This window comes from uncultured Devosia sp., assembly GCF_964244875.1.
Taxonomy (GTDB): domain Bacteria; phylum Pseudomonadota; class Alphaproteobacteria; order Rhizobiales; family Devosiaceae; genus Devosia.
The window spans coordinates 172,468-229,958 of the sequence record NZ_CAXTKA010000005.1; the positions used below are offsets into that span (position 1 = coordinate 172,468).

A 57,491-nucleotide genomic window follows, 5' to 3' on the forward strand; every position below is an offset into this window, starting at 1 on the left:
TGGGCGATGGCTGATGAAATGCGCCGGCATGCAGCCTCGGCGCTATCCGCACTTGGCTCAACTGCCCGAAAAGCTGACGGTTACGCCGCGCTTGCGAAAATAGGCCTGCATCAGCTTGCGGCCCTGGCGGTTGTTCTGGGCGAGGCGCGCCGGCTCGAACACGGCTTCCTTTATTCCATCGCGGCTCAGAACGCTCTTGAGCGCGACAATATGGCCGTCAAGATCTTCATTGCCGGACGCCAGCGACGCGTAGATATTGTCGACGGCCGCGGTCAGGGTCAGATCGCTCACTCGGGGAACTCCGCTGTGCGTGAAAGCATCGCTGCCGATAGTGCTCCGCAGCGGCCCGGTCAATCCCCAGCACTTGTTCGACGAACTCAGCGGGCCAGCGTTCCCGACGGCATTTTTGTCATGGATGCCCCGGAGGCTGGCTTGGCACCATCCGCACCGAGTTCCTGGGCCAATTCGCGTTCCGCCTTGCGCCAGAAGTCCTGGCTGTGGCTGCCGGGCGATCCGGCGCGCTCCCACAAGGCATAGGCACGCTCGCGGATCAGGTCTTCACGTGATTTTTCCATGATGGTCTCCGCCCCATAGGATACCGCCAGCAAGGGCTGGCGATCTCCATATAACGCTCGTTTGGCAGCCCGGTTGCAAGAGGGTGCGTATTTCGAGCACTTTCGCACAGCGGCGCAGCAATGTAGCGTCATAGGATCGGTTCAAACGCGAGCTTGCAATGCTGGATACGCCGTTTCGTCCCTCTGCTGTCGACATTGCCAACCGGCGGGCGCATGCCGATCCGCGCGATCCGGCGTTTTTCCAGGACCCCTATGCGTTCTATTCCGCAGTTCACGCCGGTAGCCCCGCGTTTTTCTGGGAAGACTATGGTCATTGGTGTTTTGCCGGCTTTCGGCAGGTCAGTGCCCTGTTGCGCGACAAGCGGTTTGGCCGCCAAATTTTGCATGTCGCTACGCGCGAGGAGCTTGGCCTGCCCGAGCCCAAGGCCCATACCGCCCATTTCGACCTTACTGAAAAATATTCTCTGCTGACCTTGGAGCCGCCGGCGCATACGCGACTGCGCACCTTGGTCAACCGCGCTTTCGTATCGCGTCATGTCGAGCATCTGCGTCCGCGCATCGTCGCGCTGGCTAACGAGATGATCGACAGCTTCGAAGGTCAGGACAGCGTCGATCTGATCACCGCCTTCGCCGCGCCGATCCCGGCCATCGTCATCGCCGAGATGCTGGGACTGCCCGCTGCAATGGCGCCGCAACTGCTCAATTGGAGCAACCGCATGGTGGCCATGTACATGTTCGGCGTCACCGAGGACATTGAGCACGACGCAAACCGCGCGTCATTCGACTTCATGGCCTATCTGCGCGGGGTGATCGACGAACGCCGCAAGGCGCCGCGCGAGGACCTGCTGACCCACATGCTTACCGCGGAGCATAACGGCACCAGGCTAACGGACGAGGAGGTGATCTCCACCGCCATCCTGCTGCTCAATGCCGGGCATGAAGCGACGGTGCACACGACCGGCAATGGCGTCAAATCCATCCTGCAAAGCGGCTTCGATCCCGCCAGCCTGTTCGCGAGCGACGCGCAGGCGGCGGCCACGGTGGAGGAATGCCTGCGCTTTGATGCCCCGCTGCATATGTTCACGCGTTATGCCCTGAGCGATCTGGAATACGAAGGTATCGCCTTCAAGAAAGGCGACACGATCGGGCTGATGCTGGGCGCGGCCAATCGCGACCCGTTGCGTTTTGATGATGCCAACAGCTTCGATCCGTTTCGCGGCGATGGCGCCAATGTCAGCTTTGGCGCTGGCATTCACTTCTGCATCGGTGCGCCGCTGGCGCGAATCGAATTGCAGGTGGCGTTCGGCGAACTGTTCCGGCGCTTGCCCAATCTGCGGATTGCCGAGGAACCGCGCTACAACAACGTTTACCATTTCCACGGCCTGGAGCGGCTGATGGTGCGATGGTAGGCTTCGCCTGCGCTATAGCTCCGCCAATACCTGCGGCACCAGGTCCGGCAGGTCCTCGCTGATCATGCCCGGTCCGCCAAAGGCGGTAGCGGCTTCGGCATGAATCCAGACAGCGGCGGCGGCGGCTTCAAAGCCCGCCATGCCCTGTCCGAGCAGCCCCGCAACGATGCCGGCCAGCACGTCGCCGGAGCCTGCGGTGCCCAGATAAGCGGGAGCATTGGCGTTGATTGCGGCGCGTCCATCGGGCGCTGCTATGACGGTGTCGCTGCCCTTGAGGATAACGACCGCGCCTGAATGGCTGGATGCGCTGCGCGCCCGTTCCAGCTTGGAGCCGGGCACAGCGCCGAACAGGCGTTGGAACTCGCCTTCATGGGGCGTCAATACGACCGTCCGGGCGGGATCGGTTTTGATCGCGGTGAACAAGTGTTCTGCCTCGTCCTTGAAGCTGGTGATGGCGTCGGCGTCCAGCACCGCGGCTGCTCCTGATGCCAGAATGGCCAGTACATTGTCCCGCGTCTCCGGGCCGATCCCAGCGCCCGGCCCGATCACGACGGAATTGATGCGCTTATCGCCCAGTAACTGCGCCAATTGCTGCGTTGTGTCGGCCGGCTTCAGCATCACTGCCGTCACATGCGCAGCATGAACCAGCAGCGCCTCGGTCTTGCCCGTTAGCGACACGAGCCCCGCGCCGGCACGGAACGCACCATAGGCCGCAAGCCGCGCTGCGCCGGTATGCAGCGGTTCGCCGGATACGATTACGCAATGTCCGCGGTCGAACTTGTTGCCGTGGTTGCCGGCGGCCGGAACACGCCAGAGATTGGGCGAGTTGCGCCAGGTTGTTGCGCCGATCGGCTCGAGCACCGCATCGGGAATCCCGATGGGCGCCAGCACGATTTCCCCGCACAGGTGGCGGCCCGGCTGCAGCAGATGGCCAGGCTTGTGACGAAAAAACGTGACCGTGGCATCCGCCTTGATCGCGACGCCGCGGATGGTGCCGGTCGCGCCATCGATGCCGCTGGGCACATCGATGCTGACCACCGGCTTGCCGCTCGCATTGATCGCCACGATCAGGTCGGCCAGCTCACCATCGATATCGCGGTCGAGCCCGGCTCCGAGCAGCGCATCCACCACCAGATCGGTATCCTTCAAGTCGGCGGCACGTGGCCGTTCTGAGCGGCCGGCCCATTGCGCGGCCATGGTTGCGGCATCGCCCTTGAGCGCCGCCAGCTCGCCGAGCAGGCGCAATTGCACCGGCCAGCCCTTGTCCTTGAGCAGGCGCGCCACGACAAAGCCATCGCCGCCATTGTTGCCGCCGCCGCACAGCACCAGCACCGAGCGCTGGTAATAGCGCTCGACGATAGCCTCGCTCACCGCCCGGCCCGCCGCCTCCATCAGCTTGATCGAGCGCGTCCCGGCCTGCACCGCCAACCGATCGGCTTCCCCCATCTGGGCGGGGGTCAACAGGATATCGATGCGAGCGTCGGTCATGGTGGCGAACTCCGGAACATTGCGCATACAAGCAAAAAAGCCGCCCGTTGCGGGGCGGCTTTGCATTCATACAACAGGCAGATCAGTGATGATGCTCTTCGGGAACATCGTCCTCGTCGGCCTGGATCAGCTTGGCCAGTTCGGCCCGGCTCATGGACTTGTCGGTCTGCTCGGACAGTTCGGCGACATAGTCGACGACCTTGTTCTCGAACACCGGCGCGCGCAGGCCGGCAAGCGCCTGCGGGTTCTTGCGATAGTAGTCGTAAACCTGCTGTTCCTGACCCGGGAAACGCCGCACTTCGGCAATCAAGGCCTGCTGATGCTCGTCCTCAGTGACGTTGACTTCGTTCTGGTTGCCGATCTCGGCGACCACCAGACCGAGGCGCACGCGGCGCTCGGCGATCGTGCGGTACTGCGCGATCGCTGCCTCCTCAGTGGTGCCTTCGTCCTCGAACGAGCGACCATGGGCATCAATCTCGTGCTTGACGCGGCCCCAGATCTGCTCGAACTCGGCGTCGACCAGTTGCTGGGGCACGTCGAATTTGTGGCCCTCGTCCAGCGCATCGAGAATCTGGCGCTTGACGTGCTGGCGGCTCATGGAGCTCAGCGCGGACTGCATCTGGGCCTTCACCGCCTCGCGCAGCGCAGCGACATCCTCGACGCCCAGCTTCTTGGCAAACTCGTCGTTCAGCTCGCCGACATTGGGGCCGTCCACGTGCAGAACCGTCACATCGAACACGGCATCCTTGCCGGCCAGTTCGTCGCTTTGGTAATCCTGGGGGAAGGTCACCTTGACCTCGCGGTTTTCGCCTTTTTTCATGCCCACGAGTTGCTCTTCGAAGCCGGGGATGAATTCGCCGGAGCCGACGGTCAAGTGCGCATGATCGGAGGTGCCGCCGTCGAACGGCTTGCCGTCGATCTTGCCGACAAACGTCAGACCGAGCCGATCGCCGGTGGCGACGACGCCCTCGTCGCCCTTGTCTTCATAACCACGGTTCTGCGCGAAGACGCGGTTTACCTCGGCGTCGATTTCTGGCTCGGTGACATCCACCACAGGGCGGGTCAACTTGACCCCCTTGATGTCCATCAGCTTGACCGGCGGCAGCACTTCGTACTCAACTTCGAACGCCAGATCGGCCTTGCCGTCCAGGACGTCGTTGATCACGGCCTGGTCGCTGGGCAGGTCGACCTTGGGCTGCGCCGCGGCGCGCTCGGAGCGGCCATCCAGCGTCTCGGACACGGTCGCATTGATCGCGTCCTGCATCACTTCGCTCATGGCGGAGCGGCCATAGACCTTCTTGAGATAGGTGGTCGGCACCTTGCCGGGACGGAAGCCCTTGATATTGGCCTGGCCTTTGAGCTCGCCGAGCTTGACGTCCAGTCGGCTGACCAGGTCCTGGGCGGGAATGGTGACGCTCAATTTACGCTTCAGGCCCTCGTTGAGGGTTTCGGTAACCTGCATTCGGTTTAATCCCGTATTGTTCATGTCCTGGGGCCGGCAGGATATTGGTGCGGGTGAGAGGACTCGAACCTCCACGCCTTGCGGCGCTGGAACCTAAATCCAGTGCGTCTACCAGTTCCGCCACACCCGCAAACTGCCCGCTGGCCGGGTTGCGCGTGGGTCTAGCCTAACTTGGTTGGGCAGTCAAAGGCTCATTGCGAGCCTTGCCGCACAGGCTTTTTTGATTTCTGCGCAACTATTATGCAGTGTGCCTATATTTAACTCATTAGGTGTCGCCGTCCTGTCATGTAGCGAGTCCGGTCATGCCGTTAGCGCTTTGCCTGAACAGCTGTTTTTCGGGTTGGCACAGGCTGGCACACCCCGTGCATACGGGGCGGTATCCGCGCTAACCCGCGAAGTGGAGGCTCAATTGAAAAAAATCGAGGCTATCGTAAAGCCGTTCAAGCTGGACGAAGTCAAAGAGGCACTGCAGGAAGTTGGTTTGCAGGGCATCACCGTCACCGAGGCCAAGGGCTTCGGGCGGCAAAAGGGCCATACCGAGCTGTACCGCGGTGCCGAATACGTTGTGGACTTCCTGCCCAAGGTCAAAGTCGAGGTCGTGTGCCCGGACGAGTTGGCCGAAAAGGCCATCGAGGCAATCCGCAACGCGGCGCAAACCGGTCGCATTGGCGACGGCAAGATCTTCGTTTATTCGATCGAGCAGGCCATTCGCATCCGTACCGGCGAATTCGGCGACGACGCGCTCTAGGGCCCTCCCCCAGACGCGTCGCGCCGCAATACCAACAAGCATCCGAACTTACAGGGGTAATTCATGACCACCGCAGCCGACATACTCAAGCGCATCAAGGATGAGAACATCCTTTACGTCGATCTGCGCTTCACCGACATGCGCGGCAAGCTGCAGCATGTGACGTTCGACCAGACGATGATCGACGAAGATATCTTTGACGAAGGCACCATGTTCGACGGCTCGTCGATCGCCGGCTGGAAGGCCATCAACGAGAGCGACATGGTGCTGATGCCCGATCCGGAGTCGGCCTATATGGACCCGTTCTTTGGCGCCTCGACCCTGGCCATCAACTGCGACGTGCTCGAGCCTTTGACCTATCAGCCCTATTCGCGCGACCCGCGCACCACGGCCAAGAAGGCCGAGGCCTATGTCAAGGAACTCGGGTTCGGCGACAGCGTCTACTTCGGGCCGGAGCCGGAATTTTTCATCTTCGACGACGTGCGCTATTCCAACACCACCTACAAGGTCGGTTTCTCGGTCGACAGCTCGGAGCTGCCCACCAACAACGATACCGAATACGAAGCGGGCAATAACGGCCATCACATCGCGCTTAAGAAGGGCTATTTCCCGGTTCCCCCGCTCGACACGGCCCAGGACATGCGCGGCGAAATGCTGGCGGCAATGGGCGCCATGGGCGTTCCGATCGAAAAGCACCACCACGAAGTGGCTTCGGCCCAGCACGAACTGGGCATCAAGTTTTGCCCGATCATCAAGGCTGCCGACTCGGTGCAGATCTATAAGTATGTGATCCAGCAGGTCGCCAATGCCTATGGCAAGACTGCGACCTTCATGCCAAAGCCCGTTTATGGGGACAATGGCTCGGGCATGCATTGCCACCAGTCGATCTGGAAGGATGGCAAGAACACCTTTGCCGGCGATCAGTATGCCGGCCTGTCGATGGAAGCGCTGTACTATATCGGCGGCATCATCAAGCATGCCAAGTCAATTAACGCCTTCACCAATCCCACCACCAACAGCTACAAGCGCCTGGTCCCAGGGTTCGAGGCGCCCGTGCTGCTGGCCTATTCAGCTCGCAACCGTTCTGCTTCCTGCCGCATCCCCTTCGGCCAGTCGCCCAAGGCCAAGCGCGTCGAAGTGCGGTTCCCCGATCCGCTGGCAAACCCTTATCTCGGCTTCGCCGCCATGCTGATGGCTGGCCTCGATGGTATCAAGAACAAGATCCATCCCGGCGATCCGATGGATAAGGACTTGTACGACCTGCCCAAGGAAGAGCTCAGCCAGATCCCCACGGTCTGCGGCTCCTTGCGCGAAGCGCTGGAAAGCCTCGATTCGGATCGCGAATACCTGCTGGCTGGCGGCGTGTTCGATAACGATCAGATCGACAGCTATATCGAGCTCAAGATGACCGAAGTGATCAAGTTCGAGCACGCCCCCCATCCGGTCGAATACGAAATGTACTATTCGGCCTAAGGCTGGTTCAAAGCGAAACGAAGGGGCCCCGGCGGGCCCCTTTTTGTTATGAGATTAGCCGGGGGTTTTTCTCGCCTCGGCAGGTCGCGCCAGCAGACGGTCCAGGCGCGACAATTCGTGCACCTGGGTGAACTGTACCGCGAAGCCGACGTCGAGCCGGCGGACCACCCGCCCCACCATGGCGCCTACTGCCACCGGCGTGCCCCGGCCCGGCAGCACGGATGCGGAAACGGCAGCCCCCGATTGGGAAATATCGATCACGAAACACGGCACATTGGTGCCGTCAGCCAGCGTGAGAACCGTATAGGGATCGCGTGGCTGCAGGCGCTGGTGCTCGCGCTTGTCGGGCTCCTGGCTTTTAGCCCGGCGCTTCTTCCACTTGATTTGTGCCGCCAGCCGGACGCGCCCGGCGTCGTCCAGCTCCAGATCCATGGCGAAGCCGGTCGGCAATTGCCGCGTGGCCTTGGCGCGGATGATGCCAAAATGATCGAAATGGGCCGCGACCGTCTCGCCGGGCTCGGGCCGCACCGGAGCAACCACCACGGCCGACTGCGTTGATATCGAGCACAGCCGGCAGGCATAGACATCGACTCCACCCTGGTCACCGGTTTTCGGCCGATCCGACAGCGCATAGCGACCCGGCACCGCCCCGATGAAGCGCACATCCAGGCGCCGGGCGAGCTTCGACATCAGGAAAGGCTTATAGGCTTCCAAGCGACGTCCCTCGCCAGGTTGTGATCATCCAAGCATAAGCAGAACTCCTTAACGATGCTTGCTAGTGTGATCGGGCGTTTGGCAGTCCTCCAGATGCGCAGAAGGCGTTTTCGGAGATCACTCAAGTATAGCCAAGGCTGGTTCTTGGTCATGGGTGATCCTGGCTGGCCATCTGCGCAAAGAACGGTTCCGGCGACTCTGCTTCCTTCAATTTGCGACCTTCGATGGTGAAGAACCTGCTGCCCAGTGCCCGTACGAAACTTCGGTCGTGCGACACCAGGATGCAGGTTGCATCATGGGCCAGGATTTCCTCTTCCAGCCGCTCCTGCCCGTTGATATCGACATGGTTGGTAGGCTCGTCGAGCAGGTAGAAATTGGGCTCGCTCAATCGCAGCGCCAATAGCCCCAGCCGCGCGCGTTGCCCGAACGACAGCTGGGCGATGGGTTTGCCCTGTTTTTCGGGTGGAAAGCCGGCGGCAGCGAGCAAGCTCAGGCTGCGTTGGTCGCCCAGGTCGAAGCGGCTGGTGATGAAACCAATGGGCGAGCCCGTGGTGGGGAGCTGAGACATGGCCTGGTCGACATAGCCAGGCACCACCGAGGGGCTGATGCGAATTCCCGGTGCGGCCTGCCCCAGCATGGCGCGGTGAATCAGCCTCATGAATTGCGACTTCCCGGTGCCATTGCGTCCCAGGATCACCAGCCGGTCGCCCTGGAAAATGTGCAGCTTGTCGATGCGGAACAGCTTGCTGCCGTCCGGCGTCGTCACGTCCTGGTTCTCGATGGCGACGAGCACGCGGGCATGGGTGCCGCTATTGCTCAGCCGGATTTCGCCCGAGCGCTCCCTATGCAGTGACAGGGCGCTGGTCTCGATCTTTTCCGCGCGGTCGCGCAATTGCTTGGACTTGACCACAAGGAGGTCGCTGCCGGAATTGATGCCGATATTGGTTAGCTTTGCCGCCTGCTTGCGCAGCCGCCCGACTTCCTTGAAGTCCTTCTCGCGCTTGGCCTGGGCTGCTATATCCAGCTCATCCAGCGCCAGCCGCGCCGCGCCATAAGGCAGCGCAAAATAGTGCGACATGTCGGGCCGCAGGAACAGCGTTCGGTTGGTCGTTGCCTCCAGGAACTGCCTGTCATGGCTGGCGATAACGATCGGCATGGTGCGGGTCGCCTGATTGATCCAGTGTTCCAGCTGGATCAGCTTGGCCAGATCGAGATGATTGGTCGGCTCGTCCAGCAGCAGCGCATCGGGCTGCAAGACCCAGCTACGCGCAATCAACCCGATACGTTGCCAACCCCCGCTCAGCTCGCGAACGAGGCGATGGCGCATCGGCTCCGGCGCCTCGAATTCGTCCAGCACCACATCGACCCGCCAGCTATCGGTGTCGCGATCGGCCGGCGGCAGCGCTGCCAGGATGGCTTGGTACAGGGTCAGGCCCAGCGTTTCCGGCGGCATGTCCTGCTCGACATAGCCGATCTGCAGGCCGCGCGAGCGCACGATCTCGCCCGCGGTCAATTCGCCCAGACCGGCCATGGCGCGCAGCAAGCTGGTCTTGCCCATGCCGTTGCCGGCGATCAGGCCGACGCGATCGCCATCGGCGATAACGATATCGAGGTTGGAAAACAGGGTGTCGGTGGCCACAAGGCCGGCATTGCGAAGGCTGATCGAGCCCATGATCTGATCTTTCCGGTGCGGCGCTCTCCAGCGCCAAATTCGCCAAGCGTCGCCGCACATGCGGTGCGACGCCATGAAAGGCAAACCAAGAGATCAAGACCAGGCTTAAGTCTGAACCACGCTCCGGTCAGCCCTGCAGCTGTTGCCACAGGGCGGGAACGGGCCCACGCTGACGATGCTCGAACAGAAATGTCATGCGGCCCTCCTCTGCGCTGGTGTCTGGACGGCTTCATGCATACCGGTGACGGCGCGCCAAATCAACTCAGCAGAAGTAGAAGATGCTGCAGGCAAGCATCACCGCAAGGCTGCGATGGATCGACAAATGGGCAAGCCGGTACGCAAAACTACTCAATCCGGCTTGCAGCCACATGTCGGACGACTTCGAACCAGTCAGGGGCGATTGATACGCAAAAGCTTGGTCCCGATCAGCTCGCACACGGCAACTCCAAACAAAAACCGTATGGGTTTTTTATAGCGCCGCGCACTTAAGAAAGTGCTGTCAAGAAGCGAACGACTGGTAAAGATCGCGCCCCATCTTGGGACCATTGCAGCGTCAAATGCGATCTACTGCGCGGCCCGCAAGGCGTCGCGATCCTCGATGCGGTCGGAACAATAATTGAACTTGATCAGGTACACGGTGCCATTCATGGTGCCGCGCGCCTGTACCCGTTTGTTATGCGGCACGTTGAGCGTCACGTTGCTGTAGCCACGGTCAGCTATGGCCTGGCGCATCTGGCGCTCGGTCATGCACAAGATGCGTTCGGGAAACAGGTAATCGTCGTCATAGTCGTCGAAATCTCCGCCAAAGCCGAAGCCAGGCGATTGCGCCAGCACCGGCGACGTCACGGCGCCAAGCCCGACCAATGCGGTCAGAGCGCAGGCGCGCAGGGCATTGTGAATGGTTTTGCTTGAGATGGTCATTGCTGTCTTCCTCACACCGAACGGCAAGATACAAGATCAATTGCCTAAATTGAACTGAAGCCCGAACCCGCCTCCGTGGACACGGCGGCTCCGCTGGACACGATCGACCTCGCCCGTGCATCTATCAACGCGCATCGAATAGAGCCAGTTGCCGTTCTGTCCGGCCACGTCAACGTGACCGTTGCCAAGCTCGCCCCCGATCTCCACCCCGCTATAACCTTGGGCCTCGACACCGCGTTGCAGCTCGCGATCGGTCAGGCAGCCCGATCTCTGCATCCTCTCGTGGTCGTCGCCAAAGCCACCGCTGTTCCGCTCGACGCTGCGGCCCCTTTCGTTACCATCGAAACTGGGCAGATCGAGGCTGAAGCCGAACGACTGGGCCTGCACCGGCAGCGCCCCAAGGCTGGCGGCACCAAACGCGATACCGATGATCACGGCGCGGGCACCTGTCTTGAAACTTGGGAGCGGCATGGTCATTTCGACACTTCCTGCGGCACGCAACCCCACGCCCGCCCACTCTCGCCTCCGGCGCTTGAATGGCGACGAAATCGCCTGTTCATCGCGCATTCATCCACTGCTCATCGTGGTGACTGTGGCGCGGCGAGGGCGGCGTTTACCGCGGATATGCTAAAAGCGATTTGGGCTGATTCGCCCGTCAGCATGGATGATCTATGTCGCAAGCCAACGACCTTTTCGCAGCCGAACCCGAGCCCAGACGCCGGCGTCCCACGCCCGAGGCGTCCGGTGCCGCCCAGCAGGCGCCGGGAAGCTATTCGGCCGCCGATATCGAAGTCCTCGAAGGTCTTGAGCCGGTCCGTCGCCGCCCCGGCATGTATATCGGGGGCACCGACGTCAATGCGTTGCACCATCTGTTTGCCGAAGTCATCGACAATTCCATGGACGAAGCGATCGCCGGCCATGCCAGCCGCATCGAAGTTCATCTTGGGGCCGACGGCTATATAACGGTCACCGATAACGGCCGCGGCATCCCGGTCGAGAACCATCCGAAATATCCCGGCCGCTCGACGCTCGAGATCGTCCATACCGTGCTGCATGCCGGCGGGAAGTTCGACTCCAAGGCTTACGAGACTTCGGGCGGCCTGCACGGCGTGGGCATTTCCGTGGTCAACGCCCTGTCCGACGACATGGTGGTCGAGGTCGCGCGCGAACAGCAGCTTTACAAATTGCAGTTTTCGCGCGGCAAGCCGGTCGGCGACATCCAGGCTTTGGGCCGGGTGAACAACCGTCGCGGCACCACGACGCGCTTCCATCCCGATCCGCAAATCTTTGGCGATATAGCAAAATTCTCGGCGTTGCGGCTGTTCAGGATGACCCGCGCGAAAGCCTATTTGTTTGGCGGGGTAGAGCTGCGCTGGTCCTGCGACGAGGCTTTGGCGAGCGACGAGTGCCCTGCCCGCGCCGTGTTCCACTATCCGGGCGGTCTGCGCGATTTCATGACCGCGCGCATCGAGGGCGAGACGCGCATTGCCGACGACATCTTTTCGGGCCAGCACGGCAAGGCCGGCACGCACGGCGCCACCGAATGGGCGATTGCCTGGACGCTGGGCGATGGAGGCCTGTCGTCCTATTGCAATACGGTGCCTACGCCCGATGGCGGTACACACGAAACGGGGTTGCGCGCGGCGATTCTGCGCGGTCTCAAGAATTATGGCGAGCTGACCAAAAACAAGGCGGCGGCGATTCTGACTGCCGAGGACGTCTTTGCCCATTGCAGCGCCATGCTGTCGGTATTCGTGCGCGAGCCTGAATTTGTCGGCCAGACCAAGGACAAGCTGGCCTCGGGCGAAGCCACGCGCATCGTTGACACTGCGCTGCGCGATGCGTTCGATCATTGGCTGGCCGCTTCGCCCAACCAGGCCGGCAAACTGCTCGACTGGTCGATCGAGCGCGCCGAAGAGCGGCTGCGGCGCCGCAAGGACAAGGAAATCGACCGTGCCAGCGCCACGCGCAAGCTGCGCCTGCCGGGCAAGCTGGCCGATTGTACCCAGGGCGCGGCGCAGGGCGCGGAGCTGTTCATCGTCGAGGGCGACAGCGCCGGGGGCAGCGCCAAGCAGGCCCGCAGCCGCGCCAGCCAGGCCGTGCTGCCGTTGCGGGGCAAAATCCTCAACGTGGCCGGCGCGAGCCGCGAGAAGATGGCGGCCAGCCAGCTGATTTCCGATTTGATCCAAGCGCTGGGCTGTGGCACGCGCGATCGTTATCGTGATGACGACCTGCGCTACGACAAGATCATCATCATGACCGATGCGGACGTCGACGGCGCCCATATCGCCTCGTTGTTGATGACCTTCTTTTTCCAGGAGATGCCCAAGCTGATCGACGGGGGCCATCTGTTCCTGGCGCTCCCGCCGCTTTATCGCCTGTCGCAGGGCCCGAAGACACTTTATGCGCGAGATGACGCGCACAAGGACGAATTGATGGCCAAGGAATTCACCGGCAAGGGCAAGGTCGATATTACCCGCTTCAAGGGCCTGGGCGAAATGCCGTTCGCGCACCTGCGCGAAACCACTATGTCGCCCAAGACCCGCACCCTGCTGCAGGTCAAGATCGAGAGCGACGCCGAGGGCACCGCCTACAGCGTCGATCGGCTCATGGGCACCAAGCCGGAGGCCCGATTCGACTTCATCCAGGAAAACGCCGCATTCGTCACCGATCTCGATATCTAGCAAGTGATCGGCCGATTAAGCTAAGTCCTTCAAGACCGTTGACAGATAAGGCCTTTGCGTTATGGTCCGCGCCGCTGGAGCATTTTCCGGCTTGACGGCATGTCTGTTGTCCATGCGAACTTGGGCAGTGTCCGCCTTGGCTGAAGATGCTTCAGGGCTGCCGTCGATTTGCAGGTTCTGCACTCCCGTCAGGTTGGCCAAGTAGAGAGCGGACACATCGCGTTTCTTTTCCGTCTGCCGTCCCGCCGCCGCTGCGCCCGCAGTTGTCGTGCGCGCCTTGCCTCCCGGCCCCGTTTCGAATGTCTCGAGCGGATCAGGCACCGGGTAACACCATTGAGTGGATCGACTGAATTTGACCGACGATTTTTCCGGACTTGGCCTTTCGAGCAAAGTAACCGAAGCGGTGACCGCCGCCGGATATACCAAGCCGACCGAAATTCAGGCCCAAGCCATCCCTCATATCCTTGAAAAAAAGGACATTATCGGCATTGCCCAGACCGGCACCGGCAAGACAGCTTCGTTCGTTCTGCCCATGCTGACGCTGCTGGAAAATGGCCGCGCCCGCGCCCGCATGCCGCGCACGTTGATTTTGGAGCCAACGCGCGAACTGGCGGCACAGGTCAGCGAGAACTTCGAGAAATATGGGCAGAACCATCGCATTTCGATGGCGCTGATCATCGGCGGCGTCTCGTTCGAGGACCAGAACAAGAAGCTGGATCGCGGCGTCGATGTGCTGATCGCCACGCCCGGGCGCCTGCTGGACCAGTTCGAGCGCGGCCGCATCCTGCTCAATGGTGTTGAAATCCTCGTCATCGACGAGGCGGACCGCATGTTGGACATGGGCTTCGTGCCCGAGATCGAAAAGATCATCGCCAAATTGCCGCCGCGCCGGCAGACGCTGTTCTTCTCGGCCACCATGCCGCCCGAAATCGAAAAACTGACCAAGCGGTTCCTGACCGACCCGGTGCGGATCCAGGTCGCCCGGCAGAATTCGACCGCCGAGACAATCGAACAATGGGCGGTCAAGGTCGGCTCCAAGCCCGAGGACAAGCGCGCCAGCCTGCGCGACCTGATCAAGGCGGCGGACAATCTGACCAATGCCATCATCTTCTGCAATCGCAAGCGCGACGTGGCCACCCTCGCCCGTTCGCTCGAGCGCCATGGCTTTTCCGCCGGCGGACTGCATGGCGACATGGATCAGAAAAGCCGTACCGAAACGCTGGATGCCTTCAAGAACGATCGGCTGACGCTGCTGGTCGCCAGCGATGTTGCAGCGCGCGGGCTCGATATTCCAGCCGTGAGCCATGTGTTCAATTTCGACGTGCCAGTGCATGCCGAGGATTATGTGCACCGGATCGGCCGCACCGGGCGCGCCGGCCGGTCGGGCGTCGCCTATACCTTGGTGGGCCCTGCCGACGGCAAGCACCTGGACGCCATCATCAAGCTGATCCAGCGGGACATCGCCTGGCTCAATGCCGTTCCATCGCAAGCCAAGCCCGCCTCGGCATCTGAAGACGCTGATGAGGCGGTGGCCAAGCCACGTCCCGCGCGCTCGCGTCGCGGCGGCGCCAGGACAAGACCGCCGGCGATTGAGGCGGAGCCAGAGGCAGAGACGCCGATAGCGCCGCGCGCGCGGCCGGCACGGACGCCACGAACCCGACCGGCTGCCGAAGTGCCAAGCGAGACGGCATCCGAGGTTGTGCCGGTCGAATCAGCACCGCCTTTGACCGCTCGCCAGCGGGCGGAAGCCAAGCAGAACAGCCGCCCGTCGCGCACGCGGCCGTCGCCTGGGCCAGACGATTCGGGGGTCGACGCCAGCTCGCCTTTTGGCAATGATGGCCCGGTCCCGGCATTTTTGTTACGCTCGACATTGCGAGAAAGCGAATAAAACCATAGCGTTTTCGGCAAGTCGGTTGAAAGCCGGCTACGCGCAGTTGTCAATTCAAGTTCCAGTGCGGTATTTATTGGCCTGGCATCTACGTTGAATTGTAGGGTCATGAGCGCTGATGAGCGCGGGGGAAGTTGTGTCGGAACAGGAATTCAAACGCGCCCTTGGCTATGCCAATTCCGCCTTCGACCTGCTCAAACGCAGTGGCATTCCGCCCTATCCGCAATTTTACGAGTTGCTCTACACCTATGCGACGGGCGTCAATCCGACGCTGAACAACCGCATCAACGCGATTTTCCGGGCCGGCGGTTCACCATCCATGGATCTGGCCGAAACGCTCTATAACGAATTTCTGAAATCGGACGTCGACGATCGCATCAGCAATGTGTCGCAGCGCATGCATGCGCGCATCGACGCGGTGCATGACGCGATCGACAGCGCCATGACCACGGCCAATGCTTATTCGGGTTCGCTGCAGGCCGCCAGCGGCGATCTGGCGCGCGACATTTCCAGCGTGGCGATGAAAACGCTGGCCGATCGCCTGCTGGCCGAAACGCGCCGCATGCAGGACACCAATCGGGCTCTGGAGCTGCAGCTGGAGGCGTCGCGCGAGGATATCTCATCGTTGCAGCGCGATCTCGACGACGTGCGCCGTGAGTCGATGCTCGACTCGCTGACCAAGATCGCCAATCGCAAGAGCTTCGATGAAGGGCTGGCGGTTGCGATCGCGGAAGCAGGCGTGAGCGGGGATCCGCTCTGCCTGATGTTTGTCGATATCGACCATTTCAAGACCTTCAATGACACCTATGGCCACCAGACCGGCGACCAGGTGCTTCGCCTCGTCGCCATGACCCTGCGGTCCAATATCAAGGGTCGCGATCTGGCGGCGCGTTATGGCGGTGAAGAGTTCGTCGCCATCCTGCCATCGACCGACATCGAAGGTGCTGTGATCGTGGCAGAAAATGTGCGCAAGGCCATCCAGGCCAAGGAATTGCTGAAGCGCTCCACCAATGAAAAGCTGGGCCGCATCACCGCCTCGTTCGGGGTGGCAATGTTCCATCCCAGCGACACCGCCATTACCCTGATCGAACGCACCGACCGCTGCCTTTATGCCGCCAAGCATGCCGGCCGCAACCGCGTCATCAGCGAAATCGAGCTTGCCAACATTCGCGCGGCATAGCGGTCATGCTTCGGGAGCCATAATGACGCCGAGGCCAGCCAGCATATCCCAGTAATCGGGATAGGTCTTGCCGACGCAAGCGGGGTCCAGAATGGTTATGCCGCCGATCTTGAGCCCTGCCAGCGCAAAGCTCATGGCGATGCGGTGATCGGCGTAGGTTTCGATCCGGGTGCGCGCATTGCGCTGCGCCAACTCGCCCAGGCGTGGATCGCTGGCGACCACCAGATCATCGCCCTCCTCCCGCGCGAGGCCCGGCCTGATACGATTGAGCTCCGTCGATAGAGCAGAAATCCGATCGCATTCCTTGACGCGCAGATTGGCGATGCCGACAAAGCGCACGGGGATATTGTTGAACGCGGCCAGCACCGCGATGGTGGGCACGGCGTCCTGCATCTGCGAGCCATCGATGACCGCAGGCAAGTTGGGAAACTGCGCGATGACGGCCTGCGCCAGGGCATCGGGCTGGGTGAACGCATCGGGGGCAAGGCCCAGATCGATCCGACCACCGGTCAAGGCCGCGGCCGCCCACAGATACGTAGCCGCCGAGGCGTCCGGCTCGATCGCAAAATCGGTTGCGCCATAGCCAGTGGGCTGGACCCGCCAGGTGCCGGCGTCAATCTGTTCGACGGTTGCGCCAAAGCTGCGCATCGCGGCAAGGGTCAAGTCGACATAGCCGCGCGCCCCGATGTCGCTGCCGGTCAGCGCCACCTCCACCGGACCGTCGCCCAGGGGCGCCGCCATCAGCAGGGCCGAGACATATTGGCTAGAGAGGCCCGCATCGATCTCGACCCGGCCTTGGCCGAAGCTGCCATGGCCATGGATCGTCACCGGCGGACAGCCGGTTTCGGCTACCGCATCGATGCCCAGCGAGCGCAACGCGGCGACGAGTGGTGCAATTGGGCGCAGGCGCATATGCGCGTCGCCATCCACGATGACCGTGCCGTCGATCGTGGCCGCCGCAGCGGTCAGAAAGCGGGTCGCCGTGCCGGCATTGCCGAGCGCAAGCGGCGCGTCCGGGACCTGCAGGCGGCCCGAACTGGTGACGACGAACGTTGTCGCATCGGGTTCCTCCACGCTCATACCCATCTGGCGCAGGGCCGCTGCCATCAGCGTCGTGTCCTGGCTCTTGAGCGCACCCGTCAACCTGCTGGTGCCGCTCGCCAGCGCTGCGAGCAGCAGCGCCCGATTGGTGATGGATTTGGACCCCGGTGGAGAGACGCGGCCGACCAATGGATGGCCGGGCGGAACAAGGGTGAGGGCAGGCGGAAGTGGGCTGAGCATGATGGCGCGGATATGCACTAGCGGATAGCTATGCGCAACTGACTAGATGCCTTCACCCGCCTCGGGGATGAGGGGGTCTCAAGCCTCCGCACGTGCCTCGGCGATCGCTTTCAGGTCTGCAGGCTTGAGCTGAACGCTTTCGCCGCAGCCGCAGGCGCCGGTCTGGTTGGGGTTCTTGAAGGTAAAACCCGCGCTCATCTTGGATTGCTCGAAATCCATGATCGTGCCGAGCAGGAACATGGTTGCCTTTGGCTCGACATAGACGTCGAGGCCCTTGTCCTGCACGTGGTCGTCGCCCATCACCGGCTCGCTGACATAGTCCATGGTATAGGCCATGCCCGCGCAACCGGCATTCTTGACGCCGACACGGACGCCGATGACGGGCTTGTCGGAATCCTCGATGATTTCGCGGATCCGTTCGGCGGCGGCATCGCTCAGCGACATGATCTTGAAAGCCATCAGACAACCTCGTCTATCGTCAACCTACGATATATAGCGCGTCGCGGCGTGCATTACCACCAGTTCAGCGCAACCTGGGCTTCTTCGCTCATGCGGCTGGCGTCCCAGGGCGGATCGAACACCATATTGACCGTCACGTCCTGGATGCCCTCGACGGCGCGGGCCGCGTTTTCTACCCAGCCGGGCATTTCGCCAGCCACCGGGCAGCCCGGGGCGGTCAGGGTCATGTCGATGACCAGGTTGCGGTCATCGTCCAGATCGACCTTGTAGATCAGGCCCAATTCGTAGATATCGACCGGAATTTCGGGGTCATATACGGTTTTGAGGGCGCCGATCAGGTCTGTGGTGATGCGCTCGACATCCGCTTCAGGCAGCGTGCCGGTGTGGTTGGGCACGATCCGGGGCGGTTCTGGCAGGGCTGGCGCGGGCGCGATCTCGGATTCGTCGGTCATCATGGTCCTCGCTTACGCGAAAAATTTCCGGGCACGTTCGATGCCGTCCACCAGCGCGTCGACATCGTCCCTGCCGTTATATAGGGCGAATGAGGCGCGGCAGGTAGAGGTAACGCCAAACCGCTTGAGCAATGGCTGGGCGCAATGCGTTCCGGCCCGCACGGCGATACCATAGCGGTCCAGGATGGTGGATACGTCGTGGGCATGGGCGCCCTCGATCTCGAAGGCAAAGATGCCGCCCTTACCCGGCGCGGTGCCGATCAAGCGCAGCGAATTGATCCGGCTGAGGCGGTCTTGGGCATAAGCAGCGACGTCCGCCTCGTGCGCAGCGATGGCATCGCGGCCCAGATTGTCCATATATTTCAATGCAGCGCCCAGCCCGATCGCCTGGACGATCGGCGGTGTGCCGGCCTCGAAGCGATGCGGCGGCTCGTTATAGGTCACATCCTCAAGCGTTACCGTGTCGATCATCTCGCCACCGCCCTGATAGGGCTGCATTTCCGCCAGGAGGTCATATTTGCCGTAGAGCACACCGATTCCGGTCGGCCCATAAAGCTTGTGGCCGGTCATGACGTAGAAGTCGGCGTCCAGATCCTGCACATCGACGGTGGTGTGCACTGCGGCCTGGCTGCCATCGACGAGCACCGGAATACCGCGTGCATGGGCGCTAGCAATGATACGCTTAATGGGGTTTACGGTGCCCAGAACGTTAGACATATGTGTCACCGCGACGACCTTGGTGCGCTCAGTCAACGCCGCCTCGAACGCGTCCATGTCCAGGCTGCCATCGGCAGTCACATCGACCCAGCGGATGACCGCGCCTTTGCGCTCGCGATGGAAGTGCCACGGTACGATATTGGAGTGATGCTCCATAATGGTGGTGACGATCTCGTCGCCTTCCCCGATGCGTGGGCCGACAAAGGAGGACGCAACCAGGTTGATCGCTTCGGTGGCCGAACGGGTAAAGATGATCTCCTCGGGCCGCTCCGCATTGAGGAATTTGCGCACCGCCTCGCGGCCGCCCTCATAAGCCTCGGTCGCGCGATTAGCCAGCGTATGGAGCCCCCGATGCACATTGGCATATTCGTGCCGGAAAGCATGATCCATCCGGTCGAGCACCTGTACCGGCTTCTGCGCCGACGCGCCGCTGTCGAGGTAAACCAATCGGTGGCCGTGGATCTGCTCCGACAGGATCGGAAAATCGGCTCGGACTTTTTCAAGATCGAAGGTCATATTGCTTACTCACCGCCCTCGTGGTTCGAGGGTCGCTGGCGCTCCCACCTCACCATGAGGCTGGCGCCGGGCATTGTTGAGAAATCCTCATGGTGAGGTGCGAGCTCTTGCGAGCCTCGAACCACGAGGATTTCGGGCATCACTTCCTCAACAGCCATCCATCCACGACGCCACTCAGCGCCTCGTTCAACGCCGCATCCGCGATCGGATCGAGCAGTTCCTCGAGGAACCCCCGCACCAGCATGGTCTCGGCCTCGGCTTTGGGAATGCCGCGGCTGGTAAGATAGAACATCGAATCCGCATCCAGCTCGCCAGAGGTAGAGCCGTGACCGCAGACCACGTCATCGGCGTAGATTTCCAACTCGGGCTTGCTCAGGATTTCGGCCTCGTCCGACAGCATCAGGCCCTGCATCATCATCTTGGCATCGGTCTTTTGCGCATCGCGCGCCACGATGATGCGACCCTGGAACACCGCCTTGGAGCGGCCACGCGCGATCTGCTTGTAGAGTTCCTGCGAGGTGGTATTGGGCACGGCATGGTTGATATCGATGGTGATATCGCGGTGCTGGCCATCGTCCACCAGGTTGAGCCCGGTGAAATCGGCATGAGCCCCCTCCCCGCTAAAGCGCGCAAACACCTGCGACCGGGCCAGACCGGCACCGGCATGAATGGTCAGCGTGCGCAGCCTGGCGCCATCGGAAAGCTGGTACTCGCTGGTGGCGAAGTGGGTGGCCGCCTTGCCGCTGAGATCAAGCGTAATGTGGGTCAGCACCGCATTGCGGCCCAAGGCGATGTAGCTTGCATGGTTGGCGACGTGAGCGGCATCGGACCCCGAATAGGTCTCGATCACGGTTGCCGACGCGTTGTCCGCCACATAGATCCGCGCCGAGCTCGCCGAATGGCTCGCTGTCCCTTCCGTGCGCCGGTCGATCTGGATGACCGGATCGATCGTGCCTTCCAGCGTCAAGCTGAGGCTCTCGGCGATCATCGCGCCATTGAGATGGACGAGCACATCGTCGCGCGTCGTCAGCACCGCGCCATTGGACTTGCCGACGATAACGCCGGCCGGCGCCGTGCCAGCTTCCTGCACGCGGCCATTGGCGATTATGAGCTGATAGGCGCCGGCAACGCGCAGCGCCGGAGCGCTCGCCTCGTTGGCGGCCTGCGCCAATGGCGGCACGGTGCGCAGCAGCATCTTGAGGTCGGTATAGTGGTAGCTTTCCACGCGCCGCGTCGGCAGGCCGGCCACGCTCATGCGCTCGGCTTCCGCCGTCGCGCCAAGCCCGGTCAGCTGTTCGATCAAGGTATGTTCGGCCGCGCTCAGGCGGATTGGCATGGTGTGCTTCATGATGTCCTACGCCGCCGCACCGTCGAATTCGGCATAGCCCTTGGCTTCGAGTTGCAGTGCCAGGTCCTTGTCGCCGCTTTCCACGATCCGGCCGTCCGAAAACACATGCACCACGTCCGGCACGATATGGTTGAGCAGGCGCTGGTAATGGGTGATCACCAGCATCGAGCGCCCGGCGGATCGCAAGGCATTGACGCCCTTGGACACCACCTGCAGCGCATCGATATCGAGCCCGCTGTCGGTCTCGTCCAGAATGCACATCTTGGGCTGCAGCAACGCCATCTGCAGCACTTCGGCGCGCTTCTTCTCGCCGCCCGAAAAACCAACATTGAGCGGCCGCTTGAGCATGTCGCTGTCGATATTCAGGTCCGTACCTGCCTGCTTGACCGCGCGCATGAAATCGGGCGTCAGCATTTCGCTCTCGCCACGCTTCTTGCGCTGGGCATTCATCGCTGCCTTGAGGAAGGTCATGGTGGCGACACCGGGGATTTCGATCGGATATTGAAACGCCAGGAACAATCCGGCAGCGGCGCGCTCGTCCGGCTCCATTGCCAGCAGGTCCTGCCCGTCGAGCAGCACTTCGCCCTCGGTAACCGCATAGTCTTCCTTGCCGGCCAGCACATAGCTCAGCGTCGACTTGCCCGAGCCATTGCGGCCCATGACGGCATGCACCTGCCCGGCAGGGATCGTCAGGTTCACGCCCTTGAGAATGTCGCGATCATCGATCCGCGCATGCAGGTTGCGGATTTCAAGGATTGGGTTGGTCATAGGAGGCTCCAATATTGGTTTGGCTGCCATTCCGGCGCCAGTTTCGTGGAAGCCCCCTCACCCGCCCCTCGGGCGACCTCTCCCCCAGGGGAGAGGTGAAGAAGGCTTCGATTTTCGTGATGGGGCCTTTGCCGAGCGCCCTACCCTGCGCGACTATCCCACGCTTCCCTCGAGGCTGATCGAGATCAGCTTTTGCGTCTCGACCATGAACTCCATGGGCAGGTGTTGCAGCACGTCGCGCACAAAGCCGTTGACGATCAGCGCCACCGCTTCCTCGTCGGAAAGGCCGCGCTGCTGGCAGTAGAACATCTGGTCGTCAGAGATTTTGGACGTGGTTGCCTCGTGTTCGAACACGGCCGTGCCGTTGCGCGATTCGATATAGGGCACGGTATGGGCGCCGCAGGTGTCTCCGATCAGCAGCGAGTCGCACTGGGTGAAGTTGCGCGCGCCCTTGGCCTTGGCATGGGCCGAAACCTGGCCACGATAGGTATTGTCCGAGAAGCCCGCGGCAATGCCCTTGGCGATGATGCGGGACGAGGTGTTCCTGCCCAGGTGAATCATCTTGGTGCCGCTATCGACCTGCTGATAGCCGTTGGAGATGGCGATGGAATAGAACTCGCCACGGCTGTTGTCGCCGCGCAGGATGCAGGAGGGATATTTCCAGGTGATGGCTGAGCCGGTCTCCACCTGCGTCCACGACACTTTGGAATTGTCGCCGCGGCAATCGGCCCGCTTGGTGACGAAATTGTAGATGCCGCCCTTGCCGTCCTTGTCGCCCGGATACCAGTTCTGCACGGTCGAGTACTTGATCTCGGCATTGTCCAGCGCCACCAGCTCCACCACGGCGGCATGGAGCTGGCTTTCATCGCGCATCGGTGCGGTGCAGCCTTCGAGATAGCTCACATAGCTGTCGTCTTCGGCGATGATCAGCGTGCGCTCGAACTGGCCGGTCTTTTTTTCATTGATGCGGAAATAGGTCGACAGCTCCATCGGGCAGCGCACGCCCTTGGGGATGTAGACGAAGGAGCCATCGGTGAAGACCGCGCAATTCAGCGTGGCGTAATAGTTGTCGCTGACCGGCACGACCGAGCCCAGGTACTTCTGCACCAGTTCGCCATGCTCGCGAATGGCTTCCGAGATCGAGCAGAAGATGATCCCGACCTTGGCCAGTTCCTCGCGGAACGTGGTCACGACCGAGACCGAATCCATCACCGCATCGACCGCCACGTTGGGGCGCTCCACACCAGCCAGGATTTCACGCTCGCGCAGCGGCACGCCCAGCTTGTCATACATGGCGATCAGCGCCGGATCGACCTCGTCCAGGCTCTTGGGTGCCGGCGTCGACTTGGGCGCAGCGTAAAAATACATGTCCTGGAAATCGAGCTGGGGGTAATGCACCTTGGCCCAGGTCGGCTCGTCCATGGTCAGCCAGCGATTATAGGCGTCCAGGCGCCAATCGAGCATCCACTGTGGCTCGTTCTTCTTGGCCGAGATGAAGCGCACGATGTCTTCGTTCAACCCCTTGGGGGCCATGTCGGAGGCGATATCGGACGAAAAACCGTACTTGTACTTGTCGACGTTGAGCGCCAGCACCGAATTAACGGTTTCCCGGTCGATGTTTTCCTTGAGCGTCGGAATGTCGTAGTCAGCCATCTGGCGTCTCCTAATTGCCCCTCAGCGCTTCAAGGGCGCTGCGAGCCGTCAATAGTGCGGCCTAGGCCGCCTGTTCGTGCCGCGCCTTCTGGCGCAACAGGATCGATCGATAACCGGCAACGAACGCGTCGATGTCGCCAATGCCGGACGTCCAACCAAGGCTGACGCGCAGGGCGCATTCGGCCAGTTGGGGCGCTACGCCCATGGCGGCCAGCACATGGCTGGGGCCAATCTTGCCGGACGAGCACGCCGACCCCGCCGAAACCGACAGGCCCAGCAAATCCAGCCCCATCATCGCCGTAGTGTTCCTGACCCCCGGCACAGCGAAGTTGCTGACATTGCCCACCCGGTCAGCGCCGAAAACCACCAGATCGGGCGCTATGACCCGCAAATCAGCCTCGAGACGCGCGAGCAATCCGGGCACCTTCGCCTGGGTATAACGTTCTTCGAATGCCGCAGCGGCCGCACCAAAACCCGCGATCAATGCCGCCGCTTCCGTGCCGCCGCGCCGGCCTTGTTCCTGGCCGCCACCGGGGATCAACCGGACGGTATCGGCATGAGACTTGACCAGCAGCGCACCGATGCCGGCCGGCGCCCCGATCTTGTGGCCACCAATTGCCATCATATCGGGTGCCGAGGCCGCAAATTCGAGGGGCAGCTTGCCGAATGCCTGCGCCGCATCGATAAAAAGCCTGTGTCTTGTGGGGCCGACCAGCCCATTGATGCGCTCGATCGGCTGGACAACGCCGGTTTCGTTGTTCACCCAATGCAGCGCAACCAACAGTGTTTGGCCTGCCGCGTCGGCCTGCGCCAGACATAAGGCAAGCTGGTCGAGATCGATGCTGCCATCGGCCAAAAGGCCAATTGTCAACACCGGCAACCCCGTTGCCTCTGCTGCCCTAAGGGCGGCCGTATGCTCGCCGGCGCTGACGACGACGGCATTGCTGGCAAAGGTCTTCGCGCCGCCCACGATCGCCTGCGTGATCGCCTCGGTCGCCGAGCCGGTAAACACCACCTGCTTGCGCTCGGCTCCAACCAGGGCAGCCACCTGCCCCCTGGCCGTTTCGACCAAGTTGCGCAGGGCCCGTCCGTGACCATGCACCGAGGCCGGATTGCCAACGAGGTCGAGCGCGGCAATCAGTGCCGCCCGCGCTTCGGGCAGAAGCGGGGACGCGGCATTATGATCGAGATAGATTGCCGATCTGGTCATTGCGGGTCCAAGCGCATGCGCACTGTTCATAGCTTCCATGCCCGGCTCGGGGCGGTGTTGTGCCCCATGGTCCAAACACTTCTTGAAATTGAGCGCCCATTTTCATTACAAGGGGCGCACTTCCCCGCCGGATGGCGGCCAAAACCCAAGTTTCGAATAATTCTAAACTGGTTTTTCGACCCCTGTATTAGGCAGCAAGGCGCGCTTAGTCAAGCCGCAGCGCTGCCAAAGGATGCTCGATCAGCCCCACCAACAGAGCCGTAAGGGCCGGAAAAGCAGACCCATGCCAGAAGTAATTTTCAATGGCCCCGAGGGGCGTCTGGAAGGCCGTTACCAGCCCGGCAAGGAGCCCAACGCTCCCATCGCGATCGTGCTTCATCCCCATCCGCAATTCGGCGGCACGATGAACAACCAGATCGTCTATAACCTGTTTTACATGTTCGCCGAGCGCGGCTTTGCGGTATTGCGGTTCAATTCGCGCGGCGTCGGCCGCTCGCAAGGCCTGTTCGACCATGGCATCGGGGAGCTGTCAGACGCGGCGTCGGCGCTGGACTGGCTGCAGACCATCAATCGTGAAGGCCGCGGCTGCTGGATTGCCGGCTTCTCGTTCGGCGCCTGGATTGGCATGCAGTTGCTGATGCGACGCCCGGAAGTGGAAGGGTTCATTTCCGTCGCGCCGCCCGAAAACCTCTACGATTTCTCCTTCCTGGCCCCCTGCCCGTCCTCCGGCCTGATCATCCATGGCGACAAGGACCGCGTGGCGCCGCCATCGGCCGTGCAAAAGCTGGTCGACAAGCTCAAGCTGCAAAAGGGCATTACCATCGAGCAGCAGATCGTAGAAGGCGCCAACCATTTCTTCGAAGGACGGATCGATGATCTGACGACCCGATCGGCCGATTATCTCGACCGTCGCCGGCAGGAGATCGCCGCCGGCGGCGGGCGCTAGGCAGGGCGCGAATACCGCGATCGACAGTTCATCTTACCACTCTCCCACGACGTCATTCCCGCGAAAGCGGGAACCCATTCTCGGCGGCAACCGCAGCAGAATGGATCCCGCCTTCGCGGGAATGACGCCAGTACAAGGAGGCGGTGCAAACACTTGCTTTGACGGATCGCACCCCATGACCCAATTCAAATCCGACTTCCTGCGCGTCCTCGACGAACGCGGCTTTATCCACCAGATTTCCAACCCGGAGGGCCTCGACGCGCTGGCGCTCAAGGGGCCGATTACCGGCTATATCGGCTATGACGCCACGGCGACGAGCATTCATATTGGCAATCTGATCACCGTCACCATGCTCTACTGGCTGCAGGAAACCGGCCACAGGGCGATTAGCCTGATGGGCGGCGGCACCTCCATGGTGGGCGACCCCTCGTTCCGCGACGATCAGCGCCAGTTGCTGACCGTGGAAAAGATCGCCGCCAATATCGAAAGCATCAAGAAGGTCTATGGCAATATCCTGAACTATGGCGGCTCCAATCCGGCCATCATGGTCAACAATGCCGATTGGCTGCTCAAGCTCAACTATGTCGAATTCCTGCGCGATGTCGGCCGGCATTTTTCGGTCAATCGCATGTTGGGCTTCGACTCGGTCAAGCTGCGGCTGGATCGCGACCAGTCGCTGAGCTTTCTCGAATTCAACTACATGATCATGCAGGGCTACGACTTCGTCGAGCTCAACCGCCGCTATGGCACGGTGCTGCAAATGGGTGGCTCGGACCAATGGGGCAACATCATCAATGGCGTCGATTTAGGCCATCGCATGGAAAACAGGCAGTTCTATGCGCTGACCACGCCGCTGCTCACCAAATCCTCCGGCGAGAAGATGGGCAAGTCGGCCTCGGGTGCCGTCTGGCTCAATGGCGATCTCTTCAGCCCCTATGATTTCTGGCAATATTTCCGCAATAGCGAAGATGCAGACGTCGAGCGGTTTCTCAAGATTTTCACGCGACTGCCGCTGTCGGAGGTCGCGAAGCTGGCGGCATTGGGGGGCTCGGAACTGAACGAGGCCAAGAAGGTGCTGGCGACCGAAGTGACGGCGATCGTGCATGGTCGCGATGCGGCTATCCAGGCGGCAGCAACGGCCGCCGCGACTTTCGAAGCTGGTTCGCTGGACCTGTCCCTGCCAACCGCAACGGTGTCCCATGCCGAGCTGAGCAGTGGCCTCGGAATTCTCACTGCACTGGTGACGGCTGGCCTTGCCGCGTCAAACGGCGAGGCCCGCCGGCACATTCAAACCGGCGCGGTCCGTGTCAATGATGCCGTGATCGAGGACGACAAGCTGAGCATCGGCGATAACGCGCTGCTGCCTGAAGGCGTCATCAAACTCTCAGTGGGCAAGAAGCGGCATGCGCTGATCAGGCCGGTTTAAGGATCAACTTGATCATCTCCATCGTCAAACTCGAACAGTTGACCGCCATGCAGCACACGAAGAATGTACACGTGACTGTCGTCGACGGAAAAGACGAGCGAGGTGCGGGGTAGGATGCCGATAACGCGAAGTGCTCTGCCAGCGTCGCGAATCGTGCCGCGTTCTGCTCCGAGATGGAGCGTGGCAATGCGGCTTTGGACATTGTCGACATAGCGGCGCGCAACCGCAGGCGAAACTTCCTTGGCCAGCCATATCGTGAGGTCGCGCAGATCCCGTTTTGCGCTTTCAAGCAGGATGACAGAGCGTTGCTTCATTCTGCCGCTTTGGAAGCCGCAGCGTTGCGTTCGTCGGCTATGTCGTCGATGGTCTTGCGTAACTCAGCGAACACCTCGTCTTCTGTAAAAGTTTCTTCAAGGCCTGCTTTCCATCGATCGTAGGTGGGGATTACCTCACGCTGCAGCCATTGTTCGATTTCTCGGTCGTGCTGCTTCAGCAGGCGCAGCCCTTCGCGAACAACTTCACTGCCCGAGGCGTGGCCACCGCGGGCCACAAGCATGTCGATAAAGGCGGACTGCTCGGCGGTAACGCTGAATGTGCGCTTTTTAACGGTGCTCATGTTCATCGCTCCTTAGGGCCGCACTCTAACACAAGGTATGACTTTACCATACCGCTATTCAACCCGCGGCTGTTCTTTCGCCCGGAATTCGAAGAGTTCGCGGAGGACGCCGGGGACCAGGGCGGAGAGTGGATTGATCTTGAATTCGGGATTGTCGAGCGCACCCTTGACCGCGAAGGTGACGCCAACCAGGCCCTCGCCGTCGCGGCCGCCGAGGAGCGGGCCGAGCAGCGGGATTTTCTGGAACGCGCTGTTGAGCCCGAACAGGGGCACATAGGTGCCAGTCAGGTCGTACTGCCGCTGGTCGGTGTAGATGAAGCCGCGCATGGTGCCGCCAACCGTATCGCCGCTCAGCACCGCATCGGTGACCTCCACGCGATCGGATCGGCGCACGAAGGTCACGACGCCATTGTTGAAATCGAGCCGGTTCTGCTTGGCGATTACGGCGCGTGAATCGGCGTGATTGCCCAGAACCTGGGCGACGTTGGCTTCGTCGACGATGGAAAAATTGCGCAAAGCCAGCTGGCCAACCTCGGCCTTTTGCTCATTGTTTGTCGTCAGCACCAAGCTGCCGTCGCCCCCCGCGAGCTGGGAATAGACCCCCAGCAGGCGCAGGATCGTGCCGGCATCGCCAAAGGCCACGGTCATGGTTCGTCCATCAGGGGCAGGATTGGTGGTCACTGAAAGAGCATTGTCGTCGCCGAACTGCGCGGTCATGTTGGCGCGGCGCAGATCGGTGCCGTGCAAGGTCATGTCCAGCACGACATTGAAGGCCGTCGTGGCGTAGTAGCCCAGCGCGCGGTCGAGCCGGATATTGAGCGCCAGCGTCTGCTCGAACTGCGTCGATTGCACCCCGCCCGCGCCTTCGCCCAGGCCAAAAAAGCGCTTGAGCATCGGCTTGAGGTCGAGTTGGGCACCGCTCAGGTCGATGGCGTAGCCACCGTCGATAGGTGCCAGCTTGAGCTGGGCGTCGTCGCCTTCGCTCAGCGCGAATTGCGTAAACTGGGCCGATTGCAGGCCCTTGTCGGCATCGAACGTCAAGGCCCCGGCGAGATGCACGCTGCCGAACGCCAGGTCGATATCGCTAAGTTCGGTGACCTTGCCCTGGAGATTCACCGTGGCCTGCAGCAGGCCCGGCACGCCCGCATCCTTGGTGATGCCGATATCCTTGATGGTCAGGCCGGCATCCTTGAGGTCGACGGCCATGCGGATTGAGCCATCTGCCTGCGGCTCGGCCACGAAGCGAACCTGGCCGGTCAGGAATTCGGAGGCATCGAACCCCATTGCCGCCAGGTCCTTGGCCCCGACGGTGGACCCCAGGCGGACACTCGGATCGCTCGTGGGCGTACCGGCAATCTCGATGTCGGCCGGCATGCCGTCGATCTCCGCCGTGCCGGCAATCTGGTAGCCGTCCTGAGAGGCGCTGAACGAAAGTTGTCCATTGCCGATCTTGCGGTCCTGGATCGGCTGGTCGCTGGCGAAATCCTTGAGCGCGCCATTCAGGACATAATCGATGCCCAGGGGCTTGCCCGTATTTTGGTTGGGCAGCTTGAGCGTTGCCACCAATCCAAGATCGACCGAGCCGGTCAACGAATCCAGGTCGATCGGCAGCTTGGCGCTGGCAACTGCGTCAGGCTGTTGGCTGCGGGCCAGGGCGACGAGCGCGCCGATCGAGCCGCTGATGTCACCGGACATTTCGGCAATGCTCTGCGCCGGGTCGGAGTTGTCCATCACGAGCGCCGGATTGGTAACGGTGATGACGCCGTTTTCCGTGTCCACCGCGCCCCCGCCGGCCGAAATCGTCAGGTCGCTGTCGCGCACCTGCAGGTGTGTGTCGCCGGTAATGGTCACCGGGGCCATGGTTGCGGTCGGTTTGACCAGGACGCCGGTGCCGGTCATGTCGATCAGCATGGCGTCCTTGGGGATCGGCTTGATCTCATCGCCCACGGCCATCGAGCCAACGGGGAACTTGAACCGCATGGTGGCGTGCGAAACGGTGCCGCCGGTGACGTTGGCGACGAACCAATCGCGGCTGTCGCCACCCATCATGTAGGGCCAGAGACGCTTGAGGTCGTCGGCGCCGACGTTCTCCCCCGCTACCGTCATGTCGAGCCCCAGCCCGGCCTGCAGCATATCCAGGCGGCCGGTGGTTTCGATGCGCGCGGCGCCCTTGGTAGCCACCAGGCGATCGATGCCCAGAGCGCCATAGAGCGGCGCCGACCAGCCGGAGAAATCCAGGGTATCGAAGGGCTCGGCGGGCGCGTCCATGTCGCCGGGATGGATGGTGATATCGCGGGCGTTCAGCGATATGGCGATGGTGGGGCCGAAGGCTGGGTCCAGCCCCATGGCGAACAGGCCCGAGACATGGGCCGAACTCTGCCCGATCTGCAAGGCCGCGTCGGCCAGCTTGAACTGGCCTTCGGCAGGCGACCAGGTGATGTCCATGATCGAGGAAACGATGGGGAAGTAATTGTCCTCCAGCCGCAGGTCGAGGCCGGTCATGTCCACCTTGAAGGCGCCACCGACCAGCTTGCCGGTTTGGGGTGCGAAGGTGACATCGATGGATAGCGCGCCCGCGCCCCGGATGGCGGCCAGGCTTTGTGCGTCGTCGATGAAGGGCAGGAACGAGGCGAAATCGATATTGGTGATATCGGTTTCAAGACGCGATCCACCGGCATCATCGATCAAACGCGAGACATTGCCAGTCATGGTCTTGCCGCCCAGCGTGGCCGAGAACACGCCGGAAACGTTACGGCGATCCTGCGCCGGGCCGATTTCCAGATTGATGTTCTCGAAGCGGCGAAACAGGCCATATACAGCGTCGTTCATGTCGACGGTGCCGTCGCGAATGACCAGCTTGGAAAAACGCCCCTGCTGGGTCTGCTTGACGATATCGGCGAGGCTTTGTTCGCTGGCCTCCAGATTGTAGATCAGCCAATCATTGTCCGAACGCAGCGCCATGGAGGCTGCTTCCCCGCCCGGTCCGCGCAAGTCGACCCCATTGGACGAAATGCCGACGCTGGGAAAGCTTTCGTCACCCTCCATCACCCGCACCGTAGGCGGGCCGCCAGCGGGGTCATCGACCATCTGGAAGCTGGTCACACGCGGTCCGAACAGGTCCTGCACGATCTGGATGTGGGGTTTGACGATGGTGATCGTGGCCCCCGGTTGGCCAACCAGCGCCCGCACCGGCGAGAAGCCGATTTCGAGGGCCTGCATGTCCACCTTGGCGCCGCTTTTGGTATCGGTCAGCGTGACCGGGGAAAAGTGGATAACCGGCCAGACCCCGCTTTCGAGGGCCAGCGACATCTGGCCCAGCTTCAGGGTGCTGGTGGGCGGCAAGGCGGACTGTGCCATCGCCTGGGCGGCTTCGCTGCCGAAAGGCAGGCGAATGGGCGTCACCAGCAGAACCAGGTAGAGCAGGATCAGGATGCCTGCGGGGGCTCCCAAAAGCCAGACCAGCAGCTTGGCGGCATGGCGCCCTGGCGGCCGCCTGGGCTGCAGAGGAAGCGGCGTCTGGGATGCTGGGAGTGTGATTGACGCGCTCACTTACTTCCGGATCGGGGCATCGGCCACGGTCTCCTGGCATCCCCGAGAATCGACCGCACTGCGTGGTCTTGCCCAATGATACCGGCTGGAATATGGCACCGACACCCCCCAATATGGTGGGAACGACTTGGCCGAGGTGACACTAGCATGACTAAAGCAGCAGAAGGCGAGATCGCTCCCGATTTTACCTTGCCACGCGATGACGGTGCCAACTTCACGCTATCGGCGTATCGCGGACAGCCCGTCGTGCTGTTTTTCTATCCGCAGGACGACACTGAAGGCTGCACGATCGAAAATCAGGAGTTCTCGGCGCTAGCGCCCGAGTTCACGAGGCGCGGGGCCGTTCTGGTTGGTATTTCGCCCGATAGCGTCGCCCAGCACTGCAAGTTTCGCGATAAATACGGCCTGTCGGTACCGCTGGTTGCGGACCCCGATCGCGTGGCGGTCACTGCGTTCGGGTTATGGCAATGGAAGGTGCTCTATGGGCGCGAATATGAGGGGCTGGTGCGCACCTCGTTCCTGATCGATGCGGATGGCCGGATCGCCAAGGTGGTGAAGGCAACTCGCATCAAGGGCCATGCCGCCAAAATGCTGGCCGCAGTCGACGCACTGCGCGCGCCCGCGCGGTAAGCCGCATGGGCTTGGCGCTTTATTAACCATGCAGGCTCATACTTCGCTGACCATGATGGTGGTGTCGCGGAGGGCGTTGCGTGCGAAATCAACCCAGTTTTGCCCGGTCCGGTTCTGCCCCCTCCGTCAGCCCAGCGGCCCGTTGCGCGGGCATCCGCCCCGCCTTGTTCTACACCATGTTCGCCGGCCTTCTGGTCGCCAATGCGCTGACCGCCACCGGCTTCCTACTGGCGCCGGACATTTCGCGGCTCTACAACGGGCAGACAGAACAGGTCATCGAGGCTTACGAAGACCGGATCGCGCAATTGCGGGTAGAGGTGGATCGGCTGCACTCGCGCAGTTTCGCGCAAGCCGGCGACATCAATCTGCAATTGCAGGAATTGTCGCAACAGCAGGAAGTTCTGGTCGAGCAGCACCAATTGGTGCAGGTGCTGGTCGACAAGGCGGGCGAGTTGGGGATCGATACCGCGGCATTGCCCAGCGTCGCGCCAAGCGACGACCTGGCGGAGGGTCGGCCGACGGTGTCGAGCGGCAACGACAATATCGATGCGACTGCCCAGGCGCTCGACCAGATGATGGGCGAAACCCAGACGGCGATGACGGCGATTTCCGAAGCCGCCACGGCAAGAACCAACGGCATCGTCAGCGAATTGTCCGGCATCGGCATTGCGGTGGACCTGCCGGCCGGGGACATGGACGGCATGGGCGGACCCTTATTGCCGCCCCAGGATGGGCAACCCGACCAGCCGCTGGTCGATGATGCCAATGCGGTCATGACGGCGCTGATCCGCTACAAGGCGGCCCGCGATACCCTCAACGGTGCGCCGGTGCATATGCCGCTGAGCGGCCAATTTCGCCAGAGTTCGGGTTTCGGCAATCGCACCGATCCGTTCAGCGGTGGCCGCGCCTTCCATGCCGGCCTCGATTTCGCGGCCCCGAACGGATCGCTCGTGTCGGCAGCGGCCGATGGCGTGGTGACGTTCGTGGGCACCATGTCGGGCTATGGCAATGTGGTCGAGGTGACCCATGCCAGCGGCCTTGTCACGCGCTATGGGCATTTGTCGGGCTTCCTGTCCACTGTCGGACAGGCCGTGCGCACCGGCACGCCCATCGCCAAGGTCGGCTCTACCGGTCGCTCCACCGGCCCGCACCTGCATTTCGAAGTACGCCGCAACAACGCTGCGATCGACCCGTCCAATTTCCTTAAAGCGGGGAAACGCCTATTGGCGCTATTGGGCTAGGTGCCACGCCCTTGTGGTTCGAGGGTCTGCTGCGCCTGCCACCTCACCATGAGGACTACTAGGAAATCGCAAGTCTATCAGTAGCCCTCATGGTGAGGTGCGAGCCCTTCGCGAGCCTCGAACCACGAGGGCGTGCCGCCTACTCGCTCACCACGTCCGTCGCCACGCCGACGCGCTGCGCCAATGCGGCCTGCATGAACTGGTCGACATCGCCGTCCAGCACCAAGGCCGGCTGGCCGCTTTCGACGCCGGTGCGCAGGTCCTTGACCATCTGGTAGGGCTGCAGCACGTAGGAGCGGATCTGGTGCCCCCAGCCGATATCGGTCTTGCTGGCGGCCTGGGCATTGAGCGCTTCCTCGCGCTTTTGCAGTTCGGCCTCGTACATGCGCGATTTCAGCATCGCCATGGCCGTGGCGCGGTTCTTGTGCTGGCTGCGCTCCTGCTGGCAGGCCACGATAATGCCGGTCGGCACATGAGTGATGCGGATCGCCGAGTCGGTGGTATTGACGTGCTGCCCACCGGCGCCGGACGCGCGATAGGTATCGATCTTGAGGTCGGCTTCCAGGATTTCGATGTTGATCGAGTCGTCGACCACTGGATACACCCAGACGCTGGAAAAGCTGGTGTGGCGGCGTGCCGCCGAATCATAGGGGCTGATGCGCACCAGCCGGTGCACGCCGCTCTCGGTCTTGAGCCAGCCATAGGCGTTGTGGCCCTTGATCTGGATGGTCGCCGATTTGATGCCGGCTTCCTCGCCGTCATGCATCTCGATGCTCTCGACCTTCATCTGCCGCCGCTCGGCCCAGCGCGTGTACATGCGCAGCAGCATGTTGGCCCAATCCTGCGACTCGGTGCCGCCTGCCCCCGAGTGGATTTCCAGATAACAGTCATTGGCGTCGACTTCGCCCGATAGCAACGTTTCGATCTGCTGGCGGCGCGCTTCGTCGCGCAATTCGAACAGGGCGGCCTCGGCGTCCTTGACGATCTGGGCGTCGCCATCGGCTTCGCCCAAGTCGATCAGCTCGATATTGTCGGCGATGCCAGCCTCGAAGCCGCGGACTGCCTTGACGGCGACATCGAGTTCGTCGCGCTCGCGCATGGCGAGGCGGGCCTTGTCCGGGTCGTTCCAGAAATCAGGCGATTCGGTTTGCGCGTTCAGCGCGTCGAGGCGAAGCTGGGCGGTATCCCAGTCAAAGATGCCTCCTCAGCAGGGTCAACACCTGCTGGATTTCGGCAACGGTCTTTTCGATTTCCGTCCGCATTGGGTGGGTCCTTCGTCGTTCTGGCCTCATGTAGACGAGGCGAACCCCCGTATCAACCGGCGGATCGGAAAATGCGCGGCCAGAGCCTCAATACCCGTCGCGATTGAACAGATCGGCGGCGGTGCGGGGGCCGTTGCTGGGATACCTGTTGTCGGACGGATAGCTATTGCCGGCAGGGTATGGTCCGGGTTGGCCGACCGGATAGGAGCCGTCGGGGCTCATCATGGGGGAGGCCACGTAACCGCCGCCGTCGACACCGATCACCGAGGTCGCCAGATTGGGGCCGGTGCCGGGCTTGAAGGCTTCCAGCACCGCCCGGTCGCCATCGACCGCTTCGACGCCGGAGGCGGAGTTGATCCAATCGGCGGTCATGCCCGCGGGCATGTTGAACGGCGTCGCGGGCTGGCCCTTGAGCGCGTTGCCCATGAATTCGGTGAACACCTGCACCGGATAGCTGCCGCCGGTCACGGTGCCCATGGAGCGCGGTGTGTCGTAGCCCAGATAGACGCCTACGACCAGTTCGGGCGTGAAGCCGACGAACCAGGCGTCCTTGTAGTCGTTGGTGGTGCCGGTCTTGCCGGCGACGGGGCGGTTCAGAACCTTGGCGCCGGTGCCGGTGCCGCGCTGCACCACGCCTTCCATCATCGAAGTAATCTGGTAGGCGGTCATCGGATCGAGCACCTGCTCGCGATTGTCGGTGATGACGGGCTCGCCCTGCCCTTCCCAATTGGTGGCGCTGCAACCAGTGCAGACGCGCTGGTCGTGCTTGTAGACTGTGGCGCCATAGCGATCCTGCACGCGATCGATCAGCGTCGGCACGATCTTGCGCCCGCCATTGGCGATGGTGGCATAGGCGGCGGTCATGCGCATATCGGTCGTTTCGCCGGCGCCCAATGCCATCGCCAGAACCGGCTGCATGGTGTCGTAGACGCCGAACATCTTGGCGTACTTGGCCACCAGCGGCATGCCGATATCCTTGGCCAGTCGCACGGTCATTACGTTCCGGCTGAGCTCGATGCCGCGCCGCAGGGTTTGCGGGCCGTAGAATTGCTGCGCGTAATTTTCCGGCCGCCAGATCGAACCGTCGCTGTTGCGGATTTCCACCGGCGCGTCGAGCACCACGGAAGCTGGCGTGTAGCCATTGTCCAGCGCTGCCGAATAAACGATCGGCTTGAACGACGAGCCGGGCTGGCGCAATGCCTGGGTCGCCCGGTTGAATTCGGATTCGGCGAAGGAAAAACCGCCCACCATGGCCAACACGCGCCCGGTGCGCGGGTCCATCGCCACCAAGGCGCCCTCGATCTCGGGCACCTGCTCCAGGGTATAGGCACCGCTCTTGCCCTCCATCGGGGAGACATAGACCACGTCGCCGACCTTGAGGATTTGCGATAGCGGCTTGGAGACCCATTTGACATCCGGCCCCGACAGGGTGCCGGTGTTGCGATCGGCCAGCACAGCGCCGTCGGCGCCGTCGGCGGGGCGCAGCCCAATGCTGGCCTCGTTACCGTCCAAGGCCAGGATCACCGCCAGGTGCCATTCGGGCACGTCGCCCAGCGGCTTGATCTTGGCGACGTCCAACCCCCAATCGGTGCCGATTTCGATGCTGGCGACGGGTGCGCGGAAGCCCTTGGTGTGGTCATAAGCGATCAGCCCGTCCTGCAGCGCCTGGCGGGCATATTCCTGCAGCTTGGGTTCAAGCGTGGTGCGCACCGAGAGCCCGCCGCCATAAAGCTGGTCCTCGCCATAGAGCTTGGCCAACTCGCGGCGCACTTCCTCGGTGAAATACTCGGCGGAAAAAACCTGGCTGCCCGAGGCGCGCGGCACCACGTTGAGCGGCTCGGCCTTGGCCGTCTGGCCCTCGGCCAAGGTGGCATAGCCATTTTCGACCATGCGATCGATGACCCAGTTGCGCCGCTCGATGGCTGCCTCGGGGCGCCGGAACGGATGATAGTTGTTGGGCCCCTTGGGGAGCGCCGCAATATAGGCGGCCTCGCTCAGGGTGAGCTGGTAGAGCGCCTTGTCGAAATAGTTCAGCGCGGCCGCGGCAACGCCATAGGAGTTGAGGCCAAGAAAGATTTCGTTGAGGTAGAGCTCGAGGATCTTGTCCTTTGAGAACGTCGATTCGATGCGAACGGCCAGGATCGCCTCCTGGATTTTGCGGTCCCAGGTCTGATCGCTCGACAAGAGGAAATTCTTGGCCACCTGCTGGGTAATGGTGGAACCACCGCCCTGCACGGCAGCATTGCCATCGGCCCGCGCCAGCAGATTGTCGCGAATGGCGCGCGCTATGCCATCCACGGCAATGCCGCCATGGCTGTAGAAATCCTTGTCCTCGGCGGAGAGGAAGGCGTGGATCAACAAGGGCGGCACGGTTTCAATGGGCTGGAAAAGCCGGCGCTCGCGGGCATATTCGGCCAGCAATGTACCGTCGGCGGCGTGCACGCGGGTGGTGACCGGCGGCTGGTAGTCCTTGAGCACGGTGTAGTCTGGCAATTGCGCGGCCACGGTCGATAGATAAACGGCGCCCACGCCCAAGGCGCCAAGGGCCATGAACACACCAAAGCCAAACAGCCAGCCGAGTATGCGAAGCATTTATTCAATCTCTCCTGCGCGCCGACTTGCGGCAAGCGCAGCATTCAAATCCATCCCGGCAATGGCAGAATCATAGCAGAGCGCCGCTCGAAAGGGGATCACAGCGCCGTGGCGATCGTCCCTTGCCGTCGCTGGTGACTTTCTTGCCACAGCTATTCGGTGGGCTTAAGGCTGTCGAAATACAGAGAAATGCCCCGCGCCACAGCGTCGGCGGTGCGGTCCTGCCAGCCCGTTTCCAGCAAATTGGCCATGTCGTCCGCATTGGACAGGAACCCCAGCTCGATGAGCACCGATGGCACGTCAGGCGCCTGCAGCACCAGGAAATCGGCCTGACGCACCGGAAAGCGGCGCAGTTCCACGCTGGGTTCCAGTTGATGCACGATCGACTGGGCGGCCATGAACGACTGCACCCGCATTTCGCGCCGCATCAGATCGACCAGGATATCGACCACGGCCGGCGCGGTCTGCGGCACGGTGAAGCCGGCCACGACATCGGCGCGGTTCTCGCCATCGGCCAACACCTTGTCGAGCACATCGGTGGCGTTCTCGTCGCGCGTATAGACGCTGGCGCCGCGAATCTGGGGCTGCTGGAAGCTGTCGGCATGGATCGAGACAAACAGGTCGGCCTTGTTGGTGCGCGCCAGGGCCACGCGATCCTCGAGCTTGAGGAAGCTATCGTCCTCGCGGGTCAGCGCGACGTCGAAGCGACCCGATTCGACCAGCAATTGCTGCAGGCGCAGGCCGAAGGCCAGCACGATGTCCTTTTCCTTGATGCCCGACGCGGTTTCGGCGCCGCTATCGATGCCGCCGTGGCCCGGATCGATGACCACCAGCGGCCTGGTGGCAATGGGCAGCTCGGACCCGCCGGCCGGCGTCGAGGTATCGGCCACGCCGGGCGGCGCGGCACCGGACGCAGCGATCAAATCCTTGGCGACATTGGTGGCGAATTGCTCGGGCGTGGCGGGAATAATGTCGACCACGAGGCGCGCGGGCTGATCCTCGAACGGGTCGAGCACATAGGCCTGCTGCACCTGGGCCGGGGACGACAAGGTCAGGATGGTGCGCACCCGGTCGATGCCGATCTGCCGCACGGCAAAGCCGGACACTAAGCCGGTGCCCGATGGTACCCCTTCAGGCGCCGCCAGGGTAATGGCGCCTGCCCGCACGTCGATGGCCAGACGATCGGGACCGGAGAGCGAGGTCAGCGAAAACTGGCTTTGCGTGCCAAGATCGATCACCAGCCGCGCCCGCTCGGGGGTTGCCGAAACGCGCACCTCCATGACCGTGGGCAGGGTGGTGGGGAGCGGCGCGTCCTGCGACTGCGCCGGGTTGCAAGACACGAGGGCGGTCAGCGTCAGCACTACGGCAAAGCGAAGAAAGTTGAACACCGGGCGCCCGATCCCTATCTGCAATTGGGCCGCAGTCGCACCGATGTTTGGCGAATCTGCGGCGCCGGGCAGTTATGCGAACAATTGGCGAGGCCGCAATCGGGTGGCCGTAGAAACCGCACCAAGCCGTCGATTTCGACTTTCCTGTTGCCAATCTGTTGCAAGACCCCTACACGCTAAGCACTGAGGCGCAAGCTTCCTGACGCACCAGTTCAAGCGGCCCAAGGCCAATGCATTGGGGCAGGAAGTGACCGGATCAAGGGTGCAAGAGGCGCCCCGAAGCCCGGTTCAGAAGCGGCAATCCTGCGCCTCGCATGCGAATTTCGGTTCTTTTGAACCGGACGGCTGCAGATGCGTGAGAGGCATTTGTATCCCACTAGGAAGAGGTCAGATGGCCTGCAGACGGACAGAACGCGACGCGATCGACAACACCGATTGCCGTTTTGCCACGCTGCATCTTCCGGCCCCGACCTTTTATATCGGTGCGTCGAACGCAGAGGTTCCGCGCCCCATCCCCCTCAAACCATTCGCCTCGCACAGCGCCATGGGAAGGGCTCCGGTTGTCCGGCGGCCACCTGTCGGCGCGCGAGCGCGCGGAGTTCATGTCTATGGCTACCAAAAGAATGCTGGTGGATGCCATCCACCCCGAAGAGACCCGGATTGTCGTCACCGCAGGTAACCGGCTGGAGGAATTCGATTTCGAGTCGGCCCAGCGCCGCCAGTTGCGCGGCAATATCTACCTTGCCAAGGTCACCCGCGTCGAGCCGTCGCTGCAGGCGGCCTTCATCGAATATGGCGGCAATCGTCACGGCTTCCTGGCGTTTTCCGAAATCCATCCCGATTATTACCAGATCCCGGTCGCCGACCGCGAAGCGCTGCTGCGCGATGAAGAGGCGGAGGACACTCACGACGAAGACGAGCACATCTCGGTGCCGTCCGGGGTGAGCGAGCCCGATGCCGAGACCGATACGCAGGACATGGAGGGAGCCAGCCATATCGAGCAGGCGCCCGCCAATACCGAGCCGGTCGAATCGATCGGGGGCGCCGATGCGCTCGAGGAAGTGCCCGAGCGTCGCCGCACGCAGAACGCGCGTCGGCACTACAAGATCCAGGAAGTGATCAAGCGCCGGCAGGTGATGCTGGTGCAGGTGGTCAAGGAAGAGCGCGGCAACAAGGGCGCGGCGCTGACCACTTACCTGTCGCTGGCCGGTCGCTATTCGGTACTGATGCCCAATACGGCCCGGGGCGGCGGCATTTCGCGCAAGATCACCAATGTTGCCGATCGCAAGCGGCTCAAGGAAATCACCAGCGATCTCGAAGTGCCCCAGGGCATGGGCGTGATCCTGCGCACGGCCGGCGCTTCGCGCACCAAGGCCGAAGTGAAGCGCGATTTCGAGTATCTGATGCGCCTTTGGGAAAACGTGCGCTCGCTGACGCTCAAGTCGCAGGCGCCGTGCCTCGTCTATGAAGAAGGATCGCTGATCAAGCGGACGATTCGCGACCTTTACAACAAGGACATCGACGAGGTTTTCGTGGCGGGCGACGACGCTTTCCGCGAGGCCAAGGACTTCATGCGCATGATCATGCCGAGCCACGCCAAGAACGTGCAGCTCTACAAGGAAGATCAGCCGCTGTTCTCCAAGTTCAACATCGAAGCGCAGCTGGATTCGATGTTCTCGCCGCAGGTTACCCTGCCCTCGGGCGGCTATATCGTCATCAATCCGACCGAAGCCCTGGTGTCGATCGACGTCAATTCGGGCCGCTCCACCAAGGAGCACAATATCGAGGACACCGCGCTCCAGACCAATCTGGAAGCATCCGATGAAATTGCGCGCCAATTGCGCCTGCGCGACCTCGCCGGGCTGATCGTCATCGATTACATCGACATGATGGAAAACCGCTCCAACCGGGCGGTCGAGCGCCGCCTCAAGGACGCGCTCAAGGATGATCGTGCCCGCATCCAGGTCGGCCGCATCAGCCATTTCGGGCTGATGGAAATGAGCCGCCAGCGCATCCGCTTCGGCGTGGTCGAAAGTTCCACGCACAAATGCCCGATCTGCGATGGCACGGGCCTGGTGCGCTCGGTGGAATCGCTGGCGCTGATGATCATGCGCCACATCGAGGATCATGTGCTGCGTCGACAGGGGCAGTCGATCAATGTGCGCATTCCGGTGGAAGTCGCGCTCTATATCCTCAATTTCAAGCGCGAGACGCTGACGGCGCTGGAAATGCGCAACCAGTTGTCGATCACCGTCACGGCCGATGGCAAGCTGACCGGCAACCAGTTCGCCATCGAAAAGGGCGAGGCTCGAGTCCTGGCGTTCGCTGACCAGAATGCGACGTCGCATGTGCGGGTCGACAGCGCCGTTATCGATGACAGCGCCGACGACGATTTTGTCGATGAAGAAGAGGAAGAGCAGGACGTAGCGCTCGTTTCTTCCGAGATTACTGCAACGCCCGAAACCGGGGAGGACGAAGGCGAGCCGTCCCGGCGGCGGCGTCGCCGGCGGCGTCGCGGCGGTGAACGGGGTGATGAGAATGGCGGGCCGCGCCCGGCGCAGCAGCGGCCACCCCAGGCCGTGCAGGCAGCACCTGTCGAGGCCGAGGGCGACGAGCCTGCCGACGACGAGGAAGACGACGAGAATGTCGCCCGTCCCACCGACACGAGTGCCGAAGGCGAGCGCAAGCGGCGTCGCCGGGGTCGCCGTGGGGGGCGCCGCAATCGTCGCGAGGATATGGAAGGCGGCGACAAGGCGCCCTCTCCCGCGGGCGAAGACGGGCTCGAGCCGGCGGAAGCCGAGGCCGTTGCCGAAGTGCTGCTGGCCCAGGATGCGATCGTCGCCGACGAGCCTGCGCCGGTAGAGGCTGAAGCGGTCACTGAGGTAGCAGAGGCGCCGGCGGAGAAGCCAAAGCGGGCGCGGCGCAAGAAGGTGCTCGAGACCGAGGACATGGCGCCGGCCGAAACTGCACCGGTTGACGCGATCCCGGTGGACGAGGCTGTAGCCGACGTCGAAAAGCCCAAGCGCAAGCCACGGGCCCCGCGCAAGGCCAAGGCGGAGGCCAGCGATGCGGTTGCCGTCGAGGCCGTGACCGAGCCGGTTGCCGCGGCGCCAGCGGCAGAGGCAGCGGCTCCCGTGGTCGAGGCCGAAAAGCCCAAGCGCGCCCGAAAGGAACTGCCGCCCGAAGGCATTGTGGTGTCGTCCACCGGTGCGCCCGCTCCCGACGGCGAGGAGCCGGAAAAGAAGAAAAAGGGCGGCTGGTGGCAACGCCGGCTCGGCCTGGGCTAGGCTAACAAAGGCGGCCTGCGGGCCGCCTTACCTTTGGTGCGCTTCAAGCCGGGATGGCTGAGATCGGGCGCTCACCACGCAGGATCACGACACCGAGGACGATCAGCCACAGCGCCCAGAGCGTGTAGGCGATGGCATTGATCGCACCGGCCGCGGCAAGGCCGAAGGGTTCGGCCATGCCGATCGCAATACCCAGAGCCAGCAGCAAGCCGGTGCGGGCAATCCAGGGCCGCTCCCGCCACAGCGCCGCGGCCACCGAAACCGTCCACAACGCGGTGAAGAGATAGCCGAAATGCTCGCCGACGCCGACGCCGGCATAGAGGTGAAAAGCCTCGAATACAGCCTCCGTGCTGGCGCTGTCCGTGCCGCCGGCGGCAAGATGGGGCACCAGCACGATCCAGCGCAGAAGCCCCAGACCTTGCACCAGACCGGCCAGGATGCCGAAACAGGCGGCAAAGGCGGCGGCCACCTGCCCCTTGGGCCAAAGCCACAACCCGCTCAGCACGCCGACCGGGATAAAGGCCAGGGCCGAAAGCATGAACACATACCACAGCGCCACCAGACCGCTGCCGCCGGCCGCGAAGCGTTCGAGGATTTCAGGCGCCGGCTGGCGCAAGATATCGGGGTAGCCAAAGCTCAGTTGCAGGCCGGTAAAGGCCGCCATGAAAATCACGGGCACGGCGATGATGGCCGCCCCGGTCATGCGTTCCAGACTGGTCATTTCGATGTCCTCACATAGGGTTTGAGCACGCGCCGGAACAGCGCGCTGCCATGATCGATTTGGGCTTGGGTCACAGGTTGTCCACCGGCCTCGACGAAGGCCAGCCAGTAATCGCCGACGATCCAGAGCAATTGCGCCAGTTCCTCGGTTTCGGTGTCAGAGCCTGGCGCCTGTAGAATGCCGGCACCGACAAAAGCCAGGAGCAGCAGGCGGAAATTGACGAAGCCCGCCTGCCGGGTCTGGGCATAGGTTTTTGCGAAAACGGGGTCGCGCTGCCGCAATCCCTCGAGATCGCGATAGATGAAACGATAGTCCCAGAGCGCGCCGAAATTGGCGGCCACCATGGTCTCCAGATCCGCCATGGTCGGCATGCGGTCGCCGGGCAAGGCATAGATTTGCGCCCAGCGCGCGATCAGCCGGTCCAGCAGATGGCGGACGATCTCTTCCTTGCTGCGGAAGTGATAGTAGAGATTGCCGGGACTGCGCCCGGCAGCTTCGGCGATCTGATTGGTCGACACATTGCCGCTGCCGCCCTCATTGAATAGCGCCAGCGCCACATCGAGAATCTGCGCCTTGGTATCGCCGGCCCGCATATACGCACTCCATTAGAGTAATCGCTCTAAAGCGGTAATTAGGGCGATTACTCTAATGTGTCAAGCGGCTATTAGCGGGCCTTGCGGCGCGTTAAATAGGGTGTTCGTTAACGCTTCGACCGGTGGCGTCGGGGGTCGTTGCGGCGTCGGCCGTCTTTCCCAAATCGGTAGGCGGCTGCTATCGTCGCGCATGTCCCGCACCGAACGCCTGCTCGATTTGTTGCAACTGCTTCGCAACCGGACCGTGCCCGTCACCGGCCCGGATCTGGCGGCACAATTGGGTATTTCGATCCGCACCCTTTATCGCGACATCCTCACGCTGCAGGGCCAGGGCGCCGATATTCGGGGCGAGCCAGGCTTGGGATATGTCTTGCGTCCCGGCTTTACCCTGCCTCCGCTGATGTTTTCCGCCGATGAAATCGAGGCGCTGGTGCTGGGATCGCGCTGGGTCGCGCGGCGCGTCGAGGACAGGCGGCTCGGCGATGCCGCGGCCAATGCGTTGAGCAAGATCACCGCCGTCCTTCCGGCCCAACTACGCGACACCGTCGAGGCCGCAACGCTGCTGGTGCCGGGCGGAGACATCGTTCCGGTCCGGGTCGAGCTATCGACCATTCGCCTCGCCATTCGCACGGAGCACAAGCTGCGGATTGAGTATCGCAATGGCGATGGTGCGCCGAGCGAGCGCATCGTCTGGCCTTTTGCCGTGGCGTTTTTCGAGAAGGTCCGGGTCGTGATGGCGTGGTGCGAGTTGCGGCAGGATTATCGTGCCTTCCGCCTCGACCGCATTTCCGAACTTCACTCCCTGCCCGATCGCAATCCGCGCCGCCGCGCCGTCATGCTTGCCGAGTGGCGGCAGCGGGAGGGCATTGCGGGGCGCTGACCACTGCCGGAAACTGACAGTCCGGTGGTTCATAAGGGTGGCTCCAACCCAGGAGATCTCGATGCGTACCCTCAACTATCTGCTGCTCGCCGTTGCCGATCCCGCCCGAAGCGCAGCGCTTTACACCAGGCTGCTCGGCGTCGAGCCGGTGGAATATTCACCAACATTCGTGCTGTATGTCTTGCCCAATGGGGTCAAGATCGGGCTCTGGATCAGAAGCGAGATCGAGCCGGCGCCCAAGGCTGCCGGCGGCATCGAAATCTCGTTCACCGAAGACAGCAAAGACGCCGTCCGCGCCACCTACGCGGCCTGGAAGGCGCTTGGCATCACCATCGTGCAGGAACCCACCGACATGGATTTCGGCTTCACCTTCGTCGCCGAAGACCCGGATGGCCACCGCCTGCGCCCGTTCGTGCTGGCGGAATAGCCGTTTCAGTTCCCGCGACCCCTAAACATCCACGACGTCGGCAGAACCAATGTCGCCTACCGCAAGAACCGTCCCATCCGCTCCAGCGCCAACTCGATCGTCTGGCGCGTTCCGGCATAGGAGAACCGAACGAACCCCTGTCCACCGGAGCGGTCGAAATCGATGCCTGGTGCCGTGGCGACGCCGGCTTGCTCCAGCAGCGTCTGGCAGAAGGCCATCGAGTCGTTGGAGAATCGCGATATCCCGGCATAGACGTAGAACGCGCCTTCCGACATCCGGCCGATATCGAAGCCGATCGCCGCCAATCCGTCATTGAGCAGCAGCCGGTTGGCTGCATAGGCGGCTTTCTGTTCTTCTGCATAGTCGCGCTCACCCAACGCCACGGTGGCAGCGATCTGGCTCAGCGTCGGGGCCGAAATGAACAGGTTCTGCTGCAGGATTTCGGCGCGGCGGATCAGGGCGTCGGGCATGACCATCCAGCCGATGCGCCAGCCGGTCATGCAGTAATATTTGGAGAAGCTGTTGATGACGATGGCGTCGCGCGTCAGTTCCAGCGCGCTCACGGACGGTCCGCGATAATGCAGCCCATGATAGATCTCGTCGGAAATCAGGCGGACACCCAGGTCCCGGCAGGTGTCGACAATATCGGCCAATCCGGCGCGGTTGACAGCGGCGCCGGTGGGATTGGCCGGGCTTGCGAACAATAACCCGGCAAAGCTCTGCCGGCCATGGGCAGCCCGGATATCGGCACCGGTCAACTGCCAGCCATTGCCGAGCGCCAGCGGAATTTCGGCAATCTCGAAGCCCAGTCCGACCAGCGTGTTGCGATAGGCGGGATAGCCCGGTCGGGTGATGGCGATCCGCGCGCCGGGCGCGAACGCGGCGTGGAAGGCCAAGATGAAGCCCGCCGACGAGCCCATGGTGGCCAGGATGGCTTCGGTGTCGACCGCAACGCCATGTTGGGCCGCGTAATACTGCGCCAGCCCTTCGCGCAGTTCGATCAGGCCCTTGGCATTGGTATAGCCCTGCGCCTGTGGCAGTGCCTTGGCTACGGCTTCGATCACGCGCGGCGCCGGGGGCGATCCGGGTTCGCCCAGTTCGAGGTGGCATACGGTGAGGCCCCCGGCCTCCAGCGCCTTGGCGTGCTTGAGGATTTCCATGGCATGAAAGGGCATCAGGCCATCATTGCGCGTGTTGTCGGTCATGGGAATCCCTTTGTGCCGCGGTGCACTAGCGCGATCCTCGCCGGCCCTCAACTACAATTGATCCCGCCGGCAACAAGGCCTTCGCCACGGCCTGCCATTGCGCGCCGAAGGCTGCTAGAGGAAGGGACCACTGCTGTTTACCGGAGCCCTTCATGCCGCGTTTGACGCTCGCCCTTGTCGCCCTGGCGGGCATTCTTGCAGGGGCGCTGGGCTATGCCATGGTCAACCAGCCCAAAGCGCAGATCGATGTGGCGGCCGTGCGCAGCATCGTCGAAGACGCGCTTGCCGAGCAGCAGGTCGCGCCAGCGCCGCAGGCCGTAGCGAGCCTTGATCCGCAGGTGCTGAACCCGATGATCGAGAGCTATCTGATGAGCGATCCGGCGATCCTGCAGCGCCTGTCGAGCGCGCTCGAGACCCAGGTCAAGACCGCGACGCGCGAGCAATCGGCCACCACCATCGCCACGATGCAAGAGGCCATCTTCAACGATGCCGACCAGGTGGTGCTGGGCAATCCGGCCGGCGACGTGACGCTGGTGGAGCTGTTCGACTACAACTGCGGCTATTGCCGCAGCGCCCTGCCCGACCTGGCGGCGCTACTGGCCGATGACCCCAATTTGCGCGTCGTGCTCAAGGAATTTCCGATCCTCTCGAACGAGTCGATCGATGCGGCGCGCGTCGCCGTGCTGGTCAACGAATCGGATGCCGATTACTGGGTCTTCCACGAGGCGCTGTTCACCAGCCGCGGCCAGGTGGACAAGAAAGTGGCGCTTGCCGCTGCCGCCGATCTGGGGCTGAGCCCGGTTGATCTGGAATTGCGAATGGGCGAGGCCGGCGTGTCCAAGGCGATACAGACCTCATATGATATCGCCAAGGCGCTCAACATTACCGGCACGCCCACCTACATCATCGGCAATGAAGTGATCCCCGGCGCCATTGGTCTCGACGATCTCAAGGGGCGAATCGCCAATATGCGGGCCTGCGGGCAAACCGATTGCGAGGGTTAAGGCGGGACAGGATGGCGATCGGAGGGCCCCGCAATTGGCCGGTTGGCTGCGATCGATCGTCTTTAATCGCGGGTTTTTGCCTTTTTAATGCAATTGGTATAGTCGAGCTTGCTGCGGTCCCAAGGGCCGGTGCACAAGGCTAATCATGGCAAAGCGCGTTCTCGTCCTTAACGGCCCGAACCTCAACATGCTCGGCACTCGCGAGCCCGATATCTATGGCGCCCAAACGCTTGGCGACATCGCCGCATTGTGCCAATCGGGCGGCGAGAGCCTTGGGCTGACCGTGGATTTTCGCCAGTCCAATCACGAGGGCGAACTGGTTACCTGGATCCAGGAGGCGCGCGGCGGCGCCGATGGCATCGTCATCAATCCGGCAGCCTATTCGCACACCTCGGTTGCCATCCATGATGCGCTGAAGGCCGCCGGCCTGCCGGTGGTGGAAGTGCATCTGAGCAACATACACCAGCGCGAGCCGTTCCGGCACCATTCCTACGTGTCGGCGGTCGCCTATGGCGTGATTTGCGGGTTCGGCGCGGTGGGATATAGTTTGGCGCTACAAGCCCTGGCCGAAAAACTTCAATAGATATCGACGCGCAAGCGCTGGAGACCGAGACGAATGACCAAGGCAAACCAAGTGGACCAGGACCTGATCCGGGCCATCGCCGAACTGCTCAACAAGGAAAATCTCGCCGAGATCGAAATCGAGCAGGATGATTTCCGGGTTCGCGTCACCCGTTCCTATGCCAATGAAGCGCCCACCTATGCGGCCCCGCAATATATCGCGCCGCCCCAGTTTGCAGCGCCGCAGTCGCTGGCGCCAGCCGGTTCGGTTGCGCCGGCTGCTCCCGCCACCGCCGAGGATCTGGCGTCCAATCCGGGCACGCTGACCTCCCCGATGGTGGGCACCGCCTATCGTTCGCCCGAGCCGGGGAAGCCCGCCTTCGTGGATGTGGGGTCCAAGGTGACCGAAGGACAAACGTTGTTGATCATCGAGGCGATGAAGACGATGAACCAGATACCCGCGCATCGCTCGGGTACGGTCGCCCGCATCCTGGTGGAAGATTCGCAGCCCGTAGAATATGGCGAACCGCTCGTCGTCATCGAATAGGAGGACGGGCATGTTCCAAAAAGTCCTCATCGCCAATCGCGGCGAAATCGCGCTGCGCATTCTGCGCGCCTGCAAGGAACTGGGCATCCAGACCGTCGCAGTACACTCCACTGCCGATGCCAATGCCATGCATGTGCGCCTGGCCGATGAAAGCGTCTGCATCGGGCCACCGGCCGCCAAGGACAGCTATCTCAATATTCCCTCGATCATGGCCGCCTGCGAGATCACCGGCGCCGACGCCGTGCATCCGGGTTATGGCTTTTTGAGCGAGAATGCGCGTTTCGCCAAGATCCTGACCGAGCACAACGTGACCTTTATCGGTCCGTCGGCCCATCACATCGAGATCATGGGCGACAAGATTACCGCTAAAAAGACCGCGGTCGAACTGGGCATTCCAGTGGTGCCGGGATCGGCCGGTGCCGTGGACGATGATGCGGCGGCGCTGGCGACGGCCAAGGAGATTGGCTATCCGGTGCTGATCAAGGCGACTGCCGGGGGCGGCGGGCGCGGCATGAAGGTGGCGCTGGGCGAGTCCGATGTGCTGGTCGCCTGGTCGACGGCGCGTTCCGAAGCCAAGGCGGCGTTCGGCAACGACTCCGTTTACATGGAAAAATATCTCGGCACGCCCCGCCATATCGAGGTGCAGGTGCTCGGCGACGGCCAGGGCAATGCGGTGCATTTGGGCGTGCGCGACTGCTCGCTGCAGCGTCGCCACCAGAAGGTTTGGGAAGAAGCCGGCGGGCCGACGATCCTGCCGCAGGAACGCGACAAGATCGGCGAGATTTGCGCCGCCGCCATGCGCAAGCTCAAATATTCGGGCGCCGGCACCATCGAGTTCCTGTACGAAAACGGCGCGTTCTACTTTATCGAGATGAACACGCGCCTGCAGGTCGAGCACCCGGTGACCGAACGCATTACCGGCATCGATATCGTCTATGAACAGATCCGCGTCGCCTCGGGCGAACAGCTGTCGATGACGCAAAGCCAGGTGCAGTTCTATGGCCATGCCATCGAAGTGCGCATCAATGCCGAGGATCCGCAGACCTTTGCGCCCTCGCCCGGCACCATTACCTTTTACCACCCGGCCGGCGGGGTTGGCGTGCGCGTCGATTCGGCGGTGTATCAGGGCTACAAGATTCCCCCCTATTACGACTCGCTGATCGGCAAGCTGATCGTTTATGGCCGCACGCGCGACGAATGCCTGCAACGGCTGCGCCGCGCGGTGGACGAGTTCGTCATCGACGGGATCAAGACCACCCTGCCCCTGTTCCAGCGCCTGATCCACGAGCCAGACATCCTGGCCGGAAATTACGATATCCACTGGCTGGAAAAGTATCTGGCCGAGAACAAGGTCTAATCTTATTCCTCTCCCCGTCGGGGAGAGGGTGGATCGCCCAAAGGGCGAGCCGGATGAGGGGGAATTTCTCCATTATCCCGAACCCTTTTGTAACACCCGGCGCCCCCTCATCCGGCGCTACGCGCCACCTTCTCCCCGACGGGGAGAAGAAAAAGGCGGTTTAACGTGTGGGAGATGATATGGCCCGCCGCTCCGACCCGTTCGATATCGAAATCACGCCCGAACTTATCGTGCGGGCCTATCGCGCCGGCATTTTCCCGATGTCGGAAAGCGCAGGTTCCGCTGACGTATTCTGGGTCAGCCCTGAACAGCGCGGCATCATTCCGCTCGACGGGCTCGTCGTCGCCACCAGCCTGCGCAAGGCGATCCGCAGATCGCCGTTCACGGTGCGTGTGGATACCGACTTCGACGCTGTCATCGAAGCCTGCGCCACTGTCGGCCAGGATCGCGACGAGACCTGGATCAATGCCACGATCCGCTCGGTCTATGGCGAACTGTTCCGCCGCGGCGTGGCGCATACGGTGGAAGTCTGGGACGGTCCGGCACTGGTCGGCGGGCTCTATGGCCTGGCCATCGGCGGCGCGTTTTTCGGCGAGTCGATGTTCCACCGGGCGACCAATGCCAGCAAGATCGCCTTGGTCCATTTGGTCGATCGCCTCAACGCCGGTAGCTTTACCCTGCTCGATACCCAGTTCGTCACGGACCACTTGGCCTCCCTGGGCGGGATCGAAATTCCGCGCGCGGATTATGAGGAACTCCTGGCCACGGCGCTGGAGCGTCAGGGGGATTGGAGCGCTTGGGACCGGCAGGGCTAAGGCCGCAGTGTACGTGCGCCTCAATCCGCCAACCGGAACCTCACTTCCGTCACCGGATTGCCCGAGGGGCTCTCGCCTGGATCGGAGAGATAAATCTCCAGCCGCGTCGCGCCGATGAACCGGTCGCCGTCCACCGTGCCATCAAGCTGGTGGCCGGCTCCCTTGGCCCAATCCAACAGCGTCATATTGGCCTGGTGCAATTCGTGGTAGGGGCCATCGTGGATCAGGGAGCAATAGCGCCCCTCTGGCAGCGTGCCCGTGGTCACCTCTCCATCGCCGGCCATCAGCGTTGCCGTGGGCATGCCGACCTGCATGTCCATGGTGTCGTCCGGGTAGAAGTTGACATAGTTGAAAAACGGCGCGCCGACCGTTTCGCCGCCATGCGCCTTGATCCAGGCGATGACCTCGCCAATCAGGGGCGGCGCCTTGGCTGCGATGTCCGGCTGGCTCACCCGCAGCATAATGGCGGCAAAGGGTTGCGGCTTGCGCGTGGCGATCAGGATTTGCGTCATCGGTGTCTCCTCCCAGGGACAGGTCGGCCCCGCCGCCATGAGGTGGCGTGCCCTCCAAACCCGACGAATGACCATTCGGCAAAACGACGCCGTGCGTGAAAATTACTGCGCCTGCTGGCCCGCGTCCGGCGTTTCCCGCGTCGATGGCGGGGGTACGGCGGAGCTGGTTTTGCACTCGATCAACCAAACATCGTAGACCGCGTGGTCAACGGCGTTGAGCGCCGGGCTGTCGGCAAACATCCAGCCGGTGAAGATGCGTTTGGAATTGCCCTGCAAGCTGCGCTGGTCGACCTCGAGAAACGCCGATATGCGCTGTGTTTCAGTCGGCGGGCGGCTGTAGCAGGCGCGAGGCGTCACCTCGAGCGCGCCGAACAGCACGGTTTCATCGATATAGACGTCAAACCGCGTAATGCGGCCGGTGATCTTGTCCAGGCCGGCAAAGGTGGCAATGGGATTGGCAATGGGGGCGGCGTTGACCGCGATTGGGCTCGACACAAGGCAGGCCGGAACCAGGATCGGCACCAGCGCGCGATACAGCACTGCTCGAAGAAAGGCGCACAAGTGCAAGCCGCCGATCCTTATTCGGGCGACCATGCCTGGTAATCGCCAGTGACGCGCGGGCGCTCGCCGGTGTTCAGCATGCTGCCATCGGGGCGATAGGCCTCCGCCGTGCCGGTCAGGTTGGGCACATGCGGCTTTTCCCAGGCGCGGGGAACGTATTTGGCTTCGGTGGGCGGCACATCGGTGCGGTAGTGCATCCAGCCGTGCCATTCGGCCGCGATCTTGGAGCCGTCGGCCGCGCCGTTATAGGTGACATAGCGGCGGTTCGCCTTGCGGTCGCGATAATAGCTGTTGCCCATCTCGTCGGTGCCGACCAGTTCGCCGCGCCGCCAGATCCATAGCCGCGTGCCCCAGGTCTGCCCGTGCCACCAGCGGAAAATCTCGAGGAGGAAGTCTTTCATGATGGCTGCCTGCTGGTATCGCGTTCACGGATGGCGGATGCAGACGCCGCGACGCCCGCATCGTTTTGCGCTGGATGCTCTAGCATGAGTGGCGCGGGCTTCGCCAGAGTTTCGGCGGGTCGGCGGGCAATAGCACGCATTTTCACAAAAAAGTCCGCTTGACACTGACACCAGAAAATTTGCCAAGCACGGCTCCGCTCACGCATTTTCACAAAAAAGTCCGCTTGACACTGACTCGCTGCGGACAAGGCCGTCGCGCAATGGCGAAAAGAGTCTTTGGCCGCGCAGACTTAGCCTGATTCCTCGCGCTCACGAGCAAGCTGGAACTGTCTTATTAATCTTTCATTTACCTTTGATGACGCTTGTCGATTATCCCCACTAATCCCATATAAGATACCAGATTTTGGGGTTATGCTGTGCTCAAGCACAACACGTGGTGTGAGCTGGCGGTTAAAAAGTTGAAAAACTTGGAGTCGACTCTGCTTGGAAAGCTGGCCCATTCTGCTGGCAACGCGACAGCCCGAGTCCCTCCCGACCGCGCCTGGCAGCCACCATTGTTATCAAAGAGATTAGCGAATGCGCATCGAACGCCGCTTCACGACTGCCGATCAAGACCGCTACAGCGCCCTTAGTTTCCGCTCGGCCACCAGCGAAATTCGCAATCCCGATGGTTCGGTGGTGTTCAAGCTGGAAGACATTGCCGTGCCTGCCGCCTGGAGCCAGGTCGCGGCCGACATCATTGCCCAGAAGTATTTCCGCAAGGCGGGCGTCGCCAAGGTGCTCAAGAAGGTCGAGGAAAATTCGGTGCCGTCCTGGCTGTGGCGCTCCGTCCCCGACGAAGCGGCGCTTGCCAAGCTACCCGAGGCGGAGCGCTATGGCTCGGAAATGGATTCCCGGCAGGTGTTCGATCGCCTGGCCGGCACCTGGACCTATTGGGGCTGGAAGGGCGGCTATTTCGACAGCGAGGACGATGCCAAGGCATTCTTTGACGAGCTGTGCTTCATGCTGGCGTCCCAGCGCGTGGCGCCGAACTCGCCGCAATGGTTCAATACCGGCCTGCACTGGGCCTATGGCATCGATGGCCCCGGTCAAGGCCACTATTATGTCGATCCGTTCACCCACAAGCTGGTGGCTTCGAAAAGCTCCTACGAGCATCCCCAGCCACATGCCTGCTTCATCCAGTCGGTCAATGATGATCTGGTCAACGACAATGGCATCATGGACCTGTGGGTCCGCGAGGCCCGGCTGTTCAAATACGGTTCGGGCACCGGCACCAATTTTTCCAAACTGCGCGGCGGCGGCGAGAAGCTGTCGGGCGGCGGCCGCTCGTCCGGCCTCATGAGCTTTCTCAAGATCGGCGACCGGGCGGCCGGCGCGATTAAATCTGGCGGTACCACTCGGCGTGCCGCCAAGATGGTGGTGATCGATATCGATCATCCCGATATCGAGGAATATATCAACTGGAAGGTCAAGGAAGAGCAGAAGGTCGCAGCGCTCGTGACCGGCTCCAAGGTCGTCTCCAAGCACCTCAAGGCGATCATGAAAGCCGCCGTCAACTGCGAAGGCAGTGGCGACGATTGCTTCGACGTGGCCAAGAATCCCGCCCTCAAGCGCGAGGTTCGCGCCGCCAAGAAGGCGCTGGTGCCGGAGAACTACATCTTCCGCGTCATCCAGTTCGCCCGCCAGGGCTATACCGATCTCGATTTCCCCATCTACGACACCGATTGGGATAGCGAGGCCTACTTGACTGTTTCGGGCCAGAATTCCAACAATTCCGTGCGCGTCAGCGATGATTTCCTGAAAGCTGTCGAGACCGATGGCGATTGGAACCTGACTGCCCGCAAGGATGGCAAGGTCACCAAGACCCTCAAGGCGCGCGACCTGTGGGAACAGGTCGGCTATGCCGCCTGGGCCTCGGCCGATCCCGGCATTCAATATCACACTACCATCAACGAGTGGCACACCGCCCCCGAGGCCGGTCCGATCAATGCGTCGAACCCCTGCTCGGAATACATGTTCCTCGACGATACCGCCTGCAATCTGGCCTCGGTCAACCTGCTGCCCTATCGCAATGCAGATTCCAGCTTCGACACCGCCGCTTATGAGCACACGGTGCGCCTGTGGACCGTGGTGCTCGAAATCTCGGTGATGATGGCGCAGTTCCCGTCCCGCTCGATCGCCGAGCGCTCGTTCGAATATCGCACGCTGGGCATCGGCTATGCCAATATCGGCGGGCTGTTGATGACCTCGGGCATTCCCTATGACTCTGTGGAAGGCCGCGCCATTGCCGGCGCCGTTACCGCCATCATGACCGGCGTCAGCTATGCCACGTCCGCAGAAATGGCCAAGGAGCTCGGCCCCTTCAAGGACTACAAGCGCAATGCGCCGCACATGCTGCGCGTCATCCGCAACCACCGCAACGCCGCCCATGGCCATGAAACGGGCTATGAGGGGCTGTCCATCAACCCCATCCCGCTCGATCATGCCAATCTGCACGACGCCGCCTTGTCCGAACGCGCCAAGCTGGCCTGGGACAATGCCCTGGCGCTGGGCGAAGCCCATGGCTATCGCAATGCCCAGGTGTCGGTGATTGCCCCCACCGGCACGATCGGCCTGGTCATGGATTGCGACACCACCGGCATCGAACCCGATTTCGCCCTGGTCAAGTTCAAGAAGCTCGCCGGCGGCGGCTATTTCAAGATCATCAACCGCGCCGTGCCGCCTGCCCTGCGCACGCTGGGCTATGGCGAGGCGCAGATCGCCGAGATGGAGGCCTATGCCGTGGGCCACGGCAATCTCAACCAGGCCCCCGGCGTCAACCCGTCGAGCCTGCGTGCCAAGGGCTTTACCGACGACAAGATCGCTGCGCTCAACGCCGCCACCGAGAGCGCCTTCGATATCAAGTTCATCTTCAACCAGTGGACGCTGGGCGCCGATTTCCTCAAGGGCCTGGGCGTCACGCAGGAGCAGATGAACGATTTCTCGTTCGAGCTGCTGCCGTTCCTGGGCTTTTCGCGCAAGGAGATCGAGGCCGCCAATATCCATGTCTGCGGCGCCATGACGCTGGAAGGTGCCCCGCACCTCAAGGTCGGGGACCTGCCGGTGTTCGATTGCGCCACCCCCTGCGGCAAGATCGGCAAGCGTTCGCTGTCGGTCTCCTCGCACATCCTGATGATGGCGGCCGCCCAGCCCTTTATTTCGGGCGCCATTTCCAAGACCATCAACATGCCCAATGACGCCACCGTCGAGGATGCCAAGCAGAGTTACATGATGAGCTGGCGCCTCGCGCTCAAGGCCAATGCGCTCTATCGCGACGGCTCCAAGCTGAGCCAGCCGCTCAATTCATCGGTGCTGGCCGCGGCCGACGAGGACGAGGAGGACGACGACGCCGTCGAGATGCTCCTGGCCCAATCCCCCGCCGCCCGCGTGCCGGCCGTGGCCGAACGCATTGTCGAGCGCATCATCGAGCAGGTGCGCTCCCGGGAGAAGATGCCTGATCGCCGCAAGGGCTATACCCAGAAGGCCGTGGTCGGCGGCCACAAGGTGTATCTGCGCACCGGCGAATATGACGATGGCCGCCTGGGCGAAATCTTCATCGACATGCACAAGGAAGGCGCCGCCTTCCGCGCCATGATGAACAATTTCGCCATCGCCATTTCGCTGGGCCTGCAATATGGCGTGCCGCTGGACGAATATGTGGAGGCCTTCACCTTCACCCGCTTCGAGCCCGCCGGCATGGTCCAGGGCAATGACCGCATCAAGAACGCGACCTCGATCATGGACTATGTGTTCCGCGAGCTGGCCGTCTCCTATCTCGATCGCGACGACCTGGCCCATGTGAACCCGGCCTCCCCCACATCGCTGTCGGGCGGCGTGTCCGAGGAGCACAGCACCCGCAACGCCCCCGCCGCGCCCGCGCCGGTGCCCGCCGACAAGTTCGTCTCTCGCGGCATGACCCGCGGCCGCACCGCCAATTCATCGCTGATGCTGGTGCCCACCGCCCATACCGCACATTACGCGACCCAATCCGCCTCGATCTCGACCGTGACGGCGCTGCGCTCCGCCACCGCCCTCAAGATCGAACCCTCGGCGACGGTCCTCAACGCCGCCGAACTCTCCCCCATCCCCTCCCCACCCCCCTCGACCGACAAACACCTCCTGCGCGCCGAAGCCCAGATGAAAGGCTACACCGGCGACCAATGCAGCAACTGCAACTCGATGCGCATGAAAGTCAGCGGGCACTGCATGGTGTGCGAAGATTGCGGGACGACGACGGGGTGTAGTTGAATGTTGCCTTACGAAAAAGCTCAGACGGGCTTGAAGCTGATTGAGGAGGCAATCCTCGAAATTCTTGCGCAGTCAGAGGAGATGACCAATTCTGAAGTGACCCGGCTGCTTGGTTTGGAAAGTGATCAAGACGGCAAGCAAAAGGACTATCTGGCCTACTCGGTGCTGGGGCGGCTGGTGAAGGCGAAGCTGGTGACTAAGGTTAAAGGCACCGCAGAAAACCGTCGGTATGTGGGTTATATAAGAAGCAATTAGTTGCTTGTTGTTGCATGCTAAATTCGATTGGAAGACAGCGTGCTAAATGTTTAGTCCAAGTTTAAATCTTCTAGCTCACGACCAAAAGCTCTTATGGTGAGATGCGAGCGCTTGTGAGCCTTGAACCACGAGGGCAGGCGCGCTGAACTGCGGGAACCACCCCTTGAATCCTGCCACGTCCTCGTGGTTCGAGGGTCGCTGCGCTCCCGCCTCACCATGAGGATTACTCTGGCTGTCGCTCGCGGCCGCGATTGGGTCGGTTGACTGCCGCTCCGACCAGCCTACGCTGTAGCCTCCATCAGGAGCCCCGCCATGCCCCGTTTCCTCGCCATCTACATGATGCGACCCGAAAATGTCGTCCAGTTCCGGGCCATGCCCAAAGCCGAGCAGGATGCCATCGACGGGGCCGGCCTGCCGGTCTGGGAGGCGTGGGAGCAGCGCATCATGGCCTCGATCGCTGATCGCGGCGGCATGGTGGGCAAGACCACACGGGTGAACCAGGCCGGCACCGCACCGGCGAGCAACTCCGTCTGCGGGTACCTCGTGGTCGAGGCCGAGACGATCGAAGCGGCAGCCGAACTGTTCTCGAACCACCCGCATTTCGCCATTTTTCCCGGTGACTCCGTCGATATCATGCCCTTCGTCACCGAACCACCGGCCTAGGCCGGATGCCGTTTGGAGCCGCCATGCGGCGTAGGCACGCCCGATCGGGCGGTTGGAGAACAAATCTTTCATCCTCGTGTCGAATTGCGGAGTGATCATCCGTCGTCCCTCTACCAACCCAGTGAAAGGAACACACGATGGCCACTCCCAAGAATACGCTCTGCCTTTGGTATGACAAGGATGCCGAGGCGGCGGCGCGGTTTTATGCGCAGACGTTTCCCGACAGCACGGTTGGCAAGGTCAACCGGGCGCCTGGCGATAATCCGTCGGGTAAGGCGGGCGACGTGCTCGTCGTGGAATTCACCGTGTTTGGCATCCGGTGCATGGGCCTTAATGGCGGGCCGACCTTCAAGCACAGCGAGGCCTTTTCGTTCCAGATCGCGACCGACGACCAGGAAGAGACCGATCGGTACTGGAATGCCATTGTCGGCAATGGTGGCGAGGAAAGCCAGTGCGGCTGGTGCCGCGACAAATGGGGCATATCCTGGCAGATCACGCCGCGCGCCCTGACCGAGGCGATGGCCGCTGGCGGGGCGGAGGCCAAGCGCGCTTTCGAGGCGATGATGACGATGAGCAAAATCGACGTGGCCGCGATCGAGGCAGCGCGTCGCGGCTAGATTTTGCTCGATCTCCCAGCGGCCGACCAAATCCTCGCAACGGCAGGGACACGATCGCTTCGATGACTTCACCGGAGCGATTTTCCCTATAGGCAGTCACGTGGGGCATGACGCCTCCCCCCTCACCACCTCCACCGACAACGTCCCCGTGCTCGATATCGGCAATTACATTCCGCGGTGGACCGCTCCATCGATATCCCGCTCGCCGAGGCAATCCAGCGCGCCCATCCCGAGGTGCGTGTGGTCAGAGCGCTCAACAGCGTCAGCGCCCATTTGATGGTCGATCCGGCGAGCCTGGGCGGGCCGCACGGTGTTCGTCGTCGGCCATGACGCCGGCGCCGAGGCCGAAGTCACCACCTTGCTCCGCGCCTTTGGCCGGGTGGGGGTCCTCGTTCGGCCCCGATCCATCCCCTCTATCCCCCTTCTCCCCACCCCGATGCCCTGCGCTATCCTTCCCCTCACATCTCCCACACCAAGCGGGGCCGCGACGAACGGTCCGTGGGGAGCAGATGGGGAGCATGGGGTCGCCC

At 62.3% G+C, this 57,491-nt stretch carries 51 protein-coding genes and 1 tRNA gene; 22 read left to right on the forward strand and 30 right to left on the reverse strand.

The annotated features are described in order from the left end of the window. Nucleotides 1–57 precede the first annotated feature (57 nt). Together ACFE8X_RS08405 and ACFE8X_RS08410 are read right to left on the reverse strand one after the other, a co-directional pair. Nucleotides 58–291, reverse strand: a complete 234-nt coding sequence (locus ACFE8X_RS08405) for a hypothetical protein (protein WP_375451006.1) — start codon at nt 289–291, stop codon at nt 58–60. A gap of 86 nt (nt 292–377) precedes the next feature. Continuing rightward, nucleotides 378–575, reverse strand: a complete 198-nt coding sequence (locus ACFE8X_RS08410; RefSeq protein WP_375451007.1) for a DUF2934 domain-containing protein — start codon at nt 573–575, stop codon at nt 378–380. Between the two features lie 158 nt (nt 576–733). Here ACFE8X_RS08410 and ACFE8X_RS08415 point away from each other — a divergent pair, with 158 nt between their 5' ends. Further along, nucleotides 734–1,984: a cytochrome P450 gene (locus ACFE8X_RS08415; protein ID WP_375451008.1), complete on the forward strand. Its 1,251-nt coding sequence runs from the start codon at nt 734–736 to the stop codon at nt 1,982–1,984. 12 nt (nt 1,985–1,996) lie between these two features. Here the strand turns inward: ACFE8X_RS08415 and ACFE8X_RS08420 are convergent, their stop codons facing one another. From ACFE8X_RS08420 to ACFE8X_RS08430, 3 genes are all read right to left on the reverse strand, one after another. Further along, nucleotides 1,997–3,472 (reverse strand): NAD(P)H-hydrate dehydratase, encoded by a 1,476-nt coding sequence (locus tag ACFE8X_RS08420; RefSeq protein WP_375451009.1) that lies wholly within the window; start codon nt 3,470–3,472, stop codon nt 1,997–1,999. An 82-nt stretch (nt 3,473–3,554) separates the two neighbouring features. Next, complete coding sequence (gene tig / locus ACFE8X_RS08425; protein ID WP_375451010.1) at nt 3,555–4,934, reverse strand: trigger factor; 1,380 nt, start codon at nt 4,932–4,934, stop codon at nt 3,555–3,557. 45 nt (nt 4,935–4,979) lie between these two features. Further along, nucleotides 4,980–5,064, reverse strand: a tRNA-Leu gene (locus ACFE8X_RS08430). 279 nt (nt 5,065–5,343) lie between these two features. Between ACFE8X_RS08430 and ACFE8X_RS08435 the strand changes: the two genes are divergently transcribed. Both ACFE8X_RS08435 and glnA read left to right on the forward strand, forming a co-directional pair. Further along, the gene (locus ACFE8X_RS08435) at nt 5,344–5,682 is read left to right on the forward strand and encodes a P-II family nitrogen regulator (RefSeq protein WP_035079039.1); all 339 of its coding nucleotides are present in this window, start codon (nt 5,344–5,346) and stop codon (nt 5,680–5,682) included. A 63-nt stretch (nt 5,683–5,745) separates the two neighbouring features. After that, entirely contained in the window at nt 5,746–7,155 is a 1,410-nt protein-coding gene (gene glnA / locus ACFE8X_RS08440; RefSeq protein ID WP_375451011.1) for a type I glutamate--ammonia ligase, read from the forward strand. Between the two features lie 54 nt (nt 7,156–7,209). Here the strand turns inward: glnA and ACFE8X_RS08445 are convergent, their stop codons facing one another. The 4 genes from ACFE8X_RS08445 to ACFE8X_RS08460 form a co-directional block, all read right to left on the reverse strand. Continuing rightward, nucleotides 7,210–7,845 carry a PilZ domain-containing protein gene (locus ACFE8X_RS08445; protein WP_375451012.1) on the reverse strand — a complete coding sequence of 212 codons (636 nt, stop codon included), beginning with the start codon at nt 7,843–7,845 and terminating at the stop codon, nt 7,210–7,212. A gap of 172 nt (nt 7,846–8,017) precedes the next feature. Further along, nucleotides 8,018–9,541 (reverse strand): ATP-binding cassette domain-containing protein, encoded by a 1,524-nt coding sequence (locus ACFE8X_RS08450; protein ID WP_375451013.1) that lies wholly within the window; start codon nt 9,539–9,541, stop codon nt 8,018–8,020. A 564-nt stretch (nt 9,542–10,105) separates the two neighbouring features. Beyond that, the gene (locus tag ACFE8X_RS08455; protein ID WP_375451014.1) at nt 10,106–10,462 is read right to left on the reverse strand and encodes a hypothetical protein; all 357 of its coding nucleotides are present in this window, start codon (nt 10,460–10,462) and stop codon (nt 10,106–10,108) included. 36 nt (nt 10,463–10,498) lie between these two features. Next, complete coding sequence (locus tag ACFE8X_RS08460) at nt 10,499–10,939, reverse strand: hypothetical protein (protein WP_375451015.1); 441 nt, start codon at nt 10,937–10,939, stop codon at nt 10,499–10,501. A 194-nt stretch (nt 10,940–11,133) separates the two neighbouring features. Here ACFE8X_RS08460 and parE point away from each other — a divergent pair, with 194 nt between their 5' ends. After that, a complete protein-coding gene (parE, locus tag ACFE8X_RS08465) occupies nt 11,134–13,146 on the forward strand; it encodes a DNA topoisomerase IV subunit B (protein WP_375451016.1) in 2,013 nt (670 codons plus the stop codon). A 15-nt stretch (nt 13,147–13,161) separates the two neighbouring features. Here the strand turns inward: parE and ACFE8X_RS08470 are convergent, their stop codons facing one another. Then, nucleotides 13,162–13,467, reverse strand: coding sequence for a hypothetical protein (locus ACFE8X_RS08470; RefSeq protein WP_375451017.1), 306 nt, complete (start codon nt 13,465–13,467; stop codon nt 13,162–13,164). A gap of 31 nt (nt 13,468–13,498) precedes the next feature. Between ACFE8X_RS08470 and ACFE8X_RS08475 the strand changes: the two genes are divergently transcribed. Both ACFE8X_RS08475 and ACFE8X_RS08480 read left to right on the forward strand, forming a co-directional pair. Then, nucleotides 13,499–15,034 (forward strand): DEAD/DEAH box helicase, encoded by a 1,536-nt coding sequence (locus ACFE8X_RS08475; protein WP_375451018.1) that lies wholly within the window; start codon nt 13,499–13,501, stop codon nt 15,032–15,034. A 118-nt stretch (nt 15,035–15,152) separates the two neighbouring features. Then, nucleotides 15,153–16,214, forward strand: a complete 1,062-nt coding sequence (locus ACFE8X_RS08480) for a GGDEF domain-containing protein (protein ID WP_375451019.1) — start codon at nt 15,153–15,155, stop codon at nt 16,212–16,214. 3 nt (nt 16,215–16,217) lie between these two features. On the opposite strand, the gene aroA is transcribed toward ACFE8X_RS08480, so the two are convergent. The 8 genes from aroA to ACFE8X_RS08520 form a co-directional block, all read right to left on the reverse strand. Next, a complete protein-coding gene (gene aroA / locus ACFE8X_RS08485) occupies nt 16,218–17,495 on the reverse strand; it encodes a 3-phosphoshikimate 1-carboxyvinyltransferase (protein ID WP_375451020.1) in 1,278 nt (425 codons plus the stop codon). A 78-nt stretch (nt 17,496–17,573) separates the two neighbouring features. Beyond that, complete coding sequence (locus ACFE8X_RS08490) at nt 17,574–17,954, reverse strand: HesB/IscA family protein (protein ID WP_375451021.1); 381 nt, start codon at nt 17,952–17,954, stop codon at nt 17,574–17,576. 53 nt (nt 17,955–18,007) lie between these two features. After that, nucleotides 18,008–18,409 (reverse strand): SUF system Fe-S cluster assembly protein, encoded by a 402-nt coding sequence (locus ACFE8X_RS08495; protein WP_375451022.1) that lies wholly within the window; start codon nt 18,407–18,409, stop codon nt 18,008–18,010. Between the two features lie 9 nt (nt 18,410–18,418). Continuing rightward, nucleotides 18,419–19,639, reverse strand: a complete 1,221-nt coding sequence (locus ACFE8X_RS08500) for a cysteine desulfurase (protein WP_375451023.1) — start codon at nt 19,637–19,639, stop codon at nt 18,419–18,421. 139 nt (nt 19,640–19,778) lie between these two features. Continuing rightward, nucleotides 19,779–20,975, reverse strand: a complete 1,197-nt coding sequence (gene sufD, locus ACFE8X_RS08505; protein ID WP_375451024.1) for a Fe-S cluster assembly protein SufD — start codon at nt 20,973–20,975, stop codon at nt 19,779–19,781. An 18-nt stretch (nt 20,976–20,993) separates the two neighbouring features. Beyond that, complete coding sequence (sufC, locus tag ACFE8X_RS08510) at nt 20,994–21,755, reverse strand: Fe-S cluster assembly ATPase SufC (protein ID WP_375451025.1); 762 nt, start codon at nt 21,753–21,755, stop codon at nt 20,994–20,996. A 153-nt stretch (nt 21,756–21,908) separates the two neighbouring features. Continuing rightward, complete coding sequence (gene sufB, locus ACFE8X_RS08515) at nt 21,909–23,408, reverse strand: Fe-S cluster assembly protein SufB (protein WP_375451026.1); 1,500 nt, start codon at nt 23,406–23,408, stop codon at nt 21,909–21,911. 61 nt (nt 23,409–23,469) lie between these two features. After that, complete coding sequence (locus ACFE8X_RS08520; protein WP_375451027.1) at nt 23,470–24,618, reverse strand: cysteine desulfurase family protein; 1,149 nt, start codon at nt 24,616–24,618, stop codon at nt 23,470–23,472. A 283-nt stretch (nt 24,619–24,901) separates the two neighbouring features. Between ACFE8X_RS08520 and ACFE8X_RS08525 the strand changes: the two genes are divergently transcribed. Both ACFE8X_RS08525 and tyrS read left to right on the forward strand, forming a co-directional pair. Then, on the forward strand, nt 24,902–25,564 hold the full coding sequence (locus tag ACFE8X_RS08525) for an alpha/beta hydrolase (RefSeq protein WP_375451028.1): 663 nt from the start codon (nt 24,902–24,904) through the stop codon (nt 25,562–25,564). Nucleotides 25,565–25,739: 175 nt separating this feature from the next. Beyond that, entirely contained in the window at nt 25,740–26,990 is a 1,251-nt protein-coding gene (gene tyrS / locus ACFE8X_RS08530) for a tyrosine--tRNA ligase (protein ID WP_375451029.1), read from the forward strand. Here the strand turns inward: tyrS and ACFE8X_RS08535 are convergent. From ACFE8X_RS08535 to ACFE8X_RS08545, 3 genes are read right to left on the reverse strand one after another with little or no spacing between them, the layout of a single operon-like run. Next, nucleotides 26,987–27,304, reverse strand: a complete 318-nt coding sequence (locus ACFE8X_RS08535; RefSeq protein WP_375451030.1) for a type II toxin-antitoxin system RelE/ParE family toxin — start codon at nt 27,302–27,304, stop codon at nt 26,987–26,989. The genes tyrS and ACFE8X_RS08535 overlap by 4 nt on opposite strands. Next, nucleotides 27,301–27,606 (reverse strand): type II toxin-antitoxin system ParD family antitoxin, encoded by a 306-nt coding sequence (locus ACFE8X_RS08540; RefSeq protein ID WP_375451031.1) that lies wholly within the window; start codon nt 27,604–27,606, stop codon nt 27,301–27,303. Before ACFE8X_RS08540 ends, ACFE8X_RS08535 begins: the two co-directional genes overlap by 4 nt. A 54-nt stretch (nt 27,607–27,660) precedes the next feature. Then, nucleotides 27,661–31,155 carry an AsmA-like C-terminal domain-containing protein gene (locus ACFE8X_RS08545; protein ID WP_375451032.1) on the reverse strand — a complete coding sequence of 1,165 codons (3,495 nt, stop codon included), beginning with the start codon at nt 31,153–31,155 and terminating at the stop codon, nt 27,661–27,663. Nucleotides 31,156–31,302: 147 nt separating this feature from the next. Here ACFE8X_RS08545 and ACFE8X_RS08550 point away from each other — a divergent pair, with 147 nt between their 5' ends. Together ACFE8X_RS08550 and ACFE8X_RS08555 are read left to right on the forward strand one after the other, a co-directional pair. Beyond that, a complete protein-coding gene (locus ACFE8X_RS08550) occupies nt 31,303–31,785 on the forward strand; it encodes a peroxiredoxin (RefSeq protein WP_375451033.1) in 483 nt (160 codons plus the stop codon). Between the two features lie 80 nt (nt 31,786–31,865). Next, the gene (locus ACFE8X_RS08555) at nt 31,866–33,026 is read left to right on the forward strand and encodes a M23 family metallopeptidase (RefSeq protein ID WP_375451034.1); all 1,161 of its coding nucleotides are present in this window, start codon (nt 31,866–31,868) and stop codon (nt 33,024–33,026) included. A 139-nt stretch (nt 33,027–33,165) separates the two neighbouring features. Here the strand turns inward: ACFE8X_RS08555 and prfB are convergent. The 3 genes from prfB to ACFE8X_RS08570 form a co-directional block, all read right to left on the reverse strand. Then, nucleotides 33,166–34,288 (reverse strand): peptide chain release factor 2 gene (gene prfB / locus ACFE8X_RS08560; protein ID WP_375451035.1). Its coding sequence is split into 2 segments (ribosomal slippage): nt 33,166–34,218 and nt 34,220–34,288, totalling 1,122 coding nucleotides; the frame shifts between segments, so codons are not numbered across the junction. 87 nt (nt 34,289–34,375) lie between these two features. Next, entirely contained in the window at nt 34,376–36,880 is a 2,505-nt protein-coding gene (locus ACFE8X_RS08565) for a penicillin-binding protein 1A (RefSeq protein WP_375451036.1), read from the reverse strand. Nucleotides 36,881–37,032: 152 nt separating this feature from the next. Then, nucleotides 37,033–38,268: an N-acetylmuramoyl-L-alanine amidase gene (locus tag ACFE8X_RS08570; protein WP_375451037.1), complete on the reverse strand. Its 1,236-nt coding sequence runs from the start codon at nt 38,266–38,268 to the stop codon at nt 37,033–37,035. A 608-nt stretch (nt 38,269–38,876) separates the two neighbouring features. On the opposite strand from ACFE8X_RS08570, the gene ACFE8X_RS08575 reads away from it, so the two are divergent. Beyond that, the gene (locus ACFE8X_RS08575; protein WP_375451038.1) at nt 38,877–41,555 is read left to right on the forward strand and encodes a ribonuclease E/G; all 2,679 of its coding nucleotides are present in this window, start codon (nt 38,877–38,879) and stop codon (nt 41,553–41,555) included. A 43-nt stretch (nt 41,556–41,598) separates the two neighbouring features. Here ACFE8X_RS08575 and ACFE8X_RS08580 read toward each other — a convergent pair whose 3' ends face one another. Next, nucleotides 41,599–42,276 (reverse strand): DUF4386 domain-containing protein, encoded by a 678-nt coding sequence (locus ACFE8X_RS08580; protein ID WP_375451039.1) that lies wholly within the window; start codon nt 42,274–42,276, stop codon nt 41,599–41,601. Next, the gene (locus ACFE8X_RS08585) at nt 42,273–42,869 is read right to left on the reverse strand and encodes a TetR/AcrR family transcriptional regulator (protein ID WP_375451040.1); all 597 of its coding nucleotides are present in this window, start codon (nt 42,867–42,869) and stop codon (nt 42,273–42,275) included. The genes ACFE8X_RS08580 and ACFE8X_RS08585 overlap by 4 nt, the downstream gene beginning before the upstream one ends. Before the next feature lie 190 nt (nt 42,870–43,059). Between ACFE8X_RS08585 and ACFE8X_RS08590 the strand changes: the two genes are divergently transcribed. Together ACFE8X_RS08590 and ACFE8X_RS08595 are read left to right on the forward strand one after the other, a co-directional pair. Next, on the forward strand, nt 43,060–43,749 hold the full coding sequence (locus ACFE8X_RS08590) for a helix-turn-helix transcriptional regulator (protein ID WP_375451041.1): 690 nt from the start codon (nt 43,060–43,062) through the stop codon (nt 43,747–43,749). Between the two features lie 61 nt (nt 43,750–43,810). After that, on the forward strand, nt 43,811–44,176 hold the full coding sequence (locus ACFE8X_RS08595) for a VOC family protein (protein WP_375451042.1): 366 nt from the start codon (nt 43,811–43,813) through the stop codon (nt 44,174–44,176). A gap of 56 nt (nt 44,177–44,232) precedes the next feature. Here ACFE8X_RS08595 and ACFE8X_RS08600 read toward each other — a convergent pair whose 3' ends face one another. Further along, nucleotides 44,233–45,381: a pyridoxal phosphate-dependent aminotransferase gene (locus ACFE8X_RS08600; RefSeq protein WP_375451043.1), complete on the reverse strand. Its 1,149-nt coding sequence runs from the start codon at nt 45,379–45,381 to the stop codon at nt 44,233–44,235. Nucleotides 45,382–45,533: 152 nt separating this feature from the next. Here ACFE8X_RS08600 and ACFE8X_RS08605 point away from each other — a divergent pair, with 152 nt between their 5' ends. The 5 genes from ACFE8X_RS08605 (at nt 45,534) to aat (ending at nt 49,665) form a co-directional block, all read left to right on the forward strand. Continuing rightward, nucleotides 45,534–46,385, forward strand: a complete 852-nt coding sequence (locus ACFE8X_RS08605; RefSeq protein ID WP_375451044.1) for a DsbA family protein — start codon at nt 45,534–45,536, stop codon at nt 46,383–46,385. 145 nt (nt 46,386–46,530) lie between these two features. After that, nucleotides 46,531–46,968 (forward strand): type II 3-dehydroquinate dehydratase, encoded by a 438-nt coding sequence (aroQ, locus tag ACFE8X_RS08610; protein ID WP_375451045.1) that lies wholly within the window; start codon nt 46,531–46,533, stop codon nt 46,966–46,968. Between the two features lie 33 nt (nt 46,969–47,001). Beyond that, nucleotides 47,002–47,493, forward strand: coding sequence for an acetyl-CoA carboxylase biotin carboxyl carrier protein (gene accB, locus ACFE8X_RS08615; protein ID WP_375451046.1), 492 nt, complete (start codon nt 47,002–47,004; stop codon nt 47,491–47,493). 10 nt (nt 47,494–47,503) lie between these two features. Next, nucleotides 47,504–48,850, forward strand: a complete 1,347-nt coding sequence (accC, locus tag ACFE8X_RS08620; RefSeq protein WP_375451047.1) for an acetyl-CoA carboxylase biotin carboxylase subunit — start codon at nt 47,504–47,506, stop codon at nt 48,848–48,850. Nucleotides 48,851–49,029: 179 nt separating this feature from the next. Continuing rightward, nucleotides 49,030–49,665, forward strand: coding sequence for a leucyl/phenylalanyl-tRNA--protein transferase (gene aat / locus ACFE8X_RS08625; RefSeq protein ID WP_375451048.1), 636 nt, complete (start codon nt 49,030–49,032; stop codon nt 49,663–49,665). A gap of 20 nt (nt 49,666–49,685) precedes the next feature. On the opposite strand, the gene ACFE8X_RS08630 is transcribed toward aat, so the two are convergent. The 3 genes from ACFE8X_RS08630 to ACFE8X_RS08640 form a co-directional block, all read right to left on the reverse strand. Beyond that, nucleotides 49,686–50,177, reverse strand: coding sequence for a GyrI-like domain-containing protein (locus tag ACFE8X_RS08630; RefSeq protein ID WP_375451049.1), 492 nt, complete (start codon nt 50,175–50,177; stop codon nt 49,686–49,688). A 102-nt stretch (nt 50,178–50,279) separates the two neighbouring features. Next, nucleotides 50,280–50,738, reverse strand: coding sequence for a DUF2155 domain-containing protein (locus ACFE8X_RS08635; protein WP_375451060.1), 459 nt, complete (start codon nt 50,736–50,738; stop codon nt 50,280–50,282). Nucleotides 50,739–50,755: 17 nt separating this feature from the next. Then, the gene (locus ACFE8X_RS08640; protein WP_375451050.1) at nt 50,756–51,139 is read right to left on the reverse strand and encodes an NADH:ubiquinone oxidoreductase subunit NDUFA12; all 384 of its coding nucleotides are present in this window, start codon (nt 51,137–51,139) and stop codon (nt 50,756–50,758) included. A 576-nt stretch (nt 51,140–51,715) separates the two neighbouring features. Here ACFE8X_RS08640 and ACFE8X_RS08645 point away from each other — a divergent pair. From ACFE8X_RS08645 to ACFE8X_RS08660, 4 genes are all read left to right on the forward strand, one after another. Next, nucleotides 51,716–55,426, forward strand: a complete 3,711-nt coding sequence (locus ACFE8X_RS08645; protein ID WP_375451051.1) for a vitamin B12-dependent ribonucleotide reductase — start codon at nt 51,716–51,718, stop codon at nt 55,424–55,426. Continuing rightward, on the forward strand, nt 55,427–55,681 hold the full coding sequence (locus ACFE8X_RS08650; protein WP_375451052.1) for a hypothetical protein: 255 nt from the start codon (nt 55,427–55,429) through the stop codon (nt 55,679–55,681). 312 nt (nt 55,682–55,993) lie between these two features. Further along, a complete protein-coding gene (locus ACFE8X_RS08655) occupies nt 55,994–56,344 on the forward strand; it encodes a hypothetical protein (protein ID WP_375451053.1) in 351 nt (116 codons plus the stop codon). A 137-nt stretch (nt 56,345–56,481) separates the two neighbouring features. Then, nucleotides 56,482–56,961: a VOC family protein gene (locus ACFE8X_RS08660; RefSeq protein ID WP_375451054.1), complete on the forward strand. Its 480-nt coding sequence runs from the start codon at nt 56,482–56,484 to the stop codon at nt 56,959–56,961. Nucleotides 56,962–57,491 lie beyond the last annotated feature (530 nt).

Bases quoted from the DNA above. Each gene is read 5' to 3' on its own strand.
- ACFE8X_RS08630 (WP_375451049.1), bottom strand. From the start codon at position 50,177: ATGACGCAAATCCTGATCGCCACGCGCAAGCCGCAACCCTTTGCCGCC.
- ACFE8X_RS08590 (WP_375451041.1), top strand. From the start codon at position 43,060: ATGTCCCGCACCGAACGCCTGCTCGATTTGTTGCAACTGCTTCGCAAC.
- ACFE8X_RS08480 (WP_375451019.1), top strand. From the start codon at position 15,153: ATGAGCGCGGGGGAAGTTGTGTCGGAACAGGAATTCAAACGCGCCCTT.
- sufD (WP_375451024.1), bottom strand. From the start codon at position 20,975: ATGCCAATCCGCCTGAGCGCGGCCGAACATACCTTGATCGAACAGCTG.
- ACFE8X_RS08660 (WP_375451054.1), top strand. From the start codon at position 56,482: ATGGCCACTCCCAAGAATACGCTCTGCCTTTGGTATGACAAGGATGCC.
- ACFE8X_RS08540 (WP_375451031.1), bottom strand. From the start codon at position 27,606: ATGAGCACCGTTAAAAAGCGCACATTCAGCGTTACCGCCGAGCAGTCC.
- sufC (WP_375451025.1), bottom strand. From the start codon at position 21,755: ATGACCAACCCAATCCTTGAAATCCGCAACCTGCATGCGCGGATCGAT.
- ACFE8X_RS08655 (WP_375451053.1), top strand. From the start codon at position 55,994: ATGCCCCGTTTCCTCGCCATCTACATGATGCGACCCGAAAATGTCGTC.
- ACFE8X_RS08455 (WP_375451014.1), bottom strand. From the start codon at position 10,462: ATGACCATCTCAAGCAAAACCATTCACAATGCCCTGCGCGCCTGCGCT.
- ACFE8X_RS08415 (WP_375451008.1), top strand. From the start codon at position 734: ATGCTGGATACGCCGTTTCGTCCCTCTGCTGTCGACATTGCCAACCGG.
- ACFE8X_RS08500 (WP_375451023.1), bottom strand. From the start codon at position 19,639: ATGACCTTCGATCTTGAAAAAGTCCGAGCCGATTTTCCGATCCTGTCG.
- aroA (WP_375451020.1), bottom strand. From the start codon at position 17,495: ATGCTCAGCCCACTTCCGCCTGCCCTCACCCTTGTTCCGCCCGGCCAT.
- aat (WP_375451048.1), top strand. From the start codon at position 49,030: ATGGCCCGCCGCTCCGACCCGTTCGATATCGAAATCACGCCCGAACTT.
- ACFE8X_RS08420 (WP_375451009.1), bottom strand. From the start codon at position 3,472: ATGACCGACGCTCGCATCGATATCCTGTTGACCCCCGCCCAGATGGGG.
- ACFE8X_RS08490 (WP_375451021.1), bottom strand. From the start codon at position 17,954: ATGGCTTTCAAGATCATGTCGCTGAGCGATGCCGCCGCCGAACGGATC.
- ACFE8X_RS08575 (WP_375451038.1), top strand. From the start codon at position 38,877: ATGGCTACCAAAAGAATGCTGGTGGATGCCATCCACCCCGAAGAGACC.
- ACFE8X_RS08640 (WP_375451050.1), bottom strand. From the start codon at position 51,139: ATGAAAGACTTCCTCCTCGAGATTTTCCGCTGGTGGCACGGGCAGACC.
- ACFE8X_RS08600 (WP_375451043.1), bottom strand. From the start codon at position 45,381: ATGACCGACAACACGCGCAATGATGGCCTGATGCCCTTTCATGCCATG.
- ACFE8X_RS08525 (WP_375451028.1), top strand. From the start codon at position 24,902: ATGCCAGAAGTAATTTTCAATGGCCCCGAGGGGCGTCTGGAAGGCCGT.
- sufB (WP_375451026.1), bottom strand. From the start codon at position 23,408: ATGGCTGACTACGACATTCCGACGCTCAAGGAAAACATCGACCGGGAA.
- ACFE8X_RS08445 (WP_375451012.1), bottom strand. From the start codon at position 7,845: ATGTCGAAGCTCGCCCGGCGCCTGGATGTGCGCTTCATCGGGGCGGTG.
- glnA (WP_375451011.1), top strand. From the start codon at position 5,746: ATGACCACCGCAGCCGACATACTCAAGCGCATCAAGGATGAGAACATC.
- accB (WP_375451046.1), top strand. From the start codon at position 47,002: ATGACCAAGGCAAACCAAGTGGACCAGGACCTGATCCGGGCCATCGCC.
- aroQ (WP_375451045.1), top strand. From the start codon at position 46,531: ATGGCAAAGCGCGTTCTCGTCCTTAACGGCCCGAACCTCAACATGCTC.
- ACFE8X_RS08535 (WP_375451030.1), bottom strand. From the start codon at position 27,304: ATGAAGCAACGCTCTGTCATCCTGCTTGAAAGCGCAAAACGGGATCTG.
- ACFE8X_RS08605 (WP_375451044.1), top strand. From the start codon at position 45,534: ATGCCGCGTTTGACGCTCGCCCTTGTCGCCCTGGCGGGCATTCTTGCA.
- ACFE8X_RS08410 (WP_375451007.1), bottom strand. From the start codon at position 575: ATGGAAAAATCACGTGAAGACCTGATCCGCGAGCGTGCCTATGCCTTG.
- ACFE8X_RS08580 (WP_375451039.1), bottom strand. From the start codon at position 42,276: ATGACCAGTCTGGAACGCATGACCGGGGCGGCCATCATCGCCGTGCCC.
- ACFE8X_RS08450 (WP_375451013.1), bottom strand. From the start codon at position 9,541: ATGGGCTCGATCAGCCTTCGCAATGCCGGCCTTGTGGCCACCGACACC.
- ACFE8X_RS08495 (WP_375451022.1), bottom strand. From the start codon at position 18,409: ATGATGACCGACGAATCCGAGATCGCGCCCGCGCCAGCCCTGCCAGAA.
- ACFE8X_RS08520 (WP_375451027.1), bottom strand. From the start codon at position 24,618: ATGACCAGATCGGCAATCTATCTCGATCATAATGCCGCGTCCCCGCTT.
- ACFE8X_RS08585 (WP_375451040.1), bottom strand. From the start codon at position 42,869: ATGCGGGCCGGCGATACCAAGGCGCAGATTCTCGATGTGGCGCTGGCG.
- tig (WP_375451010.1), bottom strand. From the start codon at position 4,934: ATGCAGGTTACCGAAACCCTCAACGAGGGCCTGAAGCGTAAATTGAGC.
- parE (WP_375451016.1), top strand. From the start codon at position 11,134: ATGTCGCAAGCCAACGACCTTTTCGCAGCCGAACCCGAGCCCAGACGC.
- ACFE8X_RS08565 (WP_375451036.1), bottom strand. From the start codon at position 36,880: ATGCTTCGCATACTCGGCTGGCTGTTTGGCTTTGGTGTGTTCATGGCC.
- ACFE8X_RS08550 (WP_375451033.1), top strand. From the start codon at position 31,303: ATGACTAAAGCAGCAGAAGGCGAGATCGCTCCCGATTTTACCTTGCCA.
- tyrS (WP_375451029.1), top strand. From the start codon at position 25,740: ATGACCCAATTCAAATCCGACTTCCTGCGCGTCCTCGACGAACGCGGC.
- ACFE8X_RS08645 (WP_375451051.1), top strand. From the start codon at position 51,716: ATGCGCATCGAACGCCGCTTCACGACTGCCGATCAAGACCGCTACAGC.
- ACFE8X_RS08595 (WP_375451042.1), top strand. From the start codon at position 43,811: ATGCGTACCCTCAACTATCTGCTGCTCGCCGTTGCCGATCCCGCCCGA.
- accC (WP_375451047.1), top strand. From the start codon at position 47,504: ATGTTCCAAAAAGTCCTCATCGCCAATCGCGGCGAAATCGCGCTGCGC.
- ACFE8X_RS08460 (WP_375451015.1), bottom strand. From the start codon at position 10,939: ATGACCATGCCGCTCCCAAGTTTCAAGACAGGTGCCCGCGCCGTGATC.
- ACFE8X_RS08650 (WP_375451052.1), top strand. From the start codon at position 55,427: ATGTTGCCTTACGAAAAAGCTCAGACGGGCTTGAAGCTGATTGAGGAG.